The 45,504-nt window shown below is 64.5% G+C and carries 45 protein-coding genes and 1 pseudogene; 18 read left to right on the top strand and 28 right to left on the bottom strand.

The features are described from left to right. Positions 1–42 precede the first annotated feature (42 nt). Complete coding sequence (gene glmM, locus RBB18_RS20125; protein WP_103763511.1) at positions 43–1,386, bottom strand: phosphoglucosamine mutase; 1,344 nt, start codon at positions 1,384–1,386, stop codon at positions 43–45. 207 nt (positions 1,387–1,593) lie between these two features. On the opposite strand from glmM, the gene RBB18_RS20120 reads away from it, so the two are divergent. Beyond that, complete coding sequence (locus RBB18_RS20120) at positions 1,594–2,940, top strand: UDP-glucose/GDP-mannose dehydrogenase family protein (protein WP_103763510.1); 1,347 nt, start codon at positions 1,594–1,596, stop codon at positions 2,938–2,940. 1 nt (position 2,941) lies between these two features. Here RBB18_RS20120 and RBB18_RS20115 read toward each other — a convergent pair whose 3' ends face one another. Both RBB18_RS20115 and RBB18_RS20110 read right to left on the bottom strand, forming a co-directional pair. Further along, positions 2,942–4,096, bottom strand: a complete 1,155-nt coding sequence (locus tag RBB18_RS20115) for an amidohydrolase (RefSeq protein ID WP_306111682.1) — start codon at positions 4,094–4,096, stop codon at positions 2,942–2,944. Further along, positions 4,093–5,328: a glycerate kinase gene (locus tag RBB18_RS20110; RefSeq protein ID WP_103763681.1), complete on the bottom strand. Its 1,236-nt coding sequence runs from the start codon at positions 5,326–5,328 to the stop codon at positions 4,093–4,095. Before RBB18_RS20110 ends, RBB18_RS20115 begins: the two co-directional genes overlap by 4 nt. A gap of 107 nt (positions 5,329–5,435) precedes the next feature. Here RBB18_RS20110 and crcB point away from each other — a divergent pair, with 107 nt between their 5' ends. The 8 genes from crcB (at position 5,436) to RBB18_RS20070 (ending at position 12,884) form a co-directional block, all read left to right on the top strand. Next, positions 5,436–5,813 carry a fluoride efflux transporter CrcB gene (gene crcB, locus RBB18_RS20105; protein WP_103763508.1) on the top strand — a complete coding sequence of 126 codons (378 nt, stop codon included), beginning with the start codon at positions 5,436–5,438 and terminating at the stop codon, positions 5,811–5,813. Next, the gene (locus RBB18_RS20100; RefSeq protein WP_103763507.1) at positions 5,810–6,865 is read left to right on the top strand and encodes an RluA family pseudouridine synthase; all 1,056 of its coding nucleotides are present in this window, start codon (positions 5,810–5,812) and stop codon (positions 6,863–6,865) included. Before crcB ends, RBB18_RS20100 begins: the two co-directional genes overlap by 4 nt. After that, entirely contained in the window at positions 6,862–7,542 is a 681-nt protein-coding gene (locus tag RBB18_RS20095) for an HAD-IA family hydrolase (RefSeq protein WP_103763506.1), read from the top strand. Before RBB18_RS20100 ends, RBB18_RS20095 begins: the two co-directional genes overlap by 4 nt. Continuing rightward, positions 7,539–8,252 (top strand): ATP12 family chaperone protein, encoded by a 714-nt coding sequence (locus RBB18_RS20090; RefSeq protein WP_306111681.1) that lies wholly within the window; start codon positions 7,539–7,541, stop codon positions 8,250–8,252. Before RBB18_RS20095 ends, RBB18_RS20090 begins: the two co-directional genes overlap by 4 nt. Before the next feature lie 205 nt (positions 8,253–8,457). After that, on the top strand, positions 8,458–9,477 hold the full coding sequence (locus tag RBB18_RS20085; RefSeq protein ID WP_103763504.1) for an amino acid ABC transporter substrate-binding protein: 1,020 nt from the start codon (positions 8,458–8,460) through the stop codon (positions 9,475–9,477). 116 nt (positions 9,478–9,593) lie between these two features. Beyond that, positions 9,594–10,808 carry an amino acid ABC transporter permease gene (locus tag RBB18_RS20080; protein ID WP_306111680.1) on the top strand — a complete coding sequence of 405 codons (1,215 nt, stop codon included), beginning with the start codon at positions 9,594–9,596 and terminating at the stop codon, positions 10,806–10,808. A gap of 1 nt (position 10,809) precedes the next feature. Beyond that, positions 10,810–12,102 (top strand): amino acid ABC transporter permease, encoded by a 1,293-nt coding sequence (locus RBB18_RS20075; RefSeq protein ID WP_306111679.1) that lies wholly within the window; start codon positions 10,810–10,812, stop codon positions 12,100–12,102. 14 nt (positions 12,103–12,116) lie between these two features. Further along, the gene (locus tag RBB18_RS20070; protein WP_103763501.1) at positions 12,117–12,884 is read left to right on the top strand and encodes an amino acid ABC transporter ATP-binding protein; all 768 of its coding nucleotides are present in this window, start codon (positions 12,117–12,119) and stop codon (positions 12,882–12,884) included. Between the two features lie 18 nt (positions 12,885–12,902). Here the strand turns inward: RBB18_RS20070 and RBB18_RS20065 are convergent, their stop codons facing one another. The 11 genes from RBB18_RS20065 to RBB18_RS20015 form a co-directional block, all read right to left on the bottom strand. Further along, positions 12,903–14,030 carry an acetoin utilization protein AcuC gene (locus tag RBB18_RS20065; protein ID WP_306111678.1) on the bottom strand — a complete coding sequence of 376 codons (1,128 nt, stop codon included), beginning with the start codon at positions 14,028–14,030 and terminating at the stop codon, positions 12,903–12,905. Further along, entirely contained in the window at positions 14,027–14,518 is a 492-nt protein-coding gene (locus RBB18_RS20060) for a histidine phosphatase family protein (protein ID WP_103763500.1), read from the bottom strand. Before RBB18_RS20060 ends, RBB18_RS20065 begins: the two co-directional genes overlap by 4 nt. Next, positions 14,515–15,153, bottom strand: a complete 639-nt coding sequence (locus tag RBB18_RS20055) for a ferredoxin (protein WP_103763499.1) — start codon at positions 15,151–15,153, stop codon at positions 14,515–14,517. Before RBB18_RS20055 ends, RBB18_RS20060 begins: the two co-directional genes overlap by 4 nt. Then, positions 15,150–15,944: a sterol desaturase family protein gene (locus tag RBB18_RS20050; RefSeq protein ID WP_306111677.1), complete on the bottom strand. Its 795-nt coding sequence runs from the start codon at positions 15,942–15,944 to the stop codon at positions 15,150–15,152. The genes RBB18_RS20055 and RBB18_RS20050 overlap by 4 nt, the downstream gene beginning before the upstream one ends. A gap of 75 nt (positions 15,945–16,019) precedes the next feature. Next, positions 16,020–16,883: an acetylglutamate kinase gene (argB, locus tag RBB18_RS20045; protein WP_306111676.1), complete on the bottom strand. Its 864-nt coding sequence runs from the start codon at positions 16,881–16,883 to the stop codon at positions 16,020–16,022. Positions 16,884–17,078: 195 nt separating this feature from the next. After that, positions 17,079–17,729 carry a ribosome biogenesis GTP-binding protein YihA/YsxC gene (yihA, locus tag RBB18_RS20040; RefSeq protein WP_103763496.1) on the bottom strand — a complete coding sequence of 217 codons (651 nt, stop codon included), beginning with the start codon at positions 17,727–17,729 and terminating at the stop codon, positions 17,079–17,081. After that, a complete protein-coding gene (locus RBB18_RS20035) occupies positions 17,729–18,472 on the bottom strand; it encodes an MOSC domain-containing protein (protein ID WP_306111675.1) in 744 nt (247 codons plus the stop codon). Before RBB18_RS20035 ends, yihA begins: the two co-directional genes overlap by 1 nt. Further along, positions 18,472–20,304 (bottom strand): membrane protein insertase YidC, encoded by a 1,833-nt coding sequence (gene yidC / locus RBB18_RS20030; protein WP_306111674.1) that lies wholly within the window; start codon positions 20,302–20,304, stop codon positions 18,472–18,474. Before yidC ends, RBB18_RS20035 begins: the two co-directional genes overlap by 1 nt. A gap of 193 nt (positions 20,305–20,497) precedes the next feature. Then, positions 20,498–22,009 carry a bifunctional diguanylate cyclase/phosphodiesterase gene (locus RBB18_RS20025; RefSeq protein WP_306111673.1) on the bottom strand — a complete coding sequence of 504 codons (1,512 nt, stop codon included), beginning with the start codon at positions 22,007–22,009 and terminating at the stop codon, positions 20,498–20,500. A gap of 55 nt (positions 22,010–22,064) precedes the next feature. Further along, the gene (gene ttcA, locus RBB18_RS20020; RefSeq protein WP_306111672.1) at positions 22,065–22,934 is read right to left on the bottom strand and encodes a tRNA 2-thiocytidine(32) synthetase TtcA; all 870 of its coding nucleotides are present in this window, start codon (positions 22,932–22,934) and stop codon (positions 22,065–22,067) included. Positions 22,935–22,979: 45 nt separating this feature from the next. After that, positions 22,980–23,540, bottom strand: a complete 561-nt coding sequence (locus RBB18_RS20015) for a TlpA disulfide reductase family protein (RefSeq protein ID WP_306111671.1) — start codon at positions 23,538–23,540, stop codon at positions 22,980–22,982. Between the two features lie 22 nt (positions 23,541–23,562). Between RBB18_RS20015 and argH the strand changes: the two genes are divergently transcribed. Genes argH through RBB18_RS19990 form a run of 5 tightly spaced genes read left to right on the top strand, consistent with a single transcriptional unit; the run spans position 23,563 to position 29,484 of the window. Continuing rightward, a complete protein-coding gene (argH, locus tag RBB18_RS20010; protein ID WP_306111670.1) occupies positions 23,563–24,954 on the top strand; it encodes an argininosuccinate lyase in 1,392 nt (463 codons plus the stop codon). Next, positions 24,951–25,184, top strand: coding sequence for a hypothetical protein (locus RBB18_RS20005; protein WP_103763489.1), 234 nt, complete (start codon positions 24,951–24,953; stop codon positions 25,182–25,184). Before argH ends, RBB18_RS20005 begins: the two co-directional genes overlap by 4 nt. Continuing rightward, the gene (locus RBB18_RS20000) at positions 25,181–25,486 is read left to right on the top strand and encodes a DUF2834 domain-containing protein (protein WP_306111669.1); all 306 of its coding nucleotides are present in this window, start codon (positions 25,181–25,183) and stop codon (positions 25,484–25,486) included. Before RBB18_RS20005 ends, RBB18_RS20000 begins: the two co-directional genes overlap by 4 nt. 43 nt (positions 25,487–25,529) lie before the next feature. Beyond that, positions 25,530–26,795 (top strand): diaminopimelate decarboxylase, encoded by a 1,266-nt coding sequence (gene lysA, locus RBB18_RS19995; RefSeq protein WP_306111668.1) that lies wholly within the window; start codon positions 25,530–25,532, stop codon positions 26,793–26,795. 37 nt (positions 26,796–26,832) lie between these two features. Then, complete coding sequence (locus tag RBB18_RS19990) at positions 26,833–29,484, top strand: TIGR02302 family protein (RefSeq protein ID WP_306111667.1); 2,652 nt, start codon at positions 26,833–26,835, stop codon at positions 29,482–29,484. A gap of 48 nt (positions 29,485–29,532) precedes the next feature. Here the strand turns inward: RBB18_RS19990 and RBB18_RS19985 are convergent, their stop codons facing one another. After that, entirely contained in the window at positions 29,533–30,462 is a 930-nt protein-coding gene (locus tag RBB18_RS19985; protein ID WP_306111666.1) for a zinc-ribbon domain-containing protein, read from the bottom strand. Between the two features lie 165 nt (positions 30,463–30,627). Between RBB18_RS19985 and RBB18_RS19980 the strand changes: the two genes are divergently transcribed. From RBB18_RS19980 to RBB18_RS19965, 4 genes are read left to right on the top strand one after another with little or no spacing between them, the layout of a single operon-like run. After that, positions 30,628–31,305, top strand: coding sequence for a cell division ATP-binding protein FtsE (locus RBB18_RS19980; protein ID WP_306111665.1), 678 nt, complete (start codon positions 30,628–30,630; stop codon positions 31,303–31,305). A gap of 32 nt (positions 31,306–31,337) precedes the next feature. Further along, complete coding sequence (locus RBB18_RS19975; protein ID WP_103763679.1) at positions 31,338–32,207, top strand: ABC transporter permease; 870 nt, start codon at positions 31,338–31,340, stop codon at positions 32,205–32,207. Further along, positions 32,204–32,944 (top strand): 1-acyl-sn-glycerol-3-phosphate acyltransferase, encoded by a 741-nt coding sequence (locus RBB18_RS19970; protein WP_306111664.1) that lies wholly within the window; start codon positions 32,204–32,206, stop codon positions 32,942–32,944. The genes RBB18_RS19975 and RBB18_RS19970 overlap by 4 nt, the downstream gene beginning before the upstream one ends. Continuing rightward, positions 32,931–33,533 carry a pyridoxamine 5'-phosphate oxidase family protein gene (locus RBB18_RS19965; protein ID WP_306111663.1) on the top strand — a complete coding sequence of 201 codons (603 nt, stop codon included), beginning with the start codon at positions 32,931–32,933 and terminating at the stop codon, positions 33,531–33,533. The genes RBB18_RS19970 and RBB18_RS19965 overlap by 14 nt, the downstream gene beginning before the upstream one ends. Positions 33,534–33,755: 222 nt before the next feature. Here RBB18_RS19965 and RBB18_RS19960 read toward each other — a convergent pair whose 3' ends face one another. The 13 genes and pseudogenes from RBB18_RS19960 to sucC form a co-directional block, all read right to left on the bottom strand. Continuing rightward, positions 33,756–34,832 carry a Hint domain-containing protein gene (locus RBB18_RS19960; RefSeq protein WP_306111662.1) on the bottom strand — a complete coding sequence of 359 codons (1,077 nt, stop codon included), beginning with the start codon at positions 34,830–34,832 and terminating at the stop codon, positions 33,756–33,758. Between the two features lie 320 nt (positions 34,833–35,152). Beyond that, positions 35,153–36,541 (bottom strand): dihydrolipoyl dehydrogenase, encoded by a 1,389-nt coding sequence (gene lpdA, locus RBB18_RS19955; RefSeq protein ID WP_306111661.1) that lies wholly within the window; start codon positions 36,539–36,541, stop codon positions 35,153–35,155. A 63-nt stretch (positions 36,542–36,604) separates the two neighbouring features. Continuing rightward, the gene (locus tag RBB18_RS19950; protein ID WP_103763478.1) at positions 36,605–36,988 is read right to left on the bottom strand and encodes a hypothetical protein; all 384 of its coding nucleotides are present in this window, start codon (positions 36,986–36,988) and stop codon (positions 36,605–36,607) included. Beyond that, complete coding sequence (locus tag RBB18_RS19945) at positions 36,985–37,380, bottom strand: MAPEG family protein (RefSeq protein ID WP_103763477.1); 396 nt, start codon at positions 37,378–37,380, stop codon at positions 36,985–36,987. Before RBB18_RS19945 ends, RBB18_RS19950 begins: the two co-directional genes overlap by 4 nt. After that, positions 37,377–37,922: a hypothetical protein gene (locus tag RBB18_RS19940; RefSeq protein WP_306111660.1), complete on the bottom strand. Its 546-nt coding sequence runs from the start codon at positions 37,920–37,922 to the stop codon at positions 37,377–37,379. The genes RBB18_RS19945 and RBB18_RS19940 overlap by 4 nt, the downstream gene beginning before the upstream one ends. Positions 37,923–38,007: 85 nt before the next feature. After that, positions 38,008–38,241 (bottom strand): hypothetical protein, encoded by a 234-nt coding sequence (locus RBB18_RS19935; protein ID WP_306111659.1) that lies wholly within the window; start codon positions 38,239–38,241, stop codon positions 38,008–38,010. A 45-nt stretch (positions 38,242–38,286) separates the two neighbouring features. After that, positions 38,287–38,688 (bottom strand): hypothetical protein, encoded by a 402-nt coding sequence (locus RBB18_RS19930; protein WP_306111658.1) that lies wholly within the window; start codon positions 38,686–38,688, stop codon positions 38,287–38,289. 101 nt (positions 38,689–38,789) lie between these two features. Next, on the bottom strand, positions 38,790–40,385 hold the full coding sequence (odhB, locus tag RBB18_RS19925; protein ID WP_103763474.1) for a 2-oxoglutarate dehydrogenase complex dihydrolipoyllysine-residue succinyltransferase: 1,596 nt from the start codon (positions 40,383–40,385) through the stop codon (positions 38,790–38,792). Positions 40,386–40,391: 6 nt separating this feature from the next. Then, positions 40,392–43,349: a 2-oxoglutarate dehydrogenase E1 component gene (locus RBB18_RS19920; RefSeq protein ID WP_306111657.1), complete on the bottom strand. Its 2,958-nt coding sequence runs from the start codon at positions 43,347–43,349 to the stop codon at positions 40,392–40,394. Between the two features lie 46 nt (positions 43,350–43,395). Continuing rightward, on the bottom strand, positions 43,396–43,851 hold the full coding sequence (locus RBB18_RS19915; protein WP_103763472.1) for a DUF805 domain-containing protein: 456 nt from the start codon (positions 43,849–43,851) through the stop codon (positions 43,396–43,398). Positions 43,852–43,878: 27 nt separating this feature from the next. After that, positions 43,879–44,763 (bottom strand): succinate--CoA ligase subunit alpha, encoded by an 885-nt coding sequence (gene sucD / locus RBB18_RS19910; RefSeq protein ID WP_103763471.1) that lies wholly within the window; start codon positions 44,761–44,763, stop codon positions 43,879–43,881. A gap of 100 nt (positions 44,764–44,863) precedes the next feature. Then, positions 44,864–45,355: a hypothetical protein gene (locus RBB18_RS19905; protein WP_103763470.1), complete on the bottom strand. Its 492-nt coding sequence runs from the start codon at positions 45,353–45,355 to the stop codon at positions 44,864–44,866. Between the two features lie 2 nt (positions 45,356–45,357). After that, positions 45,358–45,504 (bottom strand): annotated as a pseudogene (gene sucC, locus RBB18_RS19900) (succinate--CoA ligase subunit beta); the annotation flags it as partial.

Raw genomic sequence — 45,504 nt, 5'->3', positions numbered from 1 at the left:
CGGCGGCGCTGCTTTGCAGCGCCTTTGTTCCGCGCGATGCGTTCAGACCGTCGCCTGTTTCACCGCACCCACGACATCCTCCAGGACGGTGTCCAAAAGGGCGGGATCGACGGCCTCGCCCATGACGCGGATCAGGGGTTCGGTGCCGGACTTGCGGATCAGAAGGCGGCCGTCGCTGCCCAGCTTCTTCTCGCCGTCGGCGATGGCCTGTTGCACCGCGTCGGCCTCGAGCGGGGTCTGGCCGGACTGGTAGCGGACATTGATCAGCTTTTGCGGGATGGGGGTGAAGACACGCGCCAGTTCGCTGGCCTTCTGGCCGGTTTCCACCATCGAGGCGAGGAACTGAAGCGCGCCAATCAGCCCGTCGCCGGTGGTGGCGTAATCCGTCATGACGATATGGCCGGACTGTTCGCCGCCCAGGTTGTGGCCGCTGGCGCGCATCTCTTCGACCACGTAGCGGTCGCCGACCTTGGTGCGCTTGAGCCCGATGCCCTTGGATTCAAGGTGCCGTTCCAGCCCAAGATTGGACATGACGGTGGCGACCAGCGCATCGCCCTTCAGCCGGCCTTCGGCGGCCCAGCGGGTGGCGATGAGGGCCATGATCTGGTCCCCGTCGGCGATATGCCCGGTTTCGTCGATCAGCACGACGCGGTCGGCGTCGCCGTCGAGGCAGATGCCGAGATCGGCGCGGGTTTCCAGAACCTTGCGCGCAGCGGCTTCGGGGTGGGTGGAGCCACATTCGAAATTGATGTTGGTGCCGTCGGGCTCGACCCCGAGAGAGATCACGTCGGCGCCCAGTTCCCACAGCACGGCGGGGGCGGTCTTGTAAGCCGCGCCGTTGGCGCAATCGACCACGATCCGCAGCCCTTCGAGCCGTCCGCGATAGGGAAAGGTGGTCTTGGCATACTCGACATAGCGGCCACGGGCGTCCTCGAACCGCTTGGCGCGGCCAATGTTTTCCGGCTTGGCAAGTCGTGCGCCGTCCTGCAGCAGTTTCTCGATCCCGGCTTCGGACTCATCCGACAGTTTGAAGCCATCGGGGCCGAAAAGCTTGATCCCGTTGTCGCTGGCCGGGTTGTGGCTGGCCGAGATCATCACGCCCACGTCAGCCCGAAGCGAGTGGGTCAGGTACCCCACGGCGGGTGTCGGCACAGGGCCGAGCAAGAAGACATCCATGCCGGTCGAGGCAAATCCGGCGGTCAGGGCGTATTCGATCATGTAGCCCGACAGGCGCGTGTCCTTGCCGATCACCACACGGTGTTCCTGGTTGTCGCGGCGGAAGTGACGGCCGGCGGCCGCGCCCAGCTTCAGCGCCAGTTCGGCGGTCATGGGCCAAGTATTGGCCTCTCCGCGGACACCGTCGGTTCCGAACAGTTTGTCAGCCATGCACCCGCACCTTTAGCCCCGTGACGTTTTTATGACCATTCTCATACAAGCGCGGCTGCGCCCTGTCCAATGGTGCGCGCGGGCATGAGCCATTTGTGGCATAGAACGCATAGCGCCGCCGGCCCGTCGCAGATGCGCGTTGACGGACGGCGAACCGCGACCGCATAAGAAGGGCGGGGGCGACAGGCAGATCAGGGGCGAAACCCGATGAAGATTGCGATGATTGGAACCGGCTATGTCGGGCTTGTGTCCGGGGTGTGCTTCTCGGATTTCGGGCATGACGTCGTGTGCGTCGACAAGGACGCCGCCAAGGTCGAGAAGCTGAACCATGGCGAGGTGCCGATCTACGAGCCGGGGCTGGACGTTCTGATGCAGAAGAACGTCGAGGCCGGGCGGCTGACGTTCACGCAGGACCTGCCACAGGCGCTGGACGGTGCGGAGGCCGTATTCATCGCGGTGGGCACGCCCACGCGGCGCGGCGACGGGCATGCCGATCTGACCTACGTGATGGCCGCAGCGCAGGAAGTGGCGAAGCTGGCCAACGACTATATCGTGATCGTCACCAAGTCGACGGTGCCCGTGGGCACGAACCGGCAGGTGAAACAGGCGGTGCGCAAGGCGAATCCGGATCTGGAGTTCGACGTCGCCTCGAACCCTGAATTCCTGCGTGAGGGTGCGGCGATCGAGGATTTCATGAAGCCCGACCGCGTGGTCGTGGGCGTGCAGTCGCAGCGCGCGGCGGAGGTGATGGAGGATATTTATCGCCCGCTTTACCTGCGCGAGTTCCCGATCCTGATCACGGATCTGGAAAGCGCGGAGATGATAAAATACGCGGCGAACGCCTTTCTGGCGACCAAGATCACTTTCATCAACGAGATCGCCGCGCTGTGCGAGCGCACCGGCGCAGACGTGAAGCAGGTCAGCCGGGGCATGGGCCTGGATGGGCGGATCGGCAACAAGTTCCTGCATGCCGGGCCGGGCTATGGCGGCAGCTGCTTTCCCAAGGACACGCGGGCATTGGCCCGGACCGGGCAGGAATATGGCGTGCCGCTGCACATCACCGAGGCGGTGATTTCCGTAAACGAAGAGATGAAGCGGCGGATGATCGACAAGCTTCTGGACCTCTGCGAGGGCAGCTTCAACGGCAAGATCATCGCGGTGCTGGGGGCGACATTCAAACCCAACACGGATGACATGCGCGAGGCGCCGTCGCTGACCATCGTGCCGGCGTTGGTGGGCGGGGGGGCCAAGGTGCGCATCTGCGACCCGCAGGGCGAGCGGGAAGGGCATGAACGGCTACCGGGCGTGCAATGGTCCGAGAACCCCTACAAGGCGGTGGGCAATGCAGACCTGGTGGTGATCCTGACGGAATGGAACGAGTTCCGGGCGCTGGACCTGAAGCGGATCGCGCGGCGGATGAACGTCGCCCGGATGGCCGATCTGCGCAACATCTACTCGGTCAAGGACGCGAAACGCGCCGGGTTCATCGCCTATGACAGCGTCGGCCGCACCGCGTTCGAGCGCAGACCCGAAGCGGAAGAAGCGGCAGAGTAGGTCAGCCGGCCAGTTCGGCCCGTGCAACGGCAACCCAGAAAGCTGCGCCGTGGGCCAGCGCATCATCGTTGAAGTCATAGTCCGCCGAATGCAGGGGGCGGGCGTGCGGCCTTTCGGTGCCGTTGCCCATCAGCACGAAACATCCCGGGCGCGTGGCGGCCATTTCGGCAAAATCCTCGGAGAAGAGTTTCGGCGGGCAGGCCGCATCCATCGGTGCGCCGATGGCCTGCGCGGCGGCGGTGGCCGTGGTGACGGGTTCGGGCGCGTTGATCGTGGGGCGGAAGATCGTGTCGTAGGTCACATGGCCGGTGACGTCATGGGCAGTGCAGATGCCGGCCACGATTCGGCGCATGGCGGCCTCGATTTGGGCGTTGACCTCGGGCGTGAGCGCCCGGGCGTCGCCGGTGAGGGTGGCGCGTCCGGGCAGGACGTTCCGCTTGCCGTCGGTTTCGAAGCCGGTGACCGATACGACACCGTTCTGTGCTGGGTCGAGCTTGCGCGAGACGATGGTTTGCAGCGCGCCGACGAGCTCGGCACCGATGGTGATGGCATCGGCGCCCATGTGGGGCAGGGCAGCGTGGCCGCCGCGCGCCTCGATGATGATCTCGAAAAGCGCTTCGCTGGCGGTGATCGGGCCCGTGCGGGTGGCGAACTGGCCCACGGGCATGCCAGGGATGTTGTGCATGCCGTAGACGGCCTCGACGTCAAAGCGGTCGAAAACACCTTCGGCGATCATGGCAGCGGCACCTTGACCGTGTTCTTCGTTCGGCTGGAAGAGGAAGACGATGCGCCCCGAGAGGTCGTCGGCTTCGGCCAGCGCCTTTGCCGCGCCAAGGGCCATTGTGGTGTGGCCGTCATGGCCGCAGGCGTGCATCTGGCCGGGAACCTCGGAACGGTAAGCGACGTCGGTCTGCTCGGTGATCGGCAGCGCGTCCATGTCGGCGCGGATGGCGATGGTGCGGGTGCCGTTGCCTTTCTGAAGGATGCCGACGACGCCGGACTGGCCGATGCCGGAGTGAACCTCCAGCCCGAAGCCGCGCAGCAGGTCGGCGACGCGGGCACTGGTGCGGGGCAGGTCGAAGCCCAGTTCCGGCATCCGGTGAAAGGCATGGCGCCATTCGGTCATTTGCGCCGAGAGGTCGGGCGGCAGCGTCATGGTTTTGGCATGACGAGAATCGCGCGGAAGTCGTTGACGTTGGTGAGCGTGGGGCCGGTCACGACCTGGTCGCCGATGCGCCCGAAGAAGCCGTGCGCGTCGTTGATGGCGAGCGCGTCGGCGGCGTCGGGGGCCTTGGAGAGTGTGTCGGGTGAGACGACCGCACCGGCGACCTCTGCCGCGCCGTCGACGCCGTCGGTGTCGCAGGCCAGCGCGTGGATGCCGGGGGCGCCATCGAGGGCGACGGCGAGAGCGAGACAATATTCCGCGTTAGGCCCGCCGATGCCGTTGCCGCGTCGGGTGACGGTAAGTTCGCCGCCCGAGAGCAGGAGGACAGGTTTGTCGCCCTGTGCCTTACGCGCGAGGTCGGCATGTTCGGCGGCGACGTCGCGGGCCTCGCCTTCGATTGCGTCGCCGAGGATTTGCACCTCGATCCCTTCCGCTTCCGCCATCTCGGCGGCGGCGGCGAGCGATTGCGAGGGCGCGGCGTAAATCACGTTTTCCACGGTCGACAGGCGCGGATCGTCGGGGGGCAGGGGATTTCCGCCCGCGCTCAGGTAGTCGGTGATGGAAGGCGACGGCGTGACGTTCCAGCGGTCCAAGGCCTCCAAGGCGCGAGCCGGGGTGCCGGTGTCGCCGACGGTTGGGCCGCTGGCGATGTCGCTCGGGTTGTCGCCGGGCACGTCGGAGATCAGAAGCGCGACCATTTTGGCGGGGTGGGCGGCGGCGGCGAGCTTGCCGCCCTTGACCGCCGAGATCTGCTTGCGGATGCCGTTGATGGCGCCGATGGGCGCGCCGGAGGCCAGCAGCGCGTCGGTCAGCGCCTGTTTTTCGTTGAGCGTGATCCCCTCGGCGGGCGCACAGAGGAGCGCGGAGCCGCCGCCGGAGATAAGCGCCAGAACGGTGTCTCCTTCGCCGCAGGTGTCCAGCAGGGCCAGCATCCGACGGGTGGCGTCGACCCCGGCCTGATCCGGGACGGGATGCGCGGCCTCGACAATCTCGATGCCTTCGCAGGGACGGGCATAGCCGTAGCGGGTGATCACCAGCCCCTCGCAGGGACCATAGGCGGCCTCGACCGCCTCGGCCATGCGGGCGCTGGCCTTGCCGGCGCCGATCACCACGAGGCGCCCCTCGGGGCGGGGTGGAAGGTGCGCGGCGAGGCTTTGCATCGGGTCGGCCACTTCCACGGCACGGTCGAACAGGCGGCGCAGGAAGCTGTCGGGGTCTTGCATCGGGGGCTCCGGGTCTTTGGTTGACGCAGCGTAGCGTTGTTCACGGCGCATGCAAGCCAAGCCTGCCCAGCTTGACAAAACCGGGGGCAGAGGCGACAGACGCGGCCATGTGGATGACCTTTCTTCAGGTGGGCCTTGGCGGCGCCATGGGCTCGATGCTGCGCTTCGGTGTGGGGCAGGCGGTGGCGCGTCACGTCGCTGGCGGGTTCCCGTTGGGCGTGCTGCCGGTAAACGTCTTGGGGTCGTTCCTGATGGGGATGGTGGTGGTCTACACGTTCCACAAGGACATCACGCATTTGAACCCGTTCCTGATGGCGGGCGTGCTGGGCGGGTTCACGACCTTCTCGGCCTTTTCGCTGGAGGCGTTCACACTTTACGAGCGCGGCGCGGTGGGGACGGCGGCACTTTACGTGATCCTGTCGGTGGCGCTGTCGATCCTCGGACTGGCACTGGGCGTCTGGCTGGCGCGGGGGATCTGGGCATGAGCGGTGTGCAGACATTGACGGTGGAGGCCGGCGAGGGCGACCAGCGGCTGGATCGTTGGCTGCGGCGGCGATTTCCGCATGTGGCGCAAGGCCGGATCGAGAAGATGTGCCGCAAGGGCGAGCTGCGCGTCGATGGCGGGCGGGTGAAGGCAAACACGCGTCTGAAAGAGGGCCAGCAGGTGCGCGTGCCGCCCCTGCCGGAGCCGGGCGAGGTGGAAAGCGTGCCGGTGGAGAAACAGAAGTCCAAGGTTTCGGACGCCGACGCGAAAATGATGCGGGACGCGGTGATCTATCGCGACGATCATATCATCGCGCTGAACAAGCCGCCGGGCCTGCCGGTGCAGGGGGGCAGCAAGCTGACCCGGCACGTGGACGGGCTGGCCGATGCGCTGCGGTTCGGAATGGATGAAGCGCCGCGGCTGGTGCACCGGCTGGACAAGGATACATCCGGTGTCCTGATCCTGGCGCGCACGCGGGCGATGGCAGCGGCGATGACCCAGGCGATCCGGCACCGCGAGACGCGCAAGATCTACTGGGCCGTGGTGGCCGGTGTGCCGACGCCGTATTTGGGCGAGGTCAAATACGGGCTGGTCAAGGCCGGGGGGCATGGATCGCGCGGCGAGGGCGAGAAGATGGTCTGCATCCATCCCGGCGAGGTGGACCACACCAAGGGCGCCAAGCGGGCGATCACGCAATACGCGACGCTCTACCGGGTGGCCAGCCGGGCCGCGTGGGTGGCGATGGAGCCCATCACAGGGCGCACGCATCAGTTGCGGGCGCATATGGCCGAGATCGGCCACCCCATCGTGGGCGATGGCAAATATGGCGGCTCGAGCCAGGAGAACCTTGGCGACGGCTGGGGGGCAAAGCTGGGCGGGATCATTTCGAACAAGCTGCACCTGCATGCGCGGACCATGGCGTTCGAGCATCCGGTGACGAAAAAGCCGGTGGTAATCGACGCGGAGCTGCCAGAGCACATGGCAAATACGTTCGAGACGCTGGGCTGGACGCCGGACCTGGCCGCCGAGGACCCGTTCGAGGCGCTGCGATGAGCGCGCTGCGGCTGGTGATCTTCGACGTGGACGGCACGCTGGTCGACAGCCAGGCGGATATCGTCGCGGCGATGAGCCATGCCTTTGCGAGGGCCGAGCGAGAGGCACCGACGCGCGAGGCGATCCTGTCGATTGTCGGGCTGTCGCTGGACCGGGCCATCGCGTTGCTGGCGCCGGACCTGGAGGCCGGGATGCAGGATCGCATGGTGGAATGGTACAAGGACGCTTATGTTGCCTTGCGGGCCGAGATCGGTGCAGCGCAATCCTCGCCGCTTTATCCCGGGGCGCGGGAGGTGCTGGAGGCGCTTAACGCGCAACCCGAGACGCTGCTGGGCGTGGCGACGGGCAAGTCGCGCCGGGGGTTGGACAAGTTGCTGGAAGGGCATGGGCTCGAGCGGATGTTCATCACCCAGCAGGTCAGCGACCACCACCCGTCAAAACCGCATCCGTCGATGATTCGCGCGGCCCTGTCCGAGACCGGGCTGGAGCCGCACCAGGCGGTTATGATCGGCGACACCAGTTTCGACATGGAGATGGCCGCGGCGGCGGGCGTCGCGGGCATTGGCGTCGGCTGGGGCTATCACCCGCGCGAGTCGCTGGGCGCGGCGCGGCACGTGATCGAACGTTTCGAGGACCTGCCGCCCCTGTTGCAGCAAATATGGGAGGCCGCAGCATGAGCGAGTGGAAGGCCAAGCGGTTCTGGAAAGAGGCTACCGTCGTGGAGGAAGCGGGCGGGTTCGGCATCCGGCTGGATGGCCGGGCGGTCAAGACGCCGGCCAAGGCGGCGATGATCGTGCCGACGCGCCCACTGGCCGAGGCGATCGCGGTGGAGTGGAACGCGCAGGAGGACCTGATCCAACCGGGCACGATGCCGGTGACACGGTCGGCCAATGCGGCCATCGACAAGGTGCGGCACCAGCATGCCGAAGTGGCGGAGATGCTGGCCGGTTACGGCGATACGGACCTTCTGTGCTATCGCGCCGACAGCCCCGACAGCCTTGTGCGGCGCCAGGCCGAGGTGTGGGACCCGCTGCTGGACTGGGCGGAAACGCGGTACGGGGCGCGGCTGGTGCCGGTGGCGGGCGTGATGCACCGTCCGCAGGATGCCCGGTCACTGGCGCTTTTTTCAGCAGAAGTGGACGCGATGGACAATTTTGCCCTCACTGCCTTTCACGATCTCGTGGGCTTGTCGGGCTCTCTGGTGATCGGGCTTGCCGCGCTGCAGGACGCCCGACCGGTAGAGGACCTGTGGGAGATTTCGCGCCTCGACGAGCGCTGGCAGGAAGAACAATGGGGCATTGACGAGGAAGCCCGCGCGGTCGAGGCCGTCAAACGCGCCGAATTCCTGCATGCCAAGCGCTTCCACGATCTGGCGCAACGCGGCTAGACCGGGTCTTGGACGATGGTTTCCCAAACGGAAACATCGGCCTGATACGATCGTTTTTCGTGACACGGGTCTTGACGTTCAGGAATGAATCCACTCACACTTATGCACACTGACGTGGGGGGACCCCCTTTCACAGTATCGCTCCGGTCCTGTTGGACCGACCAAACCGCCCTAGATCGGGCGGATACATCAGGAAGAGGTAAACATGAAAAAATCCGTATTTCTAGGCGCGCTGACAGTGGCCGGCCTTACGGCTGGCGCAGCTGCAGCCGCGACGCTTGACGACGTCAAGGCGCGCGGCACGCTGAACTGTGGCGTGACCACCGGGCTGGTCGGCTTTGCCGCCCCGGATTCCAACGGGAACTGGGATGGCTTTGACGTCGGCGTTTGCCGTGCTGTCGCCGCCGCCGTGCTGGGTGATCCGCAAGCCGTCGAATTCGTGCCCACCACCGGCAAGACGCGTTTCACCGCGCTGGCCTCGGGCGAAATCGACATGCTGGCACGGAACACCACCTGGACCTTTTCGCGCGATGTCGACCTGAAGTTCGAATTTGTCGGCGTCAACTATTACGACGGTCAGGGCTTCATGGTTCCCAAGGAATTGGGCGTTTCGTCGGCCAAGGATCTGGACGGCGCGACCGTCTGCATCCAGACCGGCACCACGACCGAGCTGAACCTGGCGGATTATTTCCGCAAGAACAGCATGAACTACGAGCCGGTTCCGATCGAAACCAACGCCGAAGCGCAGCAGCAGTATCTGGCTGGCGCATGTGACGTCTACACCACCGACGCCTCGGGCCTGGCCGCAACGCGCGCCGCATTCGAAGATCCGTCGGCGCACGTCCTGCTGCCCGAGATCGTCTCGAAAGAACCGCTGGGCCCGCTGGTCCGTCACGGTGACAACGAGTGGGGTGACGTGGTTCGCTGGACCCTCAACGCGCTGATCGCAGCCGAAGAGCTGGGTGTCACGAGCGCCAATATCGCCGACATGGCCTCGGCCGCCGGTGACAGCCCGGAGATCAACCGCCTGCTCGGCACCGAGGGCAACCTTGGCGAGATGCTGGGCCTCGAGGCCGACTGGGCCGTGAAGGCCATCTCGGCTGGCGGCAACTACGGTGAGCTCTTTGAGAAGAACATCGGTGAGACCACGCCGATCGGTCTGGCGCGCGGCCTGAACGCGCAGTGGACCGATGGTGGCCTGCTCTACTCGCCGCCGTTCCGCTAAGAGACAAAGTCGAAGGGCGCGGATCACTCCGCGCCCTTCGCGCATCTAAACCAAGGACAGGCCCACCCGCGCACAAGCGCACACAATAATCCGGGCCGCCAACGGGGACACTCCAGATGACAACATTGACCGACCCTCCACAGGAGTCGTTTCGACCGTCTATGCTGTTGAACGATACGCGCTATCGTTCCTACACATTCCAGTTCATCGCCCTGATCGTGCTGATCTCGATCATCGCCTACCTGGGCTATAACCTTGTGCTCAACCTGCGCGCCGCGGGTCTGAACATTTCCTACGAATTCCTGGGCGAGCCGGCGGGCTATGACATCAACCAGACGCTGGTGGAGTACACCAGCCGAAGCTCGCACCTGACCGCCGCCATCGTGGGCATCTTGAACACGCTTCTGGTGGCGTTCCTGGCCTGTGCCACGGCGACTATTTTCGGCGTGATCGCTGGCGTGCTGCGCCTGTCGAACAACTGGCTGGTGCGCAAGCTGATGGCCGGCTACGTCGAGGCGTTCCGCAACGTGCCGGTGCTGATCTGGATCATCATCATCTTCACGATCATGACGGCCGTCTTGCCAGCGCCACGGGCCTTCCGGGGCGAGGATGCGGATGCGTCGATGATCCTGGGGTCGATCGCCTTTACCAACCGGGGCGTATACGTGCCGATGCCGATCTGGGGGCCGGGGTCGATGGTGGTCGTGGTGACGTTCATCCTGTCGATTGTCGGGGTGTTCGCCTATCGCGCCTATGCCAAGAAATTGTTGTTCGATACCGGTAAGCTGTTGCCGATGGGGTGGCCGTCGCTGGCGATCCTGTTCGTGCCGTCGATCCTGACGTTCTTCATCATGGGCCAGCCCATTTCGCTCGACTTCCCTGAGCTGGGTGGCTTCAACTTTCGCGGAGGGCTGCAGATCGGCGCACCGCTGATCGCGCTGTGGTTCGCGCTGTCGATCTATACCGGCGCCTTCATCGCCGAGAACGTCCGCGCCGGCATCCTGGCCGTCAGCAAGGGCCAGACCGAGGCGGCGGCAAGCCTGGGCTTGCGTCCGCGCCGGATCATGAACCTCGTGATCCTGCCGCAGGCGTTGCGGGTGATCATCCCGCCGCTGATCTCGCAGTACCTGAACATCACCAAGAACTCTTCGCTGGCGATTGCCGTGGGCTATGCCGACATCACCGCCACGCTGGGGGGCATCACGCTGAACCAGACGGGCCGCGCAATCGAATGCGTGTTGCTCTTGATGCTGTTCTACCTGCTGATCTCGCTCGGGATCTCGGCGGTGATGAACGTCTACAACAACGCCGTGCGGCTGAAGGAGCGCTGAGATGTCTGACACACATGCAGAATCCGTCGCTTATGTCCGCGACACCATGCTACCGGAAACTCCACCTCCGGCGGCGGAAACCGGCGTCACCAAGTGGATGAAGCAGAACCTGTTCGCGACGATCCCCAACTCGGTTCTGACCGTGGCGGCAATCGTGGTGATCTACTTCCTGCTGGCCGCAACGCTGCCCTGGATCCTGAACGGGATCTGGAATGCAACGTCGATCCGGGAATGCCGCGAGATCCTGGAAGGTGCGACCGGGGGCTGTTTCGCGGTGCTGAGTGACCGGTGGAACCAGCTTTTGTTCGGGTTCAAGTATCCCAGCACGGAATACTGGCGCCCGGCGCTGGCCTTCCTGCTGCTGTTCGTGGCGGCGGCACCGGTGATGTTCTTCAAGTACCTGCCACGGCAGTTGCTGCTGTTCACCGGCGTTTATCCGTTCCTGGCATTCTGGCTGATCTGGGGCGGGTCCATTGTACCGCCGCTGTTGCTGCTGCTTGGGTTCGTCGCGGCCTATGTTGCGTTCAAGGCGCTGGAAAAGAGGGGCTTTGGCGTCGCGGTGCTGGGTGGCCTCGGGGTGCTTATCGTTGCGATCATCCTGGCCGGCAGCATCGGCAAGATCGAGGTGCTGCGGTTGGAGCAGGTACAATCGCGCGACATGGGGGGCTTCATGCTCAACATGATCCTCGGCACGGTCTGCGTTTCGCTGTCGATCCCGATCGGCATCGCGCTGGCGCTGGGGCGGCAATCAGACATGCCGATCATCAAGTGGATCTGCGTGGTCTTCATCGAGTTCATCCGGGGCGTGCCGCTGATCACGCTGTTGTTCGTGGCGAACGTGGTGCTGGCCTATTTCCTGCCGCCGGGCACGACATTCGACCTGATCATCCGGGTGATCATCATGATCACGGCCTTCGCCTCGGCCTATATCGCCGAGGTGATCCGGGGCGGCCTCGCCGCCCTGCCGCGCGGGCAGTACGAGGCGGGCGACAGCCTTGGGCTGGACTATGCCCAGGCGATGCGGCTGATCATCCTGCCGCAGGCGCTGAAGATCTCGATCCCGGGCATCGTGAACGTGGCGGTGGGTCTGTTCAAGGACACCACGCTGGTCTCGGTCATCTCGATGTTCGATCTTGTCGGCATGATCCGGGGTCCGATCCTGGCCTCGACCGACTGGAACGGGGTCTACTGGGAGCTGTTCGGGTTTGCCGCGCTTCTGTTCTTCGTCGTCTGTTATGGCGTGTCTCAATATTCGCAGTGGCTTGAGCGCGAGCTCAACACTGATCACAGGTAAGGGGAGGGTTATCCATGGCGGAAACCGCTCAAATGCAGGTCTCGGACGAAATCGCGATCCGGATCGAGAACATGAACAAATGGTACGGCACGTTTCACGTGCTGCGTGACATCGACCTGTCGGTCCACCGGGGCGAGCGCATCGTCATCGCGGGCCCGTCCGGGTCGGGCAAGTCGACGCTGATCCGGTGCATCAACGCGCTGGAAGAGCACCAGAAGGGCCGGATCGAGGTGGACGGGACGGTGCTGTCCTCGGACATCAAGAACATCGACAAGATCCGGTCCGAGGTCGGGATGGTGTTCCAGCACTTCAACCTGTTCCCGCACCTGACGATCCTGGAAAATTGCACGCTGGCGCCGATCTGGGTGCGTAAGATCCCCAAGCGGCAGGCCGAGGAAACGGCGATGCATTTCCTTGAGAAGGTGAAGATCCCCGAACAGGCCGACAAGTATCCCGGGCAACTGTCGGGCGGTCAGCAGCAGCGGGTGGCCATCGCGCGGTCGCTGTGCATGAAGCCGCGGATCATGCTTTTTGACGAGCCCACGTCGGCGCTGGACCCCGAGATGATCAAGGAAGTTCTGGACACGATGGTCAGCCTTGCCGAGGAAGGCATGACGATGCTGTGCGTGACTCACGAGATGGGCTTTGCCCGGCAGGTGGCGAACCGGGTGATTTTCATGGACCAGGGCCAGATCGTGGAACAGAACGAACCCGAGGAGTTCTTCAACAACCCGAAAAGCGACCGGACGAAGCTGTTCCTCAGCCAGATCCTCGGGCACTGATCGGGGGCCTTCGGGGCCTTACACCCAAACGCGCCGCCGGGCCTGCAGCACCTGCACCCGGCGGCGAATTTCGTTCTGCACGGGGCCATGGCGGGGCGTGTCGCGGAGCGTCTCGACGAGGTGATCGGGACGGTCGCCGCGCTGGCGGGTCCAGCTGAGGGCCGCGAGGACCGACCGCGCCCGTTCCGGCAGGCGGTCGGGAATCTCGAAGCCGTTGAGCGTGGCCCAGACGCCGGACCAGAGCCGGCCGACGGTCCACGGGTTGTATCCGCCCCCGCCAAGGATCAGCAGGCGCGGGGCCATCTGTTTCAGGGCCGTGACGACCTGCCAATGAGCGTTGTTCGACAGGGCCAGACGGGCAAGCGGATCTTCCAACACCGCGTCCGCCCCGCATTGCAGGACGATGACCTCCGGGCGCCAGTCCTGCACGGCGGGCAGGAGGAGTTCGTCGCGCAGCAGCGCGAAATCGTCGTCATGCGTACCGCGCGGCAGGGGCAGGTTGATGGCGTGGCTGCCGGCCCGGTCGTCGAGCGCGCCGGTAAAGGGCCAGCGCGCCTCTTCGTGGGTAGAGATCATCAACACGTGCGGGTCGCCGTAAAACGCCGCCGCGACGCCGTCGCAGTGATGCGCGTCGATATCGACGTAAGCGATGCGCGTGAGGCCCTGAGCGAGGAACGCCTTGATCGCCAGCACGGGGTCGTTGAGATAGCAGAAGCCTGCCGCATGGTCGGCCATGCCGTGATGCGTGCCGCCGCCCGGGTTGTAGACGATGCCGCCCTGTGCCAGCAAGTCCGCCGCCAGAAGCGACCCGCCGGCGGCAGTGGCGGGACGGCGGTAGATCTCGGGGAAGATCGGGTTTGACAGCGTGCCGATCTGGTGGCGCGCGCGCGTCGCCTCGTCCACCCTGTGCGCTGCCTCGGCCTGTTGCAGAGCGGTGATGTAGGCGGGCGTGTGAAAGCCCGTCAGCGCCGCGGGCTTGGCGCGCGGGCTGACGCGGAACCGGTCGCGGGGCAGCCAGCCCATCGCGTGGCACAGGTCCATGACCGTGGGCACGCGCGGGATGCTCAGCGGGTGGCGCGCGCCATAGCTGGAGCCGCGGTAGATCTCGGACCCGATGAAAAGGGGATGTGGCCCGGCCCCGGTCACTCAACCAGTTCGCGCGGGATCACGAAGGCTTCCAGCCGTCCGGTGCCGGGCGTGAACGCGCCCCAGTCGTCGATGTCGAACCGCGCGACCAGCGTGGCCCCGGTGGGATAGTCTTCGAAGCGCGGATGGTCGGGATGCTCGGCCATGATCTGGTGTGCGAAAGACGCGATGCCGGGATTGTGCGCCAGCATCAGGACGGTCTGGCCCGTGGCGCCCTTCAGAACCTTCAGCATCTCCGCCGGGCCGGCAAGGTAGAGCCGGTCGAGCACCTGACGGTCGCAGTCGACCTTGAGCCGCTGCATTGTCTCGACGGTGCGGACTGACGACGACACAAGCGCTTCGTCCACCACGATGGTTTGCGCCCGCAACCAGTCGCCCAGGGTGTCGGCCGAGCGTTTGCCGCGCTTGTTGAGCGTGCGGTCATGGTCGTCGAGCGTGGGATCGCCCCAGCTGGATTTGGCGTGACGCATCAGGACGAGACGTCTCATTTGAAGGCCCTCATGTGAAAGGCGGACTGGTCTTCCAGCCGCCCGTAGGACTGGCTGACCGGGCAGGCCCGGCGCACTGCACATCCCTTTGACATACAATCATTTTCCGGCCTGTCCAAGTCTGCCTTGCAGGCGTCGATCTCATAGGTGCCGGTGGCGAAGGCATCGACGGGGCAGGCGGTGAGGCAGGGCCGGGTGGCGCAGCTGTCGCAGGGATTGGGCGGCGGGGCCGGTGCGTCGATGATGTGACCGAAGCCAAGCGCGCCGCGATACGAGATCATCAGACCGGCGGCATCGTGCACCAGCAGGCCGACCGGCGAGGAATGCGCCCGACCGCTGGCCTTGGCCCAGCTTACGAACGGCTGGTAGGGCGGGCCGCCGAAAGGGAAGAAGGCGGTGCCGTCCAGAGCCCGGGCGAGGCCGCCGATCACGCGCGACGACCAGCGGTCCATCGCGTCGGGCGCGGTGTCGGCATATTCCGGCGACGCGGTGAAGGCCGGCCAGAAGCCGGGCTCCTGCGGTCCGAGCAGAACGAGCGTGCCGATGCCGTCGGGCGTCTCCGCCCCTGTCACCACGCCGAAGGTGGCCAGATGGTGCGGGGCCGCGGCCTGTGCGATGTCGTCGAGTGTCGTCATTTGCGGAAGAATGGCAGCCCGAGAGACCATCCAAGGCGCGAGGGCCGATCATCCTGCCACTCAAGGCCGATGGTCATGTCGTCATGGCCCTTTCCGGGCTGGTCGATGTATGTGCCGAACATGCGATCCCAGATCGACAGGGCGAAACCGTAGTTGCTGTCGTGTTCGCTGCGCTGGTCGGAATGGTGCACGCGGTGCATGTCCGGCGTCACCAGGACCTTGCGCAGGGCGGCGTCCAGCCCCAGAGGCAGCTTGATATTGGCGTGGTTGAACATGGCGGTGCCGTTCAGGATGATCTCGAACAGGATGATTCCGAGCGCGGGCGGGCCGAGCAGGTAGACGAGCCCGATCTTGAGCAGCATCGACAGCGCGATTTCCACCGGGTGAAACCGGATCGCGGTGGTCACGTCGATGTCGCGGTCGGCATGGTGGACGCGGTGGATGCGCCACAGGAGCGGGATCTTGTGCGTGACGAGGTGCTGCGCCCAGATGGCAAGGTCGAAGATCAGCACGGTCAGCACCACGGCGATCCAGCCGGGAATGTCGATGGCGTTCATCAGGCCCCATCCATTGGCCTCGGCATCCACGGCGGCACCTACGGCAAGCAGCGGCAGGGCGAGCGCGAGGGCGCGCAGGGTCAGCGTGTCGAGGAGGACGATGGCCCAGTTGGTGATCCAGCGCGTATTGCGCGGTTGCGTGCGCACGCGGCGCGGGGCCTTGGCCTCGACCAGGGCCAGGACCGCGAAAAGCCCGATGAAGACGGACAGGCGGATCAGCAACTCGTTTTCCATGCGGTATATTTATTGCATCCGCATGTGTCCGCAAAGAGACGAAGGGTCACAAGGCGGTGACGCTTTTGACGGCGCTCAACCCGCGCGGATCAGCGAGCCGGAGCCGTGTTCGGTGTAAAGCTCCAGCAGCACGGCATTGTCCAGCCGCCCATCAAGGATGACCACGCCGCGCACGCCGTATGAGAGTGCATCGAGCGCGGTTTCCGTCTTGGGGATCATGCCGCCCGAGATGACGCCCTGGTCGGTCAGAGACTTGATCTGCGATGCGGTCAATTCGGTGAGGATGTTGCCCTCGCCGTCGCGCACGCCGTCCACATCCGTCAGCAGCAGCAGGCGGTCGGCCTGAAGCGCCGCCGCAATGGCACCGGCGGCGGTGTCGCCGTTGATGTTGAAGGTCTCGCCCTGGCGGCCCGCGCCCAAGGGAGCGATGACGGGGATCGCGTCATCCTGAAAGAGCGTGTGCAGGATGGACGGATCGACCTTGTCGGGCGTGCCGACGAAGCCGAGCTTGGGGTCGGTGGGCACGCAGGTGATAAGGCCCGCATCCTTGCCCGACAGTCCCACGGCCTTGCCGCCCTGAGCGTTGATCGCCTGCACGATGCGCTTGTTGACGCGGCCCGACAGGACCATCTCGACCACTTCCATCGTGGCCTCGTCCGTGACACGCTTGCCGTTGACGAAATCGGACTTGATGTTCAGCTTTTCCAGCATCTGGTTGATCATCGGGCCACCGCCATGGACGATCACCGGGTTCACGCCGACCTGCCGCATCAGCACGACGTCGCGGGCGAAGGTGGCCATCGCCTCGTTGCTGCCCATGGCGTGGCCGCCCAGCTTGATCACCACGATGGCGTCGTCGTAGCGCTGAAGATAGGGCAGGGCCTCGCTGAGGGTGCGGGCGGTTGTGAGGTTGTCGCGGGTCATGTCTCGAGTCTTCATGGGCGTGATCCTTGTACGGGGGCGTTATCACCGGACGGGCGCTGACGCGCAAGACTTTAGGTGACCCCCACCCTGACCCTCCCCTCGGGGGAGGGAAGCCTGGTGGCGGGCCTACCCCGCTGAAGGATCGGGGCGCCTGTGGTCGCGTTCGTGCATGAGTATTTCCGGCAAGAAAAAGCCGGAGGTGATCCCGGGCTATTCCAGCGTGGCGATGATGGCGCGCAGGGTGGCGATGCCGTCGCCCTTTTCCGAAGAGGTCAGGACGATCTCGGGGAAGGCGGCGGCATGGGTGGCAAGGCGGGTGCGGACCTGTGCCAGCACCTTGTCGCGCTCGGCAGCCTTGACCTTGTCGGCCTTGGTGAGCACGCATTGAAAGGTCACGGCGGAGCTGTCGAGCAGGGCCATGATCTCTTCGTCTACGGGTTTGATCCCGTGGCGGGCGTCGATCAGCACGAAGGCGCGGCGCAGGGTGACGCGGCCCGAGAGGTACTGTTTCAGCAGCGCCTGCCATTTCTCGACCTTCGGCAGAGGTGCGTTGGCATAGCCGTAGCCGGGCAGGTCCACGAGGAATGTCTGGCCGCCGAGGTCGAAATAGTTGATTTCCTGCGTGCGGCCCGGGGTGTTGGAGGCCCGGGCCAGCGCCTTGCGGCCGGTCAGCGCGTTGATCAGGCTGGATTTTCCGACGTTGGAGCGCCCGGCGAAGCAGACCTCGGGACGGTCGGCGTCGGGCAGGCCGGACATGGCGACCACGCCCTTGACGAAAGTAACCTCGCCGGCAAAGAGCTTTCGGCCGGATTCCAGAGCGGCCTCGCTGGGCGCCTCAGCCAGGGGGAAGGGGAGCGCCATCAGATCGGTTCCACGGTGTCGCCGACGCGGATCGTGCCCGAGCGCATGACGGTGGCGTAGACGCCGAAATCCTGGTGGCCGAAGCGGGTGTTCAGCGTGCCGAGCGTGTCCGCGTCACGTTCGCCGGTCTGCGGATTGGCGGTGGTGGCAAGGCAGCGCTTGATCGGTTCCTGCACGCTCAGTTCGGCGTCGCCGATGCGCAGGGTCTGGCCGACCCAGTCGAACTCGGCCCATGGGTCGAGCCCGGTAAGGTGGATGTTGCCGCGCCAGCGCAGGGGCGAGATGTCCTGCGCCATCGCCTCGGTCATGGCGTCGTTGGAGGCAAGGTTGATCAGGCTGATCGACGCGTAGTCGGTGTCGGTCATGCCGCGCCCGGGCACATGCACGAGCCGGGCCGATTGCGCGCGGTCGGCGGGCATGAGCGGGCGAACCCAGTCGAGGAAGGCGTCTTGGTCCCGTTCGGGATCGAAAGTCAGATCGGGCCGATCGGGATGGGTGAGCGTGACGCTGCCATCAGCTTCGTCCACCTTGGCCGAGATGGCCATGAGCGTGCCGGTCTTGGCCCCGCGCGAGAAATTGGCGCAGGGCACCCATTCGGTCCCGTCGGCCTTGGACATCTCGTGCGCGACGGCCCAACGGCGGTCCCATGGCAGGGTCCGGCCCTCGGTCAGGGTGACCGTGTCCAGCGCTTCGCGGCCGTGCCCCTTGATCGGGTGACGCCAGAGCGCGGCCACGGTTGCCATCACTTGTCCTCCGGCGGCGGGGTCTTGGCTTTCTTCTTGAAGCTGGACTTGATGTTGCCGAACACGTCCGGTTTGTAGCCCTGGCTGCGCATGATCAGGTATTGCTGGCTGAAGGTGATCACGTTGTTGGCGATCCAGTAGACCACGAGGCCGCTGGCGAAGCTGCCCAGCATGAACATGAAGACCCATGGCATCCACGCGAAGATCATCTGTTGCGTCGGGTCGGTCGGCGCCGGGTTCAGTTTCTGTTGCAACCACATGGACACGCCGAGGCAGAGCGGCAGGATGCCGATGAAGATCAACGCCAGGATCGAGCCCGGTTCGGGCGAGGCCCAGGGCAGGATGCCCCAGAGGTTATAGAGCGACGATGGGTCGGGTGCCGAGAGGTCGTCGATCCAGCCGATCCAGGGAGCGTGGCGCAGCTCCAGCGTTACGAAGATCACCTTGTAGAGCGAGAAGAAGATCGGGATCTGCATCAGGATGGGCAGACAGCCCGAGGCCGGGTTGACCTTTTCCTTCTTGTAGAGCTCCATCATCTCTTTCTGGAGCTTCTGGCGGTCGTCGCCCGCATTTTCCTTGATCTTCTCCATCTGCGGCTGGAGTTCCTTCATCTTGGCCATGGAGACGTAGGACTTGTAGGCCAGAGGCAGCAGGACCGCCTTGATGATGAGGGTCAGCGCGATGATCGCCCAGCCCATGTTGCCGATGAGTTCGTTGAGGTTGTGCAGCAGCCAGAAGATTGGCTTGGTCAGGAAGAAGAACCAGCCCCAGTCGATCGAATCGATGAACTTGGTCACGCCTTCGTCGTTCTGGTAGTGCCGGATGGTTTCCCATTCCTTGGCGCCGGCGAAGAGGCGGGTCTGGATGGTCACTTCCTGCCCGGGCGCGACGGTTTCGGTGCGCTGCTTGATGTTGGTCTGGTAGATGTTGCGGTTGGTGTCCTGGAAGGTCGAGAAGGTCGAGCCTTCGGCCTGGCCGGGGATCAGCGCGGTCATCCAGTAGTGATCGGTGAAGCCGGACCAGCCGGCCTCTTGCAGGGCGATATTCTCATGCGCGCCCGCAGCTTCGAAATCGTCATAGTCGATCTCGCGCAGCTCGCCGTCAGTCAGGCTGATGCCGCCTTCGTGAAGGATGAAGAAGTTCTTGAGGTCCGGCGGCAAACCGTGGCGGGCGAGGATGCCGTAAGGCGCGACGGAGGCGGCGTTGTCGCCGGTGTTCTGCACCGATTGGGTGACGTTGAACATCGAGCGGTCATCGACGGACATTTCGCGGCGGAAGGTCAGGCCAGCGCCGTTGTCCCAGGCCAGGACCAGCGGGTTTTCGGGGGTCAGCGGACCATCGGACTCGACGTCCCAGACGGTGTTGGCACCGGGGACCTGGTCGGGCGTCAGACCGCTGCCCGGCGCCCAGCCGAAGAGCGCATAATAGGCGCGGTCGGTGCCGACGGGCGACAGGAGCGTGACGATCGGCGCATCCGGTTCGAGCGTTTCGCGGTAGTTCTTGAGTTGCAGATCGTCGATCCGCCCTCCACGCAGCGAGACGGTTCCTTGCAGGGTGGGCGTGTCGATCTCGATGCGCGGCGTGTCGTCGGTCTCTGCTTCGGCCTGTTGCGCCTCGGGTGTCGCGGCGGTGTCGTCGGCCGTACTTGGCACGATGGCCGTGTCGCCCGCAGGCTCGGACGGGGTGGTGCCGGTTTCCGTTGTGGACGTGCTGGTGGTGGTCGCCTCCGGCGTCTCTTCCGGCTCGGGCGGCGGGAAAAGCAGGAACCAGATAAGGATCACCAACAGGCTGAGGCCCGTTGCCAGCAGGAGATTGCGGTTCTGTTCGTCCATCGTGGATGGCCACCCGTGCAAGTTTCATTCGTTTGGGGCGTTCAACAGAGTGCAGCAGCAAAGGTCAAGGGGGCAGAGCAGATTCGTGGTGATGTGAAAAACTGTGTCGCAGCTTGCACCGAAGCCCGTTGACAGGTTTGTTGCGGGCCTGGGCGTCACGGATGCGGTTGTGCCCATTGATGCGATGGGTGGCCTAGCCGGCGCTACGGCCGATGCGTGGCGGCGTCTGGACCCGCGCAAGGTGATCGCCGATCCACTGGATTGTTCGGACAGCCGGCATGGGGCGGGCGATGCCGAAGCCCTGAACATGGCCGACCCCAAGTTGGGCAAGCATCGCGTGTTCGCCCGCGGTTTCCACGCCTTCGGCAACGGTCTCGAGGTCAAGCTGTTCTGCCATGAGCTGGATTGCGTTGACCATGCGCTGCTGCTCGACGTCGTGATCGAGTTTCTTGACGAACGAGCGGTCGATTTTCAACCTGTGCACAGCGAACCGACGGATCGACGAGATCGAGGCGTGCCCGGTGCCAAAATCGTCGAGGTCGATGTGACAGCCCATCTCGGCCATGCGTCTGATATTGCGCACGATCGTATCCTCGGGGGAATAGGCGACAACGGATTCAAGAATCTCGACCGTCAATCGCGTCGGCGCGATATCGTAGCGGTCAAGCTCCCACGCGAGGCGGTCGACCAGTTTCGGGTCGCGCAGTTCGCCGGCAGAGAAATTCACACCGACCTGAGGTACGTCGAATCCCGCATCGTCCCAGGATTTGAGCGCTGAAAGCGCGTCCCGCAGGATTTTCGTGCCAAGAATGTCTGTTTTGCCCATTTTCTGCAGGAGCGGAAGAAACTCTGTGGGCGGAATCAGGCCGCGAACGGGATGTTCCCACCGCGCCAGCGCCTCGAACCCGGAAATGCCGCCGGTATCGGTGGAAACCTGCGGCTGGAACCAGGCGTTTATCTGCCCATCAGTCAGTGCGGTCAAAACCTCTGTTGCGGTGCCCTCGGGCAGGGGCGAGACCCGGCGCAACTCGGGGCTGTAGGCGCGAATGGCCGATGGGGCGTGGCGGCGCGCCTCGACCAGCGCGGTACCGGCAGCATCGGACAGGTCGCGCCCGGTGCCGCCGCGAATGAAGCTGTCAAGGCAGAAGCCCACCGAGGCTGAGACATAGATCGTGGTGGCATCAAGTGAGATCGGCTCCTCCGCGACGGCTTGCAGGCGGGTGGCCAGTTTCAGCCCGGCTTCGGAGTCGAGTCGGCGAACGGGGGCAAGAATGATGCCGAACTGCCCGTTGGAAATTGGAAGCAGGACGTCATGTTCGCGCAGTACGGTCTTGAGCCGGTCGGTCACGCATTTGCAGATACGATCGGCAGCCGCGGTTCCGTACCGGTCGAGAAGCGTTTCGAAGTCGTCGATTTCGACGATCGCGCATCCCGTGCGTCGAAGGCAGTTGCGTGCAGCGTCGAGCGTTTCCTGAAGCGCGTGTTCGAAATCGCCTTCATGGCGCGTTACGGCGACAGGTGGCGCGGCGTGACGCAGCCACGCAAGACCGAGCGGCACCGCCAGCGCAATCGCCAACAAGACCGGTTCGCCACCAAGCCAGAACCCGCCCAGCACCAGCGCGGGAAGGAAAGCCAGCGCCTGTGGGCCCGAAAGCACCGTCATGAAGGAATAGCGAAGGGAGGACACATATTTGTTCAGGGGCATGTTTCGGGGTCCAAAGCGATCAAGCGGACGCTAACCCGAGTTGTTCAATAGCCCCTTAACGCAACCTGGGTAGCGCGTCGTCATTTCCTTCGAATTTTAGCGAGTCCCGGCTTAACCCCTCGAAATCGAAGAGTTTAGGGTCGAGCAAGTGTGAGGGCCGGGCGTTCATCAGGGCCCGGAACATGACCTGGCGGCGGCCCGGGCTGTTGGCCTCCCAGCCGTCGAGGATCTGTTTGACCTGCTGGCGTTGCAGCCCGTCCTGCGAGCCGCAGAGATCGCACGGAATGATGGGATAATCCATCGCGCGGGCGAACCGCTCGCAATCGGCCTCGGCCACATGGGCCAGCGGACGGTAGACGAAAAGGTCGCCTTCCTCGTTCACCAGCTTGGGCGGCATGGTGGCCAGCCGCCCGCCGTGAAAGAGATTCATGAAAAACGTCTCGAGGATGTCGTCGCGGTGATGACCCAGCACCACGGCGGAACAGCCTTCTTCGCGCGCGATGCGGTAGAGATGACCACGGCGCAGCCGCGAGCAGAGCGCGCAATAGGTGCGGCCCTGCGGCACCTTGTCGACGACGACGGAATAGGTGTCCTGGTACTCGACCCGATGGGGCACGCCCATGTCCTCGAGGAACTTGGGCAGGACTGTCGCCGGGAAGCCGGGTTGGCCCTGGTCGAGGTTGCAGGCGAGGATATCGACGGGCAGAAGGCCGCGCCACTTAAGCTCGTGCAGGACGGCCAGCAGGGTATAGCTGTCCTTGCCGCCGGACAGGCAAACCAGCCAGCGGGTGTCCTTCTCGATCATGCCGTATTGCTCTGTCGCCTCGCGCGCCTGGCGGACGATGCGTTTGCGCAGCTTGCGGAACTCCGTGGTTTTCGGAGCGCCGGCAAAGAGCGGGTGGATATCGTCGGCATCGTCGAGCATGTTTGGGCGTTTAGAGCGATTCACGCCACCGGGCAAGCGCGAGCGTCAGGCGCCGGCGTCGATCAGCGCCTGCAGAATCGACTTGGCGCTGTCCGAGCTCCAGTCGGCATCGCCCTGAAGCCGGGCAATCTCGCGGCCCTCGCGGTCGAGGATGACCGTGACGGGCAGGCCCAGCACGCCCATCTGGCGCGAGAGGCCCATCTTGGGGTCGGCGTGAAGCGGCAGGTTGTCGACGCCGATCTCGTCGAAGAACTTTTCCATCGCGGCGGGTGCGTTGCGGCCCGAGGCGATGGTGACGACCTCGAAATCCTTGCCGCCGAGTTGGTCTTGCAGGTCCGACAGCATCGGCATCTCGTGGCGGCAGGGGGCGCACCACGTGGCCCAGAAATTGACCAGGGTGATCTTGCCCTCGTAGTCCGACAGGGTCAGGTCGCCGCCATCCTCGGACTTGAAGGCCTCGGAAGGCACCGCCTTGGCCTCGGAATGCACCACCAGCTTTTTCATGTCGCCGTCGCGCAGGTCGGCAATATCCGCGGTCTGGGCCGCTGCGCCGTTTGCACCGACTGCGAGGGCAATATAAAGGACGATGGACTTCAGCGAATTCATAGCGCCTCCGAAGAGTTGGGACATGACAGACAAGACCTCTAACAAGATGTGGGGCGGCCGGTTCGCCGCCGGGCCCGATGCGATCATGGAGGCAATTAATGCCTCGATAGATTTCGACAAGCGCCTCGCGGCGCAGGATATCGCCGGGTCGCGCGCCCATGCGGCCATGTTGGCCGCGGCAGGTATCTTCAGTGATAGCGATGCCGAGGCGATGCGGGAAGGCCTGCTCACGGTGTTGTCAGAGATCGAAAGCGGGGAGTTCCCGTTCTCGAAGGCGCTGGAGGACATTCACATGAATGTCGAGGCGCGGCTGAAGGAGGTGATAGGCGAGCCGGCGGGGCGGCTGCACACGGGGCGCAGCCGGAATGACCAGGTGGCGACGGATTTCAAGCTGTGGGTGCGCGATCAGCTCGATGCCTGCGATGCGGCATTGGTGGCGCTGATGAAAGCGTGCCTCGCTCAGGCCGAGGCCGGTGCGGATTGGGTGATGCCGGGGTTCACGCATCTGCAGGTGGCGCAGCCGGTGACGTGGGGCCATCACATGATGGCCTATGTCGAGATGTTCGGGCGGGATCTGTCCCGTGTCCGCGATGCCCGCACGAGGATGAACGAATGCCCGCTGGGCGCGGCGGCCCTGGCCGGGACGTCCTTTCCCATCGATCGGGACATGACGGCGAAGGAGCTTGGGTTTGATAGACCGGCGGCCAACAGCCTCGACGCGGTCAGTGACCGGGATTTCGCGCTGGAGTTCCTGTCCGTGGCCAGCATTTGCGCCATGCACCTGAGCCGGATGGCCGAGGAACTGGTGATCTGGTCTTCGGCGCAGTTTCGCTTCGTGACGCTGAGCGACCGGTTCTCGACCGGGTCGAGCATCATGCCGCAGAAGAAGAATCCCGATGCCGCCGAGCTGATCCGCGCCAAGATCGGGCGCATTTTCGGGGCGAACGTGGCGCTGATGACGGTGATGAAGGGCCTGCCGCTGGCCTATTCCAAGGACATGCAGGAGGACAAGGAGCAGGTCTTTGACGCCGCGGACAACCTGATGCTGGCGCTGGCCGCGATGGAGGGGATGGTCCGCGACATGTCGGCCAACCGCGACGCGCTGGAGGCGGCGGCGGGTGCGGGGTTCTCGACCGCGACGGACCTTGCGGACTGGCTGGTGCGGGTGCTGGGCCTGCCGTTCCGCGACGCGCATCACGTGACCGGCGCGCTGGTGGCCAAGGCGGAAGCGAAGGGATGCGACCTGCCGGAGCTGAGCCTGGAGGAGATGCAATCCGTGCATGGCGATATCGACAAAACGGTTTATGATGTGCTGGGTGTGCACAACTCGGTCGCCTCGCGCATGAGCTATGGTGGGACCGCGCCCGAGCAGGTGCGCATGCAGGTTGATCGCTGGAAGGAGATCCTGGGATGAAACGTGTGATTGCATGTCTGGGCCTGATTCTGGTCGCAGCATGCGGCGTGGATGGCGAGCCGATCCCGCCCGGCACCGAGCCAGACGATACCGTGGCGCGGAATGATCCCACACCGGTGCGGCCAAACCTGAACGGGTCGCTGACCGTGGGCACAAACGGATCGCGGGCCAGCGTGGGCACGTCGGTCGTCAGCGGTAACGTGTCGGTCCACGTGGGCACGGTGTTTTGAAGTACGTTTTCCTGGCCTTGGCTGTCTGGGGGGCAATCCACCCGATGGCGTGGTTCGTGGCGTGGATCAACGCCAACGGGTACAGCCTGATGGGCATGGTGGAGGCGTGGCATGCCAATGCCGCGACCAGCGGGCTGGTCTGGGACCTGACGATTGCCGCGGTTGCGCTGACCCTCTGGGTGATCTGGGAAACGGCAAAGATGCGCGACTGGCTGCGCCTGATCGCGATCCCGGCGACCTTTTGCATCGGGGTCAGTTGCGGTTTGCCGCTTTATCTGTTTCTGAGGATGCGGCGCGGGTGAGACCCGCCGAGTATTGAGTATTTTCAGCAAGAAAAAGCGGGCGATGGATCATTTTCTTTACCGAGACGGCGAGCTTCATGCCGAGGATGTGCCGGTGGCCGAGATTGCCGCCGAGGTGGGCACGCCGTTCTATTGCTATTCGACCGCGACGCTGACGCGGCATTTCCGGCTGTTCGACGAGGCGCTGGACGGGATGCCGCATCTGGTGTGCTACGCGATGAAGGCGGCGAGCAACCAGGCGATCCTGAAGACGCTGGCGCAGCTGGGCGCGGGGATGGACGTGGTCTCAGCCGGCGAATACCTGCGCGCCAAGGCGGCGGGTGTGCCGGGCGAGAAAATCGTGTTTTCCGGTGTTGGCAAGACCCGCGATGAAATGCGCATCGCGCTGGAAGGCGGCGTGCGGCAGTTCAATGTCGAGAGCGAGCCGGAGATGGCCGCGCTGTCGGAGGTTGCCGTGTCGCTGGGTGTGGAGGTGCCGATCACTGTTCGGGTGAACCCGGACGTGGACGCGAAGACCCATGCCAAGATCGCGACCGGCAAGAGCGAGAACAAGTTCGGCATCCCGATTGCCCGCGCGCGGGAAGTCTATGCCGAAGCCGCGCGGTTGCCGGGGCTCAAGGTGATCGGGATCGACGTGCATATCGGCAGCCAACTGACCGATCTGGAGCCGTTCCGGCTGGCGTATCAGAAGGTTGCGGAGCTGACCGAAGTGTTGCGGGCGGATGGTCACGAGATATCGCGCCTTGATATGGGCGGTGGGCTTGGCATCCCCTATGAACGGTCGAACGCGGCGCCGCCGCTGCCCACGGATTACGGGGCTATGATCCGCGAAACGGTCGGGCACCTTGGCTGCGAGATCGAGATCGAGCCGGGGCGGCTGGTGGCGGGCAATGCCGGTATCCTTGTCAGCAAGGTGATTTACGTGAAATCGGGCGAAGGGCGTGATTTCCTGATCCTCGACGGGGCGATGAACGACCTGATCCGCCCCGCGATGTACGACGCCTACCACGATATCGTCCCGGTGAAGGAGCCAGCGCCGGGCGCGGAGCCGGCCAAGTACGACATCGTCGGACCGGTCTGCGAATCGGGCGATACCTTCGCCAAGGAACGGGTCATGCCGCATGTGGGCGAGGGCGACCTTGTGGCGTTCCGCAGCGCGGGCGCATATGGCGCGGTCATGAGCAGCGAGTACAATACAAGGCCGCTGGTTCCGGAAGTTCTGGTGCATGAGCATCAATTTGCCGTCATCAGGCCCCGGCCGACCTTTGACGAGATGATAAATCGCGATACCATTCCTGCATGGTTGTGACGCGACGGGCGCGTTCGCAATCCAACCGCAGGGATGCATGGCACAATCTGACAACACCACGTTCAACAAGGTCATCAGGCGGCTGAAGCGGCCCTTGATGCTGACTTGGGCCGGGCTGATTGCCGAGCGTCTGGTTCGGGCCTTCTGGCCGCTCTGGAGCGTGGTTATCGCGGTGTGCGCCGCCTTGATGCTTGGGCTGCACGACCTTGCGCCGGTGGAAATCGTCTGGACGCTGGCCATCGTTTCTGGGCTGGCCGCGCTGGGCTTCGCGGTGCACGGGGCGCGCCGGTTCGACTGGCCGTCGCGCGAAGAGGCGATTCGACGGATGGACGGCGTGTTGCCGGGACATCCGCTGGCGACACTTGCCGACAGGCAGGCCATCGGTAACGGCGACACGGGGTCGCAGGCCCTGTGGCGGGCGCATATCGCACGGATGGAAGCCCGCGCCGCCGGTGCGAAAGCGGTCGAACCCGACCTGAGACTGTCGCGCCGGGACCCGTTCGGGCTTCGCTATGTCGCCCTGTTGGCGCTGGTCGTGGCGGTCTTGTTCGGATCCGTCTGGCGGGCCGGTACGGTGTCGCAGATGGCCCCCGGCAGTGGTGCGGCGCTGGCCAGCGGACCGACTTGGGAAGGCTGGATCGAGCCGCCGGCCTATACCGAGTTGCCGAGCCTTTACCTGAACGATCAGGACGGGGCGTTCAGCGCCCCCGAAGGCAGCTTGGTCACGCTGCGCTTTTACGGCGAGGTGGGTGCGCTGAGCATGACCGAAACGGTCTCGGGCCGGACCGAGGACATTCCGCCGGCCACGGACATCGAGCAGAGCTTCGAGATCGCACAGGACGGGACGTTGCGGATTGATGGGCCCGGCGGCGAGGAATGGACGATCACGGCACTGCCCGACGCGCCGCCCGAGGCGTCGATCTCGGAAGGGCTGGAGGTCACGTTCGACGGGCAGATGAGCCAGCCTTTCGCGGCCAGCGACGATCATGGCGTGGCCGGTGGCACCGCGACGTTCGAACTGGCGCTGGACGAGGTCCACCGGCGCCATGGCCTGACGGCCGAACCCGATGCGCGCGAGCCGATCGTGCTGGACCTGCCGCTGCCGATCACCGGGGACCGCGCGGACTTTACCGAGACCTTGATAGAGAACCTGTCAGAGCATCCGTGGGCGCATCTGCCGGTGCGCCTGACGCTGAATGTTCGGGACGAGCGCGACCAGACGGGGCAAAGCGCGCCGCTGGTGATGGATCTGCCGGCGCGGCGGTTCTTCGATCCGATGGCCGCGTCGGTGATCGAACAGCGGCGGGATCTGCTCTGGGCGAAATCCAACGCCAGACGTGTCAGCCAGATGCTGCGGGCGGTGTCGCACAACCCCGAGGAGGGGCTTTTCAAATCCGAGACGGCCTATCTGAAGCTGCGGGTGATCCTGCGACGGCTGGAGACGTTCATCGACCATGACAGCCTGACCGACGAGACGCAGGATGAACTGGCGCAGGCGCTGTGGGATCTGGCCGTGCTGCTGGAGGATGGCGATATTGGCGACGCGCTGGAGCGGATGCGCGCCGCGCAGGAACGGCTGAGCGAGGCCATGCGCAACGGCGCCAGCGAAGAAGAGATCGCGCGGCTGATGCAGGAATTGCGCGACGCGACGCAAGATTACCTGCGCCAGAAATCGCAGATGGCACAGCGCGAGGGCGATCAGACGGACGAACCTGACCGCGGCCAGTCCGAGAACATGCAGGCCCTGACCGACCAGGATCTGCAGGACATGATGGACCGTATCCAGGAACTCATGGAGCAGGGCCGGTTCGCCGAGGCGCAGCAGGCGCTGGAAGAGTTCCAGCAGATGATGGAGAACTTGCGCGTGACCGAGGGTCAGCAGGGGCAGGGCGGTGACAATCCCGGCCAGCAGGCGATGGAAGGTCTGGCCGAAACGCTGCGTGACCAGCAGGGCCTGTCGGACGAGGCGTTCCGGGATTTGCAGGAACAGTTCAATCCCGGCGCGCAGGCCGGGGAGTCGCAGGGCAACGAGGGCCGCAACGGCGGCCAGGGGCAGGGCCAGCAGCACTCGCAACAAGGACAGGGCCAACAGCAGGGTCAGGGTCAGCAGCAAGGGCAAGGCCAAGGCCAGCAACAGGGTCAGCAACCCGGTCAGGGCCAAGGCAACCAGTCCGCCGAAGGGCAGCAGGGCAACGGCGCCGGCGCCCTGTCGGACCGGCAGGAGGCGCTGCGGCGCGAGTTGGAACGCCAGCGGCAGGGTCTGCCCAATGTCGGCGGTGAAGCCGGGGAAGATGCCCGCGAGGCGCTGGACCGGGCCGGACGCGCCATGGAAGGTGCAGAGGAGGCGCTGCGAGGCGACGACCTTCCCGAGGCGATCGACCGGCAGGCCGAGGCGATGGACGCCCTGCGCGACGGGATGCGCAGCCTGGGCGAGGCAATGGCCGAGAACAGCCAGTCCCAGCCGGGCCAAGGCCAGGCGCAAAGCCAGACACCGGGCCAGTTCGGCGAGCAGGATCCGCTTGGCCGGTCACAGCGCGGGCTGGCCGGGGACCAGGGCGAGTTCACCGCACGGGAAGACGTGTATCGCCGTGCCGGAGAGCTATTGGACGAGATCCGTCGCCGGTCGGGCGATACGGCGCGACCCGAGGTCGAGCTTGATTACCTGCGGCGGCTTCTGGACCGATTCTGAACTGCGACGAAACTCCGGCGCGCGCTGCACAGCATCCGCGGCACCTTATCAGCCGTCGGCGGCACCGTCTTCGGACAACGAGGTGGCCACGTCCTGAATGAGGTCGTTGAGACCGGCACGCCAGGAATTCACCATCTCGACATAACCCGCCAGCGGATCGGCCAGCTGCGGGACCGCACCGGACAATTGCGGCGCGAAAACGTAAAGCAGCAAGGCCAGAACCGCGACGATGACCGCCAGCCGGAACCCGGAGCGGAAGCCGCTTTTCCCGTGGGCACCGGTGGTCTCGGCGGGCGATGACACGGAGCGCGGCTCTTCTTTCTTGCCGTCGGAGTCAAGCGACGAGTTGATCTCGTCGATATCGGGCAGCAGGTTGCTGCGCGACGAGGGATCGATCTCGTCCAATTCGGCATCGGTTTTTTGCGCTTCGGGTTCGCCACGCAGGCGGGCCATACGGGCGCGGGCCTCTTCCGAGCGGCGCTGGGCGTCGTTGTCGGTGTCCTGAAGTCCAAGCTCCTGCTGGGTCTCGACGGTCCCGCGGTTGTCTTGTTCGCGCGCACGGGATTCACGCTCGGCCTCTTCGCGAAGAACATCGGCCACGGCGGGGTCGATCTCGCGCCGCTTGTGGTCGGTTGCGGGTGCGTGGAGTTCTTCCGGAGTATCCTCGTCCTTGGACCTGTCATCGGCGTCCGCCGGCGGGGTCGCGTCAGGTCTGACGTCGCCGCTGGCCGAGAGGGCGTCGTCTTCCGCGCCATAGTCAGCCTCGGAGTCAAGCCCGGAGGACATGTCTTCTGGCTCGTACTGCTCCTGACTGGCAAGATCATCTGCAGCTGCCGCAGACTCTTCGGGCACATGGTCGGGATGGTGCTGGAACCAGGTGGTTCCGCAATCGGAACATTGCACGTCGCGCCCGCTTGTGGGAATGACTTCCGTAGGGACTTCGTATTGTGCCCCGCAATTCGGGCATATCAACCGCATCTTGCCACCCGCTGCCTTCCGCCTGACCGGCATACCCCAGCCTATCGTTTGGCGTACCTTACGCACAAATACCGGACCGGGAAAGGGGGCAATCACCGAAGTACCGTAGTCGTTGCACAAGTGTGTCCTGTGGGGCATGAAGGGCAAAACGCATCGGGGGTCGAAGTGATCGAGCTGGAAAACGTCGCCTACAGCTATGGCGGGGGGGAACTGCTGAGTGATGTCTCGCTCAAGCTTCAGGCCGGGTCATTTCATTTCCTGACCGGCCCGTCGGGAGCGGGCAAGACCACGCTTCTGAAGCTGTGTTACGGGGCCCTGATGCCCACCGCCGGCGAGGTCCGGCTGTTCGACACGGATGTGCGCGCGATGGAGCGGGACGACATCGCCTATGCACGGCGGCGGATCGGGGTGGTGCATCAGGATTGCCAGTTTCTCGACCATATGAGCGTGGCCGACAACATCTCGTTGCCACTGATGGTGTCGGGGCGCGACCTGCTGGGCGAGTCTGCGAACCTCAAGGAACTGATCGGCTGGGTGGGTCTCAAGGCGCGGGCCGACGCCCTGCCGCCGGAGCTGTCGGGTGGGGAGCGTCAGCGGGCGGCGCTGGCGCGCTCCATCATCATGTCGCCGGACGCGGTTCTGGCCGACGAGCCCACGGGCAACGTCGACTGGGAAATGTCGCAGCGTCTGCTGCGCCTGCTGATCGAGCTGAACCGGATGGGCAAGACGATCATGGTCGCCACCCATGACCTTGCCCTGATCCGGGCCGCTAAAACCCATGTCCAGGCAAGGGTGCTGCGGATCTCGAACCGGCGGCTGCAACTGGCGGGGGCGGACCTGTGAAGCTGGATTTCAACCGCGTGACCGAGTTCGTCATGGGCGATGCGCAGGCCGACCGGGTCGTGCCGCCCACAGGATTCACGGCCTCGCTTACGGTGTTCAGCGCAGGCGCTATGGCGTTTCTGGCAGTGTTCGCGCTGGCCCTGTCGATGGCGACCGGGCGGCTGGCCGACCGCTGGGGATCGGAACTGGCCCGATCCTCGACCATCCGGATTTCCGCGCCCGAGGGTCAGATGGCGGCACAGACCGCCGCAACGCTGAAGATCCTTCAGACGACCAAGGGCGTCGCCTCGGCCCGGGCGCTGGACCCCGACGAGCAGCGGGCCTTGCTGGAGCCGTGGTTCGGCCCCGACCTGCCGGTGGATACCCTGCCGATCCCACAGCTGATAGAGGTCGTGGAGGAAGGCGAAGGGTTCGATGCTGGCGGCCTGCGCCTGCGGCTGTCGGCCGAGGTGCCGGGGGCGATCCTGGATGACCATACCCGGTGGCGCCGGCCGCTGGTGAGTGCCGCGACGCGCCTGCGCATGCTGGGCTACATATCCATTCTGCTGATCGGGGCGGCGACGGCGGCGATGATCACGCTGGCGGCCAATGCCGCGCTGGCGGCGAACACGCAGGTGATCGGCGTGCTGCGCCTTGTGGGCGCGCGGGACAGCTATATCGCGCAGGCCTTCGTGCGGCGGTTCACGCTGCGGGCCCTGACCGGAGGCGCCGTGGGCACGGTGGCGGCCGGGGTGGCGGTGTTCCTGTTGCCCGCGGCACAGGAAGAGGGCGGTTTCCTGACAGGTTTGGGCTTTCGCGGCTGGCAGTGGCTGTGGCTGCTGGTGATCCCGCCGCTGGCCGCTGCGGTCGCCTTTGCCGCGACCCAGGCGGCGGCCCGCAAGACGTTGAAGGACACACCATGAGATATGCCATTCAATGGGTCCGTTCGGCGATCTACGTGGGCCAGATCTATTTCATGATGCTGCCCATCGGGATCGTGTTCCTGCCCTGGGCGCTGGTCTCGTCCCGGGGCGCGAACGCGGCGTGCAAGGCGTGGTGCGCCTGGGTCCGCTGGACGGGCCGCTGGATGGTGGGGCTGAAGACCGAAGTGCGCGGCACACCGCCCACGCAAGAGTGCCTGATCGTCGCCAAGCACCAGTCATTCCTCGATATTATCCTGATTTTCGCCAGTGTCCCGGCAGGCAAGTTCATCATGAAACGCGAGTTGATGTACGCGCCGATCATCGGCCAATACGCGATGAAGCTGGGCTGCGTTCCCGTGGATCGGGGCAAGCGCAGCCAGGCGATCAAGAAGATGATCGCGGATGTGGGCCGAGGGCGGTTGCGGCCGGGACAGTTGATCATTTACCCGCAAGGCACGCGCATCGCACCAGGGGTCAAGGCGCCCTACAAGGTGGGGTCGGCGATCCTCTATGAAGAGATGGCACAGGAGTGCATTCCGGTGGCAACGAATGTCGGTCTGGTCTGGCCGCGCAAGGGGATCATGCGGCATCCCGGGACCGGGGTGGTGGAGTTCCTGCCGGCGATCGAGGCGGGATTGCCGAAGGACGAGTTCATGGCGCGGCTGGAAGATACTGTCGAGAGCAATTCCAACCGACTGATGCGCGAAGCGGGGTTCGATCCGGATGGAGTTCATTAACGATATCAAGACGCTGGAAGCGCTCTACGGCTCGCCCGGCGCGGCCAGCACGCGCAAGGTGGTGCATCGGCTGACGCCGCTTTACCGGCAGTGGATCATGACCTCGCGCTATTGCGTGCTGAGCACGGTTGGGCCGGACGGAACCGATGGCAGCCCGCGTGGGGATGACGGCCCGGTGGTGATGGACCTGGACGAGCGCACATTGGCGATGCCCGATTGGCGCGGGAACAACCGTTTGGATTCGCTGAGGAATATCGTGTCGGACGGGCGAGTGTCGTTGATGTTCATGGTGCCGGGGTCGAACACCGTGGTTCGGGTGAATGGCACCGCGAAGCTGACCGCCGACGAGGGGTTGCGCGCCCGGTTCGAACAAAAAGGCAAGCACCCGGCGACGGTGATCGTGATCGCGATTTCCGAGATCTACAGCCAGTGCGCCCGGGCCACGATCCGGGCCGGGTTGTGGCGCCGGGACGACAGTGACGGCTTGCCGACGGTGGGCGAGTTGCTGTCTGAAGCCTCGGATGGGGACGAGGGCGGCGCGGAGTATGACGCCGACTGGAGCGCCCGGGCGGCGAAGACGATGTGGTAGCTGGCGCAGGGATGGTTAACGCGATTTGGCACGTCGGTATCGCGTCGGTATTTCAGTAGCATCGCGTCGGTGGAAATGACGGGAGGCATGAAAGCTTAACATCACGAGCTGTCCACCGCCGAGAATTTGCCACACTGCCGCGAACGTCAGTTTCGTCGAGCCCATATCGACTGATGCTGCGGGGAGCAAGAATGGCGGCTTTCGCAGTTATGGAGGATGGCGCTACTTAACGATGCGAAGTTTACTGGTCGCTTCACGACTTGTATCTCCACCAATGACCTGCCGTCTGAGGCGCATAGTCTCGGAGAGCGCTCTTGCTTCTTGAACCGACAGAAGTCGTCGTGCCTCTGGGTAGGCAATTGATGCCTCCTTGTTACGAAGGGCCGGACAAAGAGAGAGAATTTCTGCGCGACCCAAAGATCCGATACGGCGCAGCGCTTGTGTGCCAGGATACAGCGTCTCAACCGCCAGGCCATTTGCGAGGATGATCTCGTGTCGACTGGTGAAGAGTGTGATGTACTCGATGCTCTTCTTACCGCTCATTTCACGGATGCGTGATAATCTGACCAAACCCTTCGCTGGTGCGAGGACTTCTTTGTACCCAAACAACAAGTCACATAACGGATCACAAACCAGAATCCGATGATCTGGCGACACGACAAGGTCAGCACTCGGTCTCATTTGGTCAAGGAACCCGTCCTTGATCATGATCGGTTTTCCAATCTTTTGCGCAGTCAGATCCAACTCCCGACGACCTATCCAGGTGATCGGAACGCTCCCATGATCCAATGTTTTGACCAGATCACCCACGTGCAGTTCCGCAATGTCGATCTGGCCAGATGGCGTCGCTATCAGTGTACCAGGCGCAAAACACGGGAAGTCGTCAAAATCAAGATTCCCATCATCGTCGCCATCCGGAGACCCGATTTCGTCGGCCTCGGTATAAGTGATCGTTGACGGCCCGACGGGAACCCCGCCGAGATCTATGAGGAAAGGCTGCCCAGCGAGGAGAAGGTGCTCATCGCCCGCGCCGCGGCCCTGCTCAATGTCGGGTTGCACACCGGTTCGCGGCATCACGATGTTGTCGTCCGAATCCAGAATCGTTATGAATTGCCCGTTCTGAAACTCGGTGACTCCCGCGTTTACCTGTTCAACGACGACCGTGAATAACTGGTCCGGCGTACCAAGAGCCTCGACCCCGTTGACGGTTACAACCCTCTCTATCCCGTTCCCCGAGCCTGAAAAGCTTGTATAACGCCCGATCTGATCGCCACGAAGCTCTAGGGTTACCGTCGGCATGGTGTATTCTCCTGGGTTTGCGCGACAACTTAAGCACGATGTCGTCAAGCGCGATAAACTGCCTCGTCGACCTCGTACTAGCAAACCAGGGTACTATCTATCGCATTTTACCTCGCCTAGTTTCGCGCCAGAAGCGGTCGCTCATTGTCCCGCAGCGAATGCCCGGATTGTCCCGCAAAGCGAACGTCCCGCGCGGAATCAAGGTGCAGCGTGCTGCACCGCCGTGCCGCGGTCCGGCGCGTGGATTTTCACCCACCCTACGAGATGCCGGACCGGGCTTGTAATTGGACGGGCGGGGCGGACCCCGCCCGCATTGAGCATCACGAGTGGATCGGACCGTCACCGCAGGCCAGGGCTGCTTCGCGCACCGCTTCGGAATAGGTCGGGTGGGCGTGGCAGGTCAGGGCCACGTCCTCGGCCGCGGCGCCGAATTCCATGGCGACGCAGATCTCGTGGATGAGATCGCCCGCCATGGGCCCGATGATATGCGCGCCAAGGATGCGATCGGTTTCCTTGTCGACGAGGAGTTTGACGAACCCGTCGGCGGCGAAGTTGGCCTTGGCCCGGCCATTGCCCATGAAGGAGAACTTGCCGGCCTTGTAGGCGCGGCCCTCTTCCTTGAGCTGCTCCTCGGTCTTGCCGACGGCGGCGACCTCGGGGTGGGTGTAGATCACGCTGGGGATGACGCCGTAATTCACGTGACCGTGCTGGCCCGCGATGACGGATGCGGCGGCCATGCCCTCGTCCTCGGCCTTGTGGGCCAGCATGGGACCAGAGATGCAGTCGCCGATGGCGTAGACGCCCTTGACGTTGGTCTGCCAGTGATCGTCGGTCTTGATCTGGCCGCGATCGGTCATTTCGACGCCAAGGCTGTCGAGCCCCAGCCCGTCTGTGAATGGCTTGCGGCCCGTGGCGACGAGTACCACGTCGGCATCCAGCGTTTCCTCGCTGTCGTCCTTGCGCAGCTTGTAGGTGACCTTGGCCTTGGTCTTCATCGCCTCGACGCCCTGAACGGCGGCGCCCATGATGAAGTTCAGGCCCTGTTTCTTGAGCAGCTTGTGGAAGTTCTTCTGCACTTCGCCATCCATGCCGGGGGTGACATGGTCGAGATATTCCACGACCGTCACCTCGGATCCAAGGCGGGAATAGACTGAGCCCAGTTCCAGCCCGATGACGCCGGCGCCGATGACGACCAGTTTCTTGGGCACCTTGGGCAATTCCAGCGCGCCGGTGGAGGAGACGACGGTTTTCTCGTCGATCTCGACGCCCGGCAGGGTGCTGACCTCGGACCCCGTCGCGATGATGATGTTCTTGGCCTCGTGCGTGTCGTCGCCGACCTTGACCTTGCCCGCCTCGGGGATGGAGCCCCAGCCCTTGAGCCAGTCGATCTTGTTCTTCTTGAACAGGAACTCGATGCCCTTGGTGTTCTGGCCGATCGTGTCGTCCTTGTAGGACAGCATCTGTTTCCAGTCGACCGAGGGGCTTTTGCCCTTGAGGCCCATCGACGCGAAGTTGTGCTCCGCCTCGTGCAGCATGTGGCTGGCGTGCAGGAGCGCCTTGGAGGGGATACAGCCCACGTTCAGGCAGGTACCGCCCAGGGTTTCGCGGCCTTCGACGCAGGCGGTTTTCAGGCCAAGCTGGGCGCAGCGGATGGCTGCGACATAGCCGCCGGGGCCGGAACCGATTACGATGACGTCATAGGAAGCCATTAGATATTCTCCTTCGCGTGTCGGGCGTCTTGGTCCCGAACCTAAGCTGTTTGTTTGGAAGTGTCACGATGTGGGGGTGGCGCAGTCCGGCACGGTTTTCAGGATCTGGTGCAGAAGGTCCGTCCACTCGGCGTCGGGGTTGTTTTCCATGAAGCCGATGGCGGGGACGAAGGCGTTCCGGAAACCGGGGTGGAAGGTTTCGCCGTCCGACCACCAGGGCGTGATTGTGCCGCTGACGAGGGTGAAATCGATTGATTTGCCCGGCAGGTCGACGCGGGTGATCTGGAAACAGCCGTCGCCTTCGCCCTCGGGGGCACCGTCGGTGAAACTGTTGGTCTTGTGGTGGTAGTCGCGGTGCATGACGAAATACGTGTTTTCCTCGATCACGAATTCGGCGGCGGCCGGCGTGGCGGTGATCGCCAGGGCGAGGGCGAGAGGGCGGATCACAGCAGCGCGGCCAGGTACATGAGGGCCGTGGCGGCGAAGCCCACCATCCAGATCAGCGATCGCCACGGACGCAGGCCGAGGTAATAGGCCGGGATATAGGCGATGCGGGCAATGAGGTAGGCCCAGGCGCAGGTCGTGGTGACCCAGGTGGACTGGCCCGAGACGGCGATCACGACGCAGGCGATGGTGAAAAGGATCAGCCCCTCGAAATGGTTGTCCATCGCGCGGCCCAGACGGGCGGTGCGGTCGGACATCTGGCGCGAGGGTTCACGGTCGCGGGCCGAGGTGGTGTAGCCGGGCCCGAGCTCCATGTTGGCGGGCACGGCGTAGAGGGCGAATTGCACCACCTGCAACAGGGCGGCGAGGGTGAGGACGGTGAGTTCTGGTGTCATGCGGCTTGAATCGCCTCTGCTATGGCTTGGGCCTTGGCGTCAAAAGTGCCGGTGCGGGCCGAGGGGTGGGGCGCGCGGATGTGCGGCACGTTGAAATGTTTCAGAACACGGGCGGCATCGTGGCCGAGCGCGATGGGGCGGCGGCCGAGGCGTTCGTGCTGGCCGATGGTTTCCCAGCTGGCGCGGGCGTGGGCCGGGGGGATGGTGGAGGAGCGCTGCGGCGTCAGCAGGTGAAAGACCGGGGTGATGTAGATGTCGGCGCGGGTGAGGTTCAGCAGCGCCAGCACCTTGTCGATCACGCGGTTGAAGGGGTTGGTGGAGAGGTAGCCTTGCCGCGTGAGTTCCGCGCGGTGGCGACGCACGGACGGGGCATCGAGCCAGTCCTTGGACACCAGCATGGGGCCGGTGAGGCTGCCGGAGGTCATCTGGATGGGCGAGACATACTCGCCGTCAAAGCCTTCCTCGGCCAGCGTCGGGTATCCGGGCAGGCGAAAGGCGCGGCGTGCGGCGACGGCGCGGGCGTATCCGGCGGAAGGGGTCATCAGTGGGCCGCGTCCCGGGCTTGACCCGGGACCTCTGTGTGGGCGAGAGGCCCCGGCTCGGGGGTCGGGGCGGGTAGCTCGTGGCTCATGCCGTCTCCAGCATGTGCGAGGCGGCGGGGCCGTGCCCGAGGCCGGTTTCCTTGTCGACCCATGCCTTGGCGCGGGCCACGTCGTTGACGTCGTGAAGGACCCAGTGGGTGCCCGTCCCCTCGCGCCACATCTGAAGCTGGGTGAGACCGGCATTGGCCCGGTCCTCGGCATGGGAGTCGTGGGTGTCCTGGTCGAAGCTGTCGTAGCGGAGGAGGAGTTGGGTGGTCATGGGGTGGGTCCGGTTGGTTGGAATGGGTTGTCTTCTGTGAAGTTTTCAAGCGCCAAAGGATTTCATAATGCCGCCTATTACCCCACCGATCGCGTCCCCTATCCTATTATAGTCCACTCTGCCTTCGCTGACTTCTTTTACAGTTGTGGAAAATTCTTGGCTTTCACCGTTTATCGAAACTTCTTGGCCTAGCACGGCCATACCGAGCGAAGTCAGTGCGATGTTTTGAACTGTCCCATTGGCAAGCCCGCCGAGCGTTCGCGAATATGTGCCGACCCGGATCAACCCCTCAGCTTCAAGCCACTCAATACAAGGGTAAAAGTGGGTAGCGTACTCTTCGCCTAAATCGAGGTCGCTGAACTTCAGGTCCCAATGGCTGATACCATTCTGCATGGCGAGATTGAGGATTTTCGCGAGCACTAGATTGGAGTTTTCCATGGTGTTCATTTTTGCGTGCTCCAATCGTGGTGCCATCTCCACCGTTGCTAGGTGGGGTGAAACCCCACCCTACGCAAACTCGTAGGGTGGGTGAAAACCCACGCGGGGCGTCACAGATCCATCAACAACCGCCGCGGATCTTCCAGCGCGTCCTTCACGCGGACGAGGAAGGTCACGGCGCCCTTGCCGTCGACGATGCGGTGGTCGTAGCTGAGGGCGAGGTACATCATGGGGCGGGCCTTGATTTCGCCGTTCACCACCATCGGGCGCTGCTGGATCTTGTGCATCCCCAGGATGCCCGATTGCGGCGGGTTGAGGATGGGTGAGGACATCAGCGAGCCGTAGACGCCGCCGTTGGAGATGGTGAAGGTGCCGCCCTGCATTTCCGCCATGGAGAGCTTGCCGTCGCGGGCGCGGGCGCCTTTTTCGGCGATGGCTTTCTCGATGTCGGCAAAGCCGAGCGCGTCGGCGTCGCGGATCACGGGGACCACGAGGCCGGTGGGCGTGCCGGTGGCGATGCCCATATGCACGAAGTTCTTGTAGACGATGTCGGTGCCGTCGATCTCGGCGTTGACTTCCGGAACCTCTTTCAGTGCGTGGCAGCAGGCCTTGGTGAAGAAGGACATGAAGCCCAGCTTGACGCCGTGCTTCTTGAGGAACTCGTCCTTGTACTCGTTCCGAAGGGCCATCACCTCGGTCATGTCCACCTCGTTATAGGTGGTGAGCATGGCGGCGGTGTTCTGGCTGTCCTTGAGGCGGCGCGCGATGGTCTGGCGCAGACGGGTCATCTTGACCCGTTCCTCGCGGCTGGCATCCTCGGCCGACACCGGTGCGCGGGGCGCCTGTGCGGGGGCCGACGCGGCGGCGGGTGCGGCGCTGCTGGCGGCGGCTGCGGCGCGGGCCACGTCCTCTTTCATCACGCGGCCATCGCGGCCAGAGCCTTGCACCTGGTCGCTGCTGAGGCCCTTTTCGGCCATCGCCTTTTTCGCCGAGGGCGCATCCTCGACGTCGCGGCCCGGGGGCGGGGTGGTGTACTGGCCGCCATTGGCCGTGGCCGGTTCGTCCGCCGTCGACCCGGCCGCGTCGCCATCGGGACGTTCGGCGGGTTCGACCGCGCCATCGGCGCTGCCGGACAGCACGGCAAGCTTGCCGCCCGCCTGGACCGTCTCGCCCTCGTTGGCGAGGATCTCGGTCAGCGTGCCGGCGGCGGGCGAGGGGACCTCGACCGAGACCTTGTCGGTTTCAAGCTCGCAGAGCATTTCATCCTGGCTGACGGTGTCGCCGGCTTTCTTGAACCAGGTCGAGACGGTCGCCTCGGACACGGATTCGCCCAAGGTCGGCACCATCACGTCGATATTGCCGCCGTCCGTACCGCCGCTGTTGCCGCTGGCCGGCTTGGCGGATTCGGACTCGGTGCTTTTATCTTCTTTCTTCTCGGCCTTCTTCGGCGCGGAGGCGGAGCCGCTGTCGCCTTCGGACAGGGTGGCCAGCAGGGCGTCGACGCCCACGGTCTCGCCCTCTTGTGCGACGATCTCGGCCAGGGTTCCGGCGGCGGGCGAGGGCACCTCGACGGTGACCTTGTCGGTTTCCAGCTCGCACAGCATCTCGTCGGCCTCGACCGTGTCGCCGGCTTTCTTGAACCAGGTGGCGACGGTGGCTTCGGTCACGGATTCGCCCAGCGTGGGCACGCGTACTTCGGTGGTCATTACGTCTTATCCTTCGATCGTCAGCGCGGCGTCGACCAGCGCTTCTTGTTGGGCCTTGTGTTGGCTTGCGAGGCCCGTTGCGGGCGAGGCGGAGGCGGAGCGCCCGGCATAGACCGGACGGGTATGCTTGGCCTTGATGCGTTGCAGCACCCATTCGATGTTGGGCTCAATAAAGCTCCAGGCGCCCTGGTTCTTGGGCTCTTCCTGGCACCAGACCATCTCGGCCTTCTTGAAGCGTTCCAGTTCCTTGACCATCGAGATGGCAGGGAACGGGTAGAACTGTTCGACGCGCAGGATATAGACATCGTCCAGCCCGCGATTGTCGCGTTCTTCCAGCAGGTCGAAATAAACCTTGCCCGAGCACATGACGACGCGCTTGATCTTGTCGTCGGACTTCAGCTTGGTGTCGGAGTTGCCGTACTGGGCATCGTCCCACAGCACGCGGTGGAAGCTGCTGCCGGTGGTGAATTCCTCGGCCTTGGATATGCACATCTTGTGGCGCAGAAGCGATTTCGGCGTCATCAGGATGAGCGGCTTGCGGTAGGTGCGGTGCAGCTGCCGGCGCAGGATGTGGAAATAGTTCGCCGGGGTCGAGCAGTTGGCGACGATCCAGTTGTCCTGTCCGCACATCTGCAGGAAGCGTTCGAGGCGCGCGGACGAGTGTTCCGGGCCTTGCCCTTCGTAGCCGTGGGGCAGCAGGCAGACGAGGCCGGACATGCGCAGCCATTTCGATTCACCCGAAGAGATGAACTGGTCGAACATGATCTGCGCGCCGTTGGCGAAATCGCCGAACTGCGCCTCCCACAGGGTCAGGGCGTTGGGCTCGGACAGGGTGTAGCCATACTCGAAGCCCAGAACCGCGTATTCCGAGAGCATCGAGTCGATGACCTCGTACTGCGCCTGGCCTTCGCGGATGTGGTTGAGCGGGTAGTAGCGTTCCTCTGAATCCTGGTCGATCAGGCCGGAGTGCCGCTGGCTGAACGTGCCGCGGGTGCTGTCCTGCCCGGCGAGCCGCACGCGGTAGCCTTCGGTCAGGAGCGAGCCGAAGGCGATTGCCTCGGCGGTGGCCCAGTCGAAGCCCTCGCCGGTTTCGAACATCTTGGCCTTGGTCTCCAGCAGGCGTGACACGGTCTTGTGCAGCGGCGTGCCCTCGGGCGGGGTGGTCAGGGCGCGGCCGATCTCGGCCAGGGTCTTTTTCTTGATGGCGGTTTCGCCGCGCTGGTAATCCTCGTCCTTGCTGTCGAGGTGGGACCACTTGCCGTCGAGCCAGTCGGCCTTGTTCGGGCGGTATTCCTTGCCGGCCTCGAACTCGTCGGCGAGGTAGGACTGGAACGCGGCCTTCATGTCGTCGATCTCGCCCTCGGGGATGAGGCCGTCCTTGACCAGCCGCTCGGTGTAAAGCGAGAGCGTGGTCTTCTGGGACTTGATCTTCTTGTACATGATCGGGTTGGTGAACATCGGCTCGTCGCCTTCGTTGTGACCGAAGCGGCGGTAGCAGATGATGTCGATGACCACGTCCTTGCGGAACTTCTGGCGGAACTCGGTGGCGACCTTGGCGGCGTGCACGACGGCCTCGGGGTCGTCGCCGTTCACGTGGAAGATCGGCGCCTCGACCATCAGGGCGATATCCGTGGGATAGGGCGAGGAGCGCGAGAAGTGCGGCGCGGTGGTAAAGCCGATCTGGTTGTTCACCACGAGGTGCATGGTGCCGCCGGTCTTGTGACCCTTCAGACCGGACAGGCCGAAGCATTCGGCCACGACGCCCTGGCCCGCAAAGGCCGCGTCGCCATGCAGCAGGAGCGGCATGACGGCGGTGCGTTCCTTGTCGCCCAGCTGGTCCTGCTTGGCGCGGGATTTGCCCAGCACGACGGGGTTCACCGCCTCGAGGTGCGAGGGGTTCGCGGTGAGTGAAAGGTGCACGGTGTTGCCATCGAATTCGCGGTCCGACGAGGCGCCGAGGTGGTATTTCACGTCCCCGGAACCGTCCACGTCCTCGGGCTTGAACGATCCGCCCTGGAACTCGTTGAAGATGGCGCGATAGGGTTTGCCCATCACGTTGGCCAGCACCGACAGGCGGCCGCGGTGGGGCATCCCGATGACGATGTCCTTCAGACCCAGCTGTCCGCCGCGCTTGATGATCTGTTCCATCGCGGGGATCAGCGCCTCGCCGCCATCGAGGCCGAACCGCTTGGTCCCCATGTATTTCACGTGCAGGTATTTCTCGAAGCCCTCGGCCTCGACCAGCTTGTTCAGGATCGCCTTGCGGCCCTCGCGGGTGAAGGTGATTTCCTTGTCGTAGCCCTCGATGCGTTCCTTCAGCCAGGCGCTCTCTTCGGGGTCGGAGATATGCATGTATTGCAGGGCGAAGGTGCCGCAATAGGTGCGCTTGACGATCGCGAGGATCTCGCGGATCGAGGCGACCTGAAGGCCCAGCACGTTGTCGATGAAGATGGGCCGGTCCATGTCGGATTCGGTGAATCCGTAGGATTTCGGATCAAGCTCGGGTCGGTCGGGCGTCTCGCGCAGGCCCAGCGGATCAAGATCGGCGGCGAGATGGCCGCGGATGCGGTAGGCGCGGATCAGCATCAACGCACGGACGGAATCGAGCACGGCGCGTTTCACGGCATCGTCCGAGACCTCGACGCCCTTCTCGGCGGCCTTCGACTTGATCTTGTCGCCGGCTTGTCGCGCCTCGACCTCGGTCGGGTACTCGCCGGTGAGGGCGCTGGTCAGGTCATCGGCGGGCTGGGGCGGCCAGTCGCTCCGCGCCCAGCTTGGCCCGGCGGCTTCTTTCTTGACGTCCGTATCGCCATCGCCCAACTCGCGGAAGAAGGCCTGCCACGCCTCGTCGACCGCATTGGGGTCGTTGGCGTATCGCGCGTAAAGCTGTTCGAGATATTCCGCGTTGTGCCCCTGCATGAAGCTGGAGGCGTGGAACTGGTCGTTGGGGGATTGGTCGGTCATGGGTGTACCTTGGCTAGCTTGGACTGACTTTCGCGCGTTGCTGGGGTCAGGGGGCGGGAGGTGGTCCGTATTCGTTGGGTTCCGGTTCGGAGGGGCGGGTGAGCCACCAAATGAAAACGATCGCGATGATCAGGCCGATGATCCCGAAGATAGCGCCGAAGAACGCGCCGCCCAGCGATGGCATACGGTGTGGCATCCCGGGGTCGCCATGCATGCCCGGGCCGCCGAAGCCGACCACCCGCATGAACAGGTTGTAGATCGACGGGATCAGGAAATACCAGCCGGGGCGGCCGGTATCGTGCATCCGGCGGAAGCCCACCGCCAGAAGTGGCAGGAACATTCCCAACGCGTAGATCAGTGGCAACAGGGGAAAGAGCGAGACAACCAGCGCCCCGATGAAATAGGCGAGCAGAAACCACCAGAATTCCGAGCGCGACGCCCGGCCCGAGAAGTCCATGTACTTCTCGGTGAGGCAGGTCTTAACGCTGGTCTGGAAGTCCATCAGCTTTCTCCTGTCACTGTTGCGCGGTCACTTCCCGATAGCTTCGAGCACGGCTTCGCCCAATCCTGCGGGGGACTCGGCGACGGTGATGCCGGCGGATTTCATCGCCTCGATCTTGTCGTCGGCGCCGCCCTTGCCGCCGGCGACGATGGCGCCGGCGTGGCCCATGCGGCGGCCCGGAGGCGCGGTGCGGCCCGCGATGAACCCGGCGCAGGGCTTGGAGCGGCCTTTCTTGGCCTCGTCCTTGAGGAACTGCGCCGCGTCTTCCTCGGCGCTGCCGCCGATCTCGCCGATCATGATGATCGATTCCGTCTCGTCATCGGCCAGGAACCATTCCAGCACGTCGATATGCTCGGTGCCCTTGATCGGGTCGCCGCCGATGCCCACGCAGGTCGACTGGCCCAGGCCCACGTCGCTCGTCTGCTTCACGGCCTCGTAGGTCAACGTGCCGGAGCGGCTGACCACGCCGACGCTACCGCGCTTGTGGATGTGGCCGGGCATGATGCCGATTTTGCAGGCGTCGGGCGTGATGATGCCGGGACAGTTGGGGCCGATGAGGGTCGAGCTGCTGCCCTCGAGCGCGCGCTTGACGCGCATCATGTCCAGGACCGGGATGCCCTCGGTGATGCAGACGATCAGCGGGATCTCGGCGTCGATCGCTTCCAGGATCGAGTCGGCGGCGAAGGGCGGCGGCACGTAGATGACGCTCGCATTGGCGCCGGTCTCGTGCATGGCCTCGTGGACCGAGTTGAACACGGGCAGGTCCAGGTGCGTCTGGCCGCCCTTGCCGGGGGTGACGCCGCCGACCATCTGCGTGCCGTAGGCAATGGCCTGCTCGGTATGGAACGTGCCCTGGCTGCCGGTTAGGCCCTGGCAGATGACTTTGGTGTTTTCGTCGACGAGAACGGCCATTGTGGCGTCTCCTTCCTTGATGATCTCTTCCCCGGCGACCGGGGTTATGTTGGTCTTGGCGCGCGGGGCTCAGCCCCCGCGCACGGGTATTTCAAACGCCTCAGATGCCCGAGGCATAGCCCAGGTCATAGGCGGTCAGGGTGCGGCCCGGGGTGCCCCTTATCACCAGGATCAGGTTGCCCTTGGCGCCCAGGTTGTAGACGCGCGCGGGCGGGGTGATCCGGTCGGTCATGCGCGGCGCGCCGAAGCGTTCGGTCATGGCCTGTTCCAGCGTGTAGACATTGCCCGGAAAGCGCGCGCTGACGGCGCAGAACGTCCGGCCCTCGGGCGTGCGGGTGACGGCGGCCGAGACAGATTCGGTCGGCGAGAAATTGCGTCCGCCCTCCTCGACCGTCAGGCCCTCGGCCACCATGCGCGCCTTGGCCCCGGCAAAATCGGGGCGGGTCGGGCCGCAGATGCTGTCGTTCAGGACAATGGCCCGGTCGAGGCTGACCGGGTCGGTGCCGGAGCGCGAGATGCCGTCGCCGCCTGTTCCGCAAGCGGCAAGCAGAAGCGTGGCGGCCAGCAGGCCAAGGTTTTTCGAACGCGCCATCGTCAGCCCTTGACGGCTTTCACGATCTTCTGGGCGCCGTCCTTGAGGTCGTCGGCGGCGATCACGTCAACGTCGGAGTTGTTGATGATCTCCTTGCCCTTCTCGACATTGGTGCCCTCGAGGCGCACGACCAGCGGGACCTGAAGCCC

It is taken from the genome of Roseovarius sp. MMSF_3298 (genome assembly GCF_030733705.1).
Lineage (GTDB): Bacteria > Pseudomonadota > Alphaproteobacteria > Rhodobacterales > Rhodobacteraceae > Roseovarius > Roseovarius confluentis.
Note: the sequence above shows the minus strand (reverse complement) of the source record. Positions and strands in the feature narration are given on the sequence as shown.

Bases quoted from the DNA above. Each gene is read 5' to 3' on its own strand.
- RBB18_RS20110 (WP_103763681.1), bottom strand. From the start codon at position 5,328: ATGCAAGACCCCGACAGCTTCCTGCGCCGCCTGTTCGACCGTGCCGTG.
- RBB18_RS20060 (WP_103763500.1), bottom strand. From the start codon at position 14,518: ATGAGACGTCTCGTCCTGATGCGTCACGCCAAATCCAGCTGGGGCGAT.
- RBB18_RS20005 (WP_103763489.1), top strand. From the start codon at position 24,951: ATGAAACGTGTGATTGCATGTCTGGGCCTGATTCTGGTCGCAGCATGC.
- glmM (WP_103763511.1), bottom strand. From the start codon at position 1,386: ATGGCTGACAAACTGTTCGGAACCGACGGTGTCCGCGGAGAGGCCAAT.
- RBB18_RS20025 (WP_306111673.1), bottom strand. From the start codon at position 22,009: ATGCCCCTGAACAAATATGTGTCCTCCCTTCGCTATTCCTTCATGACG.
- RBB18_RS19965 (WP_306111663.1), top strand. From the start codon at position 32,931: ATGGAGTTCATTAACGATATCAAGACGCTGGAAGCGCTCTACGGCTCG.
- RBB18_RS19915 (WP_103763472.1), bottom strand. From the start codon at position 43,851: ATGGACTTCCAGACCAGCGTTAAGACCTGCCTCACCGAGAAGTACATG.
- RBB18_RS20070 (WP_103763501.1), top strand. From the start codon at position 12,117: ATGGCGGAAACCGCTCAAATGCAGGTCTCGGACGAAATCGCGATCCGG.
- crcB (WP_103763508.1), top strand. From the start codon at position 5,436: ATGTGGATGACCTTTCTTCAGGTGGGCCTTGGCGGCGCCATGGGCTCG.
- RBB18_RS20075 (WP_306111679.1), top strand. From the start codon at position 10,810: ATGTCTGACACACATGCAGAATCCGTCGCTTATGTCCGCGACACCATG.
- RBB18_RS19975 (WP_103763679.1), top strand. From the start codon at position 31,338: ATGGGCGATGCGCAGGCCGACCGGGTCGTGCCGCCCACAGGATTCACG.
- RBB18_RS20050 (WP_306111677.1), bottom strand. From the start codon at position 15,944: ATGGAAAACGAGTTGCTGATCCGCCTGTCCGTCTTCATCGGGCTTTTC.
- RBB18_RS19920 (WP_306111657.1), bottom strand. From the start codon at position 43,349: ATGACCGACCAATCCCCCAACGACCAGTTCCACGCCTCCAGCTTCATG.
- RBB18_RS19930 (WP_306111658.1), bottom strand. From the start codon at position 38,688: ATGAACACCATGGAAAACTCCAATCTAGTGCTCGCGAAAATCCTCAAT.
- RBB18_RS19935 (WP_306111659.1), bottom strand. From the start codon at position 38,241: ATGACCACCCAACTCCTCCTCCGCTACGACAGCTTCGACCAGGACACC.
- RBB18_RS19990 (WP_306111667.1), top strand. From the start codon at position 26,833: ATGGCACAATCTGACAACACCACGTTCAACAAGGTCATCAGGCGGCTG.
- RBB18_RS20095 (WP_103763506.1), top strand. From the start codon at position 6,862: ATGAGCGCGCTGCGGCTGGTGATCTTCGACGTGGACGGCACGCTGGTC.
- RBB18_RS20100 (WP_103763507.1), top strand. From the start codon at position 5,810: ATGAGCGGTGTGCAGACATTGACGGTGGAGGCCGGCGAGGGCGACCAG.
- RBB18_RS19940 (WP_306111660.1), bottom strand. From the start codon at position 37,922: ATGACCCCTTCCGCCGGATACGCCCGCGCCGTCGCCGCACGCCGCGCC.
- yidC (WP_306111674.1), bottom strand. From the start codon at position 20,304: ATGGACGAACAGAACCGCAATCTCCTGCTGGCAACGGGCCTCAGCCTG.
- yihA (WP_103763496.1), bottom strand. From the start codon at position 17,729: ATGGCGCTCCCCTTCCCCCTGGCTGAGGCGCCCAGCGAGGCCGCTCTG.
- RBB18_RS20090 (WP_306111681.1), top strand. From the start codon at position 7,539: ATGAGCGAGTGGAAGGCCAAGCGGTTCTGGAAAGAGGCTACCGTCGTG.
- RBB18_RS20080 (WP_306111680.1), top strand. From the start codon at position 9,594: ATGACAACATTGACCGACCCTCCACAGGAGTCGTTTCGACCGTCTATG.
- RBB18_RS19985 (WP_306111666.1), bottom strand. From the start codon at position 30,462: ATGCGGTTGATATGCCCGAATTGCGGGGCACAATACGAAGTCCCTACG.
- sucD (WP_103763471.1), bottom strand. From the start codon at position 44,763: ATGGCCGTTCTCGTCGACGAAAACACCAAAGTCATCTGCCAGGGCCTA.
- argB (WP_306111676.1), bottom strand. From the start codon at position 16,883: ATGAAGACTCGAGACATGACCCGCGACAACCTCACAACCGCCCGCACC.
- lysA (WP_306111668.1), top strand. From the start codon at position 25,530: ATGGATCATTTTCTTTACCGAGACGGCGAGCTTCATGCCGAGGATGTG.
- RBB18_RS19905 (WP_103763470.1), bottom strand. From the start codon at position 45,355: ATGGCGCGTTCGAAAAACCTTGGCCTGCTGGCCGCCACGCTTCTGCTT.
- RBB18_RS19945 (WP_103763477.1), bottom strand. From the start codon at position 37,380: ATGACACCAGAACTCACCGTCCTCACCCTCGCCGCCCTGTTGCAGGTG.
- RBB18_RS19960 (WP_306111662.1), bottom strand. From the start codon at position 34,832: ATGCCGACGGTAACCCTAGAGCTTCGTGGCGATCAGATCGGGCGTTAT.
- RBB18_RS19970 (WP_306111664.1), top strand. From the start codon at position 32,204: ATGAGATATGCCATTCAATGGGTCCGTTCGGCGATCTACGTGGGCCAG.
- argH (WP_306111670.1), top strand. From the start codon at position 23,563: ATGACAGACAAGACCTCTAACAAGATGTGGGGCGGCCGGTTCGCCGCC.
- RBB18_RS20085 (WP_103763504.1), top strand. From the start codon at position 8,458: ATGAAAAAATCCGTATTTCTAGGCGCGCTGACAGTGGCCGGCCTTACG.
- RBB18_RS20055 (WP_103763499.1), bottom strand. From the start codon at position 15,153: ATGACGACACTCGACGACATCGCACAGGCCGCGGCCCCGCACCATCTG.
- RBB18_RS20035 (WP_306111675.1), bottom strand. From the start codon at position 18,472: ATGGCAACCGTGGCCGCGCTCTGGCGTCACCCGATCAAGGGGCACGGC.
- RBB18_RS20120 (WP_103763510.1), top strand. From the start codon at position 1,594: ATGAAGATTGCGATGATTGGAACCGGCTATGTCGGGCTTGTGTCCGGG.
- ttcA (WP_306111672.1), bottom strand. From the start codon at position 22,934: ATGCTCGACGATGCCGACGATATCCACCCGCTCTTTGCCGGCGCTCCG.
- odhB (WP_103763474.1), bottom strand. From the start codon at position 40,385: ATGACCACCGAAGTACGCGTGCCCACGCTGGGCGAATCCGTGACCGAA.
- RBB18_RS20015 (WP_306111671.1), bottom strand. From the start codon at position 23,540: ATGAATTCGCTGAAGTCCATCGTCCTTTATATTGCCCTCGCAGTCGGT.
- lpdA (WP_306111661.1), bottom strand. From the start codon at position 36,541: ATGGCTTCCTATGACGTCATCGTAATCGGTTCCGGCCCCGGCGGCTAT.
- RBB18_RS20115 (WP_306111682.1), bottom strand. From the start codon at position 4,096: ATGACGCTGCCGCCCGACCTCTCGGCGCAAATGACCGAATGGCGCCAT.